This is a genomic window from Pseudanabaena sp. PCC 9330 (assembly GCF_055795045.1).
On sequence record NZ_JAYFES010000086.1, the window covers coordinates 56663 to 108499 of the forward strand.

43 protein-coding genes, 1 tRNA gene and 1 pseudogene are annotated in these 51837 nt (G+C 50.7%); 18 read left to right on the plus strand and 27 right to left on the minus strand.

Annotation, left to right across the window (positions count from 1 at the left end; genetic code table 11):
- Positions 1 to 27 precede the first annotated feature (27 nt).
- Both AC0QKW_RS07850 and AC0QKW_RS07855 read right to left on the minus strand, forming a co-directional pair.
- Positions 28 to 1305: a sensor histidine kinase gene (locus AC0QKW_RS07850; RefSeq protein ID WP_473150506.1), complete on the minus strand. Its 1278-nt coding sequence runs from the start codon at positions 1303 to 1305 to the stop codon at positions 28 to 30.
- The gene (locus AC0QKW_RS07855) at positions 1298 to 1987 is read right to left on the minus strand and encodes a response regulator transcription factor (RefSeq protein ID WP_473150507.1); all 690 of its coding nucleotides are present in this window, start codon (positions 1985 to 1987) and stop codon (positions 1298 to 1300) included. The genes AC0QKW_RS07850 and AC0QKW_RS07855 overlap by 8 nt, the downstream gene beginning before the upstream one ends.
- Positions 1988 to 2045: 58 nt before the next feature.
- Between AC0QKW_RS07855 and AC0QKW_RS07860 the strand changes: the two genes are divergently transcribed.
- Complete coding sequence (locus AC0QKW_RS07860) at positions 2046 to 2435, plus strand: hypothetical protein (protein ID WP_473150508.1); 390 nt, start codon at positions 2046 to 2048, stop codon at positions 2433 to 2435.
- 103 nt (positions 2436 to 2538) lie between these two features.
- On the opposite strand, the gene AC0QKW_RS07865 is transcribed toward AC0QKW_RS07860, so the two are convergent.
- The 6 genes from AC0QKW_RS07865 to AC0QKW_RS07890 form a co-directional block, all read right to left on the minus strand.
- Entirely contained in the window at positions 2539 to 4884 is a 2346-nt protein-coding gene (locus AC0QKW_RS07865) for a tetratricopeptide repeat protein (protein ID WP_473150509.1), read from the minus strand.
- A 289-nt stretch (positions 4885 to 5173) separates the two neighbouring features.
- Positions 5174 to 5725 (minus strand): adenylyl-sulfate kinase, encoded by a 552-nt coding sequence (gene cysC, locus AC0QKW_RS07870; RefSeq protein ID WP_473150510.1) that lies wholly within the window; start codon positions 5723 to 5725, stop codon positions 5174 to 5176.
- A gap of 56 nt (positions 5726 to 5781) precedes the next feature.
- The gene (locus AC0QKW_RS07875; RefSeq protein ID WP_473150511.1) at positions 5782 to 6678 is read right to left on the minus strand and encodes a YihY/virulence factor BrkB family protein; all 897 of its coding nucleotides are present in this window, start codon (positions 6676 to 6678) and stop codon (positions 5782 to 5784) included.
- Between the two features lie 274 nt (positions 6679 to 6952).
- Complete coding sequence (locus AC0QKW_RS07880; RefSeq protein WP_473150512.1) at positions 6953 to 8863, minus strand: fumarate reductase/succinate dehydrogenase flavoprotein subunit; 1911 nt, start codon at positions 8861 to 8863, stop codon at positions 6953 to 6955.
- 92 nt (positions 8864 to 8955) lie between these two features.
- Positions 8956 to 9996 carry an ABC transporter permease gene (locus AC0QKW_RS07885; RefSeq protein ID WP_473150513.1) on the minus strand — a complete coding sequence of 347 codons (1041 nt, stop codon included), beginning with the start codon at positions 9994 to 9996 and terminating at the stop codon, positions 8956 to 8958.
- Between the two features lie 23 nt (positions 9997 to 10019).
- Positions 10020 to 10868, minus strand: coding sequence for an Npun_R2479 family HD domain-containing metalloprotein (locus AC0QKW_RS07890; protein ID WP_473150514.1), 849 nt, complete (start codon positions 10866 to 10868; stop codon positions 10020 to 10022).
- Between the two features lie 349 nt (positions 10869 to 11217).
- On the opposite strand from AC0QKW_RS07890, the gene AC0QKW_RS07895 reads away from it, so the two are divergent.
- The 3 genes from AC0QKW_RS07895 (at position 11218) to AC0QKW_RS07905 (ending at position 16861) form a co-directional block, all read left to right on the plus strand.
- A complete protein-coding gene (locus tag AC0QKW_RS07895) occupies positions 11218 to 12468 on the plus strand; it encodes an efflux RND transporter periplasmic adaptor subunit (protein ID WP_473150515.1) in 1251 nt (416 codons plus the stop codon).
- Positions 12469 to 12718: 250 nt separating this feature from the next.
- On the plus strand, positions 12719 to 15841 hold the full coding sequence (locus AC0QKW_RS07900) for an efflux RND transporter permease subunit (RefSeq protein WP_473150516.1): 3123 nt from the start codon (positions 12719 to 12721) through the stop codon (positions 15839 to 15841).
- 177 nt (positions 15842 to 16018) lie between these two features.
- Positions 16019 to 16861, plus strand: a complete 843-nt coding sequence (locus AC0QKW_RS07905; RefSeq protein WP_473150517.1) for a site-specific integrase — start codon at positions 16019 to 16021, stop codon at positions 16859 to 16861.
- Between the two features lie 95 nt (positions 16862 to 16956).
- On the opposite strand, the gene AC0QKW_RS07910 is transcribed toward AC0QKW_RS07905, so the two are convergent.
- The 3 genes from AC0QKW_RS07910 to AC0QKW_RS07920 form a co-directional block, all read right to left on the minus strand.
- The gene (locus AC0QKW_RS07910; protein ID WP_473150518.1) at positions 16957 to 17283 is read right to left on the minus strand and encodes a hypothetical protein; all 327 of its coding nucleotides are present in this window, start codon (positions 17281 to 17283) and stop codon (positions 16957 to 16959) included.
- 189 nt (positions 17284 to 17472) lie between these two features.
- Positions 17473 to 20160, minus strand: coding sequence for a primase-helicase family protein (locus AC0QKW_RS07915; RefSeq protein WP_473150519.1), 2688 nt, complete (start codon positions 20158 to 20160; stop codon positions 17473 to 17475).
- Between the two features lie 107 nt (positions 20161 to 20267).
- Positions 20268 to 20501 carry a hypothetical protein gene (locus tag AC0QKW_RS07920; RefSeq protein ID WP_473150520.1) on the minus strand — a complete coding sequence of 78 codons (234 nt, stop codon included), beginning with the start codon at positions 20499 to 20501 and terminating at the stop codon, positions 20268 to 20270.
- Positions 20502 to 21577: 1076 nt separating this feature from the next.
- On the opposite strand from AC0QKW_RS07920, the gene AC0QKW_RS07925 reads away from it, so the two are divergent.
- Positions 21578 to 22414, plus strand: coding sequence for a hypothetical protein (locus AC0QKW_RS07925; protein ID WP_473150521.1), 837 nt, complete (start codon positions 21578 to 21580; stop codon positions 22412 to 22414).
- 60 nt (positions 22415 to 22474) lie between these two features.
- Here AC0QKW_RS07925 and AC0QKW_RS07930 read toward each other — a convergent pair whose 3' ends face one another.
- From AC0QKW_RS07930 to AC0QKW_RS07960, 7 genes are all read right to left on the minus strand, one after another.
- Positions 22475 to 23083, minus strand: coding sequence for a DUF2227 family putative metal-binding protein (locus AC0QKW_RS07930; RefSeq protein WP_473150522.1), 609 nt, complete (start codon positions 23081 to 23083; stop codon positions 22475 to 22477).
- Between the two features lie 28 nt (positions 23084 to 23111).
- Positions 23112 to 23705, minus strand: coding sequence for a hypothetical protein (locus AC0QKW_RS07935; protein ID WP_473150523.1), 594 nt, complete (start codon positions 23703 to 23705; stop codon positions 23112 to 23114).
- 31 nt (positions 23706 to 23736) lie between these two features.
- The gene (locus AC0QKW_RS07940; RefSeq protein ID WP_473150524.1) at positions 23737 to 24384 is read right to left on the minus strand and encodes a hypothetical protein; all 648 of its coding nucleotides are present in this window, start codon (positions 24382 to 24384) and stop codon (positions 23737 to 23739) included.
- Positions 24385 to 24388: 4 nt separating this feature from the next.
- Positions 24389 to 24856 carry a hypothetical protein gene (locus tag AC0QKW_RS07945; RefSeq protein ID WP_473150525.1) on the minus strand — a complete coding sequence of 156 codons (468 nt, stop codon included), beginning with the start codon at positions 24854 to 24856 and terminating at the stop codon, positions 24389 to 24391.
- A complete protein-coding gene (locus tag AC0QKW_RS07950; RefSeq protein ID WP_473150526.1) occupies positions 24819 to 25319 on the minus strand; it encodes a hypothetical protein in 501 nt (166 codons plus the stop codon). Before AC0QKW_RS07950 ends, AC0QKW_RS07945 begins: the two co-directional genes overlap by 38 nt.
- Before the next feature lie 237 nt (positions 25320 to 25556).
- Entirely contained in the window at positions 25557 to 25976 is a 420-nt protein-coding gene (locus tag AC0QKW_RS07955; protein ID WP_473150527.1) for a hypothetical protein, read from the minus strand.
- Between the two features lie 53 nt (positions 25977 to 26029).
- On the minus strand, positions 26030 to 26344 hold the full coding sequence (locus AC0QKW_RS07960) for a hypothetical protein (RefSeq protein WP_473150528.1): 315 nt from the start codon (positions 26342 to 26344) through the stop codon (positions 26030 to 26032).
- A 593-nt stretch (positions 26345 to 26937) separates the two neighbouring features.
- Here AC0QKW_RS07960 and AC0QKW_RS07965 point away from each other — a divergent pair.
- The 8 genes from AC0QKW_RS07965 (at position 26938) to AC0QKW_RS08000 (ending at position 38769) form a co-directional block, all read left to right on the plus strand.
- On the plus strand, positions 26938 to 27480 hold the full coding sequence (locus tag AC0QKW_RS07965) for a hypothetical protein (protein WP_473150529.1): 543 nt from the start codon (positions 26938 to 26940) through the stop codon (positions 27478 to 27480).
- 66 nt (positions 27481 to 27546) lie between these two features.
- On the plus strand, positions 27547 to 27786 hold the full coding sequence (locus AC0QKW_RS07970; RefSeq protein WP_473150530.1) for a hypothetical protein: 240 nt from the start codon (positions 27547 to 27549) through the stop codon (positions 27784 to 27786).
- 75 nt (positions 27787 to 27861) lie between these two features.
- Positions 27862 to 28317: a hypothetical protein gene (locus tag AC0QKW_RS07975; RefSeq protein ID WP_473150531.1), complete on the plus strand. Its 456-nt coding sequence runs from the start codon at positions 27862 to 27864 to the stop codon at positions 28315 to 28317.
- 231 nt (positions 28318 to 28548) lie between these two features.
- On the plus strand, positions 28549 to 29145 hold the full coding sequence (locus AC0QKW_RS07980; RefSeq protein ID WP_473150532.1) for a hypothetical protein: 597 nt from the start codon (positions 28549 to 28551) through the stop codon (positions 29143 to 29145).
- A gap of 165 nt (positions 29146 to 29310) precedes the next feature.
- Positions 29311 to 29382, plus strand: a tRNA-Gly gene (locus AC0QKW_RS07985).
- Positions 29383 to 29611: 229 nt separating this feature from the next.
- Positions 29612 to 30775 carry a tyrosine-type recombinase/integrase gene (locus AC0QKW_RS07990; RefSeq protein ID WP_473150533.1) on the plus strand — a complete coding sequence of 388 codons (1164 nt, stop codon included), beginning with the start codon at positions 29612 to 29614 and terminating at the stop codon, positions 30773 to 30775.
- Between the two features lie 32 nt (positions 30776 to 30807).
- Positions 30808 to 31485: a hypothetical protein gene (locus AC0QKW_RS07995; protein WP_473150534.1), complete on the plus strand. Its 678-nt coding sequence runs from the start codon at positions 30808 to 30810 to the stop codon at positions 31483 to 31485.
- A 321-nt stretch (positions 31486 to 31806) separates the two neighbouring features.
- The gene (locus tag AC0QKW_RS08000) at positions 31807 to 38769 is read left to right on the plus strand and encodes a P-loop NTPase fold protein (protein ID WP_473150535.1); all 6963 of its coding nucleotides are present in this window, start codon (positions 31807 to 31809) and stop codon (positions 38767 to 38769) included.
- Positions 38770 to 38819: 50 nt separating this feature from the next.
- On the opposite strand, the gene AC0QKW_RS08005 is transcribed toward AC0QKW_RS08000, so the two are convergent.
- A complete protein-coding gene (locus AC0QKW_RS08005) occupies positions 38820 to 39461 on the minus strand; it encodes an XRE family transcriptional regulator (protein ID WP_473150536.1) in 642 nt (213 codons plus the stop codon).
- 96 nt (positions 39462 to 39557) lie between these two features.
- Here AC0QKW_RS08005 and AC0QKW_RS08010 point away from each other — a divergent pair, with 96 nt between their 5' ends.
- The 3 genes from AC0QKW_RS08010 to AC0QKW_RS08020 all read left to right on the plus strand — a co-directional run bounded on the left by AC0QKW_RS08010 (position 39558) and on the right by AC0QKW_RS08020 (position 42774).
- The gene (locus tag AC0QKW_RS08010) at positions 39558 to 39884 is read left to right on the plus strand and encodes a helix-turn-helix domain-containing protein (protein ID WP_473150537.1); all 327 of its coding nucleotides are present in this window, start codon (positions 39558 to 39560) and stop codon (positions 39882 to 39884) included.
- Positions 39766 to 40062: a helix-turn-helix transcriptional regulator gene (locus AC0QKW_RS08015; RefSeq protein WP_323349291.1), complete on the plus strand. Its 297-nt coding sequence runs from the start codon at positions 39766 to 39768 to the stop codon at positions 40060 to 40062. Before AC0QKW_RS08010 ends, AC0QKW_RS08015 begins: the two co-directional genes overlap by 119 nt.
- A 315-nt stretch (positions 40063 to 40377) precedes the next feature.
- Complete coding sequence (locus AC0QKW_RS08020; protein WP_473150538.1) at positions 40378 to 42774, plus strand: DUF3987 domain-containing protein; 2397 nt, start codon at positions 40378 to 40380, stop codon at positions 42772 to 42774.
- Positions 42775 to 42936: 162 nt separating this feature from the next.
- On the opposite strand, the gene AC0QKW_RS08025 is transcribed toward AC0QKW_RS08020, so the two are convergent.
- The 8 genes from AC0QKW_RS08025 to AC0QKW_RS08060 all read right to left on the minus strand — a co-directional run bounded on the left by AC0QKW_RS08025 (position 42937) and on the right by AC0QKW_RS08060 (position 50338).
- Entirely contained in the window at positions 42937 to 43245 is a 309-nt protein-coding gene (locus tag AC0QKW_RS08025) for a type II toxin-antitoxin system RelE/ParE family toxin (protein WP_473150539.1), read from the minus strand.
- Positions 43245 to 43511, minus strand: coding sequence for a ribbon-helix-helix domain-containing protein (locus AC0QKW_RS08030; RefSeq protein WP_473150540.1), 267 nt, complete (start codon positions 43509 to 43511; stop codon positions 43245 to 43247). The genes AC0QKW_RS08025 and AC0QKW_RS08030 overlap by 1 nt, the downstream gene beginning before the upstream one ends.
- Positions 43512 to 43611: 100 nt before the next feature.
- On the minus strand, positions 43612 to 44907 hold the full coding sequence (locus AC0QKW_RS08035; protein ID WP_473150541.1) for a hypothetical protein: 1296 nt from the start codon (positions 44905 to 44907) through the stop codon (positions 43612 to 43614).
- Positions 44895 to 45971, minus strand: a complete 1077-nt coding sequence (locus AC0QKW_RS08040; protein WP_473150542.1) for a hypothetical protein — start codon at positions 45969 to 45971, stop codon at positions 44895 to 44897. Before AC0QKW_RS08040 ends, AC0QKW_RS08035 begins: the two co-directional genes overlap by 13 nt.
- Positions 45972 to 46005: 34 nt before the next feature.
- On the minus strand, positions 46006 to 46617 hold the full coding sequence (locus AC0QKW_RS08045) for a hypothetical protein (protein ID WP_473150543.1): 612 nt from the start codon (positions 46615 to 46617) through the stop codon (positions 46006 to 46008).
- Between the two features lie 17 nt (positions 46618 to 46634).
- A complete protein-coding gene (locus tag AC0QKW_RS08050) occupies positions 46635 to 48653 on the minus strand; it encodes an AAA family ATPase (RefSeq protein ID WP_473150544.1) in 2019 nt (672 codons plus the stop codon).
- A gap of 472 nt (positions 48654 to 49125) precedes the next feature.
- Complete coding sequence (locus AC0QKW_RS08055; protein ID WP_473150545.1) at positions 49126 to 49569, minus strand: carboxysome distribution maintenance protein McdB; 444 nt, start codon at positions 49567 to 49569, stop codon at positions 49126 to 49128.
- Positions 49562 to 50338, minus strand: coding sequence for a ParA family protein (locus AC0QKW_RS08060; RefSeq protein ID WP_473150546.1), 777 nt, complete (start codon positions 50336 to 50338; stop codon positions 49562 to 49564). Before AC0QKW_RS08060 ends, AC0QKW_RS08055 begins: the two co-directional genes overlap by 8 nt.
- Positions 50339 to 51003: 665 nt before the next feature.
- Here AC0QKW_RS08060 and AC0QKW_RS08065 point away from each other — a divergent pair.
- On the plus strand, positions 51004 to 51555 hold the full coding sequence (locus AC0QKW_RS08065) for a hypothetical protein (RefSeq protein ID WP_473150547.1): 552 nt from the start codon (positions 51004 to 51006) through the stop codon (positions 51553 to 51555).
- A 70-nt stretch (positions 51556 to 51625) separates the two neighbouring features.
- Positions 51626 to 51837 (plus strand): annotated as a pseudogene (locus AC0QKW_RS08070) (hypothetical protein); the annotation flags it as partial.

Consider the following 51837-nt stretch of genomic DNA (forward strand, 5'->3'; position numbering starts at 1 on the left):
TTGCTGCCCAAAAGTAACACCAGGGTTTCAGCTGGGCGGGGCCAGGGGCAGCCGCAGGGCTACCTGGGTACCCTGGTGGATCTGGCTGGTGACGATAATGTGCCCGCCGTGGAGGGTAATAATTTGCTGGACAATGGCCAGGCCTAGGCCAAAACCGCCCGTTTGACGCGATCGCGCCGCGCTCACTCGGTAAAACCGCTCAAAAATATGGGGCAAATCTGCCGCCGGAATGCCGCTGCCAGAGTCTTCGATGCGCAGCAGCGCCCACCGGGGCTGGGTGGTCAAGTGCAGCCCAATGGTGCCCCCGGCGGGGGTATAGCGGCGGGCGTTGTCTAGTAGATTGAGCACCGCCTGGCGCAGCAGATCGGGCTCGCCCCGCAGCCATACCGAGGTGGCGGGCAGGGTGGTGTCAAGGCGAATGGCTTGGGCCGCCAGCAGGGTGGTGTAGTCGGCCACGATAGGCTCCAGCACCGTGAGCAGATCGAGGGGTGGAGCCGCCTGCCAGGGGCGATCGCCCTGGTGCCGGGCCAAAAACAGCAGGTGCCCCACCAGGGTGCTCATCCCCTCGCCGATCTCAGAAATGGTTTGCAGGCAGGCTGTCTGTTCTTCCGGTGAGGTGGGCTCCATGAGCCCTAGCTGGGCATGGCTGATCACCGCCGCCAGCGGGGCACGCAGCTCGTGGGAGGCGTCGGCGGTAAACTGCTGGAGCCGCTGGTAGGCACTGTGAATCGGCTCCATGGCCATGCCGCCCAAGGCCCACCCCGCTACCGCGATCGCCGCCAGGGCCAGGGGCACCCCCACCGCTAAAAACCAGCGCAGCTCTTGCAGTGGCTGGGTCACCGGGTCAAGGGCTGTTGCCAGTTGCAGGTAGCCCAGCACGTCGCCATTGCGGTACACCGGCAGGGTGAGCTGCCGAAGCGGGGCGGCATCTCCCCCGGCAGTGGCCCCGGCAAGGGTTTGAAAGCCCATGTCGGCTTCGAGCAGCGGCGGTGGAATCGCCCCTAGAAACTGCAACAGCTGCTTTTCGGGGGTGTACCAGCGGGCAAACACGACGGTGGTATCGAGGCGAATGGCGTCACTGCCCAGCAGGGGGGCGTCTTCGAGATCAATGCGGCGGCGATCGCCATAGCTAATCTCTTCTACCCCAGAAGCGATCACCTGGCTGGTTTCGTACAGGGTTTGATCAAAGCTGTCGACGCGATCGCGGGCTTCGCGGGCGTAGAGCAACCCCGCAAACACCACCAAAATGCTGCCCATCGACACCGTAAACCAGCGGGCCAGATTTAGTCGACTGCGCTCAAACATGGGGGCTGCCCTCCGGTGGGGCCAGCCGATAGCCCATGCCATAGACCGTTTGCAGCCAGTCTTCGGCGCTGAGGGCTTGCAGGCGCTGGCGCAGACGGTGTATCACCATGGCCACGGCCTTGCTTTCGGGCTGCATGTCCCAGTCCCACAGGGCCTGCTCGATCTGGTCGCGGGTCAGCACCTGCTGGGGGTGGCGCAGCAGGTATTCCATCAGCTGAAATTCGCGCCCTGAGAGGGGCACCGTAGCGCTGGCGCGCTCGAGGACGAGGGTGTTGAGGTCGAGGGATAGATCGCCCAGGCTGAGGCGATCGCCCTGCCACAGCGGCGACCTGCGCCCCAGCGCCCGCACCCGCGCCAGCAGCTCCGTCAGGTTGACCGGCTTGACCAAATAGTCGTCGGCCCCGGCATCGAGCCCGGCCACCTTGTCTTGAATGGTGTCTTTGGCGGTGAGAAACATCACCGGGGCGGTCTTGCCTAGGCGACGATAGTGCTGGCACAGCTCAATACCGGTGATGTCGGGCAGCATCCAGTCAAGCACCAGCAGGTCGTAGGGGCGATCGCCCATGAGCTGCTGGGCAATGTGGCTGTCGGCCACCGCATCGACCCGGTGATTGGCTTTGATCAGAGCCTGCTGCAGCGGTTTAAGCTGGGCTAGATCGTCCTCAACCAGTAAGATTTTCATCGTGGGCAGTTCTCTACGGGCTAGCCATACCGTCAAATTATGTACTTTACCCCTCGCGATGCCATTCCAACCCCTAGGCCGCTGGCTAAAAATTAGTCTCCAATTTGGGCTGCCCATGGTGCTGACCGGTGTCGCCGTATGGGTGTACAGCGGCTGGTTTACCGACCGGGTGCTGGGCCACACCCACGGGGCCACCCTAGCCGTAGACATTACCGGAGCCCAGGCGGTTACGGTCTCCTTTAGGGTCAGAGTGCTCGCCCTCGACGCCGAAATCGACCGCCAGTCTCAGATTACCGAGGTTTCGGTCCGCACCAGCGGCTCTTCTCTCCAGGAAATGGAGTTTGAATACCCCCTGGTAGAGTACGCTGACATCGAGCAGGCCATCGCCCAAGACCTGGGCCTGACCCCAGAGACCGTGCGCGCCCTGATTCGCTACCGCATTGATTGAGCGAGGTGAGGGAGATAAGGTTTGAAGGCTTAATTTTGAGCGTTTGTTGTGCCCAAAGCGTGCGGCAGTGCTGCATGCCGGTATGAACCTACCCGATCCGCCCTCACCCTAGCCCTCTCCCCATATCCCCTACCCCCGCTGCCGCCATGCTTTGCAAGCGGCTGAGAGTGCGCTGCACCGAGGTCAGACCTTGGCGATCGCCCTGGGCCTCTAGGTAAGCGCTGGCCCGCTCTAGGTCGGCGATCGCCCGCGCCTGATCGCCCTGGCTCTGGTAGACGGCGCTGCGGTAGCAGTAGGGCAGGGCAATGGGGTCGCCGCAGGCGATGGCATCGCTGTAGTCGCGCACGGCCCCCTTGAGATCGCCCAGCTTTTGCAGGGCGCTGCCCCGGTAGACGTAGGCCATGGGCAGGTGGGGCTTGAGGGTAATGGCCTGGGTAAAGTCGGCGATCGCGGCGGGGTAGCGGCGCTGCTCTAGGCGTAGCCAGCCCCGGTTGCAGTAGGGGGCAAACAAGCGCGGATTTTGGTCGATGGCCTCTGTCAGATCGGCCTCGGCAGCATCGAGCTGGTTGAGCTCGAGCTGGGCCACCCCCCGGTTGTTGAGGGCAATGGCGTGGTCGGGTGCCAGGGCGATCACCTGGCTATAGTCGCTGATGGCACCGGGCTGGTCGCGCAGGTCGTGGCGGGTGGTGCCCCGGTTAAAGAAGGCCGTCACATCCCCTGGGGGAATCACCGGATCGTGGAACCGCTGCATCAGCGCCTGCACCACCGCCGGTTCGGCGGTGCGCAGTTTAGCCTCCAGATTGGGAATGGCCGCACTCTGGGTGGGCAGGGCTTTGAGGCCGACAATGGCGTAGGTGCGGTCGGCGGGCGCAGTGTTGCCGCTGTCGCACACCAGGTAGCTCTCTGCCGCGCCCATAACCCGAAACTTGAAGCGATCGGGGTAGTTTTCCCGCAGGGGCAGCAGCTGGTTTAACGACGCCTTGAGCAGCTGGAGCTGGCTCGACTCGGTGCCCCAGCGCTGGCTGATGCGCCAGGTCAGACGGCCATCATGCTGGTCGCCCCGGTGGCACCAGCCAATTTCGAGCTGGCCGCCGCGATCGAGCAGCTGGGTAAATTTTTTCAGCAAGCCATCGTCAATGGTGACATAGCTGGCCCAGGGCCACACCAACAGCACCCGCCGCTGGGCTGAGTCAAGAGCCTGCTCAAGCGCCTGGCGACTGGCCAGGGGCTGGGGTTCGGTGGCCGTCGTCACCGGCAGATCCAAAATCCAGGCCGGGCTGGGGGCCGGGGTAGCCTGGCGCAGCTCCTGGAGGTCAGCCTCGGTCTGCTGCACTCGCTGAGCTAGCTGTACCAGCGCCTTGCGGTTGGTGGTAGAAGCAGGAATGTTGCCCAGGTGTTCGGCCAGGTGCTGCTGGCGGTCGGAGAGCGATCGCGTCACCCCTTCTAGCTGAGCAACCTGGGCTCTCACCTGGCCCAAATACTGCGACACCACCTGCTGGACATGCTCCTGGGTGTGGCCGGCGGTAGCCTGGCGATTGACCTGCTGTTGCAGATGTTGCACTTCGGCCATCAGTCGATCTAGATCGGCGGTATTGACCTGGGGGGTATCGTTGGGCATGCCGCTCACCGTCCCCACCGGAATTTTGGTCAAGGCTTGCTCCAGGCGGCCCTGCTGCCGGGTAATCTCTTTGACATGGTCGACGAGACGGCTAAACTCAGTCTGGGGCACCAGGTGGGCGATCGCCTTGATCATTTCTGCCATTTCAGCCCGCTGGCGATCGGGTGGGGGTGTCTGGGGCAGGTCTTGCCACCGGCGTTCCATCTGTCCCACCGCATCTTGCAGCTGGGTCGTCAGGGTACGGGTCTCAGCCCGCAGGTTTTCGAGACTGACCCGAGTTTGCATCAGATCAGTCTTAACGTGAGAAAGCTTTGCTTCATCAGCCTCGACTCGGACGACAGTGGCTAGCCGCTGCATATAGGTGCTGAGGTGCTCAAGGCTAGCCTGGGTCGTGGTGGACTGATCTTGCAGCTGGGTAATCTGTCGCTGCACAGGCGCTAGATCGGGCGTTTGCAGCCCTTCGATCTGCTCGTCAACATGAATCTGCAGCGCCTTGAGTTTGTTTGAGAAACGAATGAATGAATGGTTGTTGCGATCGAGCACCGCCCGCTGAAAGTTGGTCAGCGCCTCGGGAGAAGGTAGCGCCGTCACCTGTTTGCTCAGATTGGTGATGCGACGACTAGTTTGCCGGTGCTGGCGCACCAGTTTTTCTTGGGCGTCTTCTAGCTGCTGCTCAACCCGGTTGCGATTGAGCAACCCCACCGCCGCCAACACCGTTAGGGGGGCAGACGCCAGGGCCACATTTTGCGCCGCTACCGAGGCGATCGCACCGACGCCAGAACCCACCACCAGAGCCTTTTCGGCCCTTGTCAACCAATGATTATCAGCCACGTTAGTACCCCTGATGATCGAACACGCTGGGCGTTGCGGTGACTGAGGGGGCGTCAGGGGGGCTACACCGCTACTGTTTTAATCTTCAGAGGGCGATCGCGCCATCAGGATAGTTTTGCATCGCCTCCACCCAATGCTCTCCCGGCGGGCCGCCTCGTACCGCATCCGAATTCCATACCCCCGGATTCTCAACTGGCCAACCTGTAGGGGCGCACAGCTGTGCGCCCTGCTGAATCGGGGGCAGACTCAGCCACCCCAACGCGAGCACCGACCTTGGAAATCAGCTGAGCTAAACTACAGCGGCGGTGGCCAGATAGCCCAGCGCTTCGAGTTTGGCGATCACCTGGGCGACGCTTTCTGCGACGGTTTGCTGGTCGGTGTGGCAGTGCACCTCGGGGTTGAGGGGGGCTTCGTAGGGGTCGCTAATGCCGGTGAACTGCTTGATTTCGCCTGATCTAGCTTTCTTGTAGAGACCCTTGACATCGCGATCTTCGCAGACAGAGAGGGGGGCATCGACAAAGACTTCGACAAAGTCGCCGATGCGATCGCGCACCGTTTCCCGCGCTTCGCGGTAGGGCGAGATCGCCGATACCAGCACCACCACCCCGTTGCGAGTCAGCAGGTGAGAGACAAAGCCAATGCGGCGAATGTTTTCATCCCGGTCTTCTTTGCTAAAGCCTAGCCCCTTGGTGAGGTTGGTGCGCACAATGTCACCGTCGAGCACCTCCAGCTGACAGCCTCGCTGGCGCAGTTCAGCTTCTAAGGCCGTAGCAATGGTCGACTTGCCCGAGCCGCTCAGACCCGTAAACCAAATGGTGACCCCGCGCTGTGCTGCTGCCATTAACCTAACTCCTAATACCGGCCTACCGGCCCTAACTGCACTATAAATTAAACCACTTACCGGTCACCCACCCTAGCCGCCAGCTTTTTCTGCCCCTTGCGACTGCCAAACAGGTGAGCGTATACGTAAGTCAACTCACCCCCCAAAAAGAAAATCTGGCTGGTGAGGTAAATCCACAGCATCAGCACCATGACACCGCCGACCACGCCGTAGGAGCTAAACCGGCTGCCCAGGCTAATCACACTATTGCTGATCAGCTGTTGCAAAATGAGCCATAGCACTGCCGTAAACAGCGCCCCTAAAAAGACATCTCGCCAGGCCACCCGGGTGCTGGGCAACGTTTTGTAGAGCACCATCACCACTATGGTTAGCGTCACAAACGAAATGCTCAGGCGCAGCGACGACAGCAGCTGCACCTGGTCAAGACCGACCACCATCACCCACTGGTTTACCCCTTCCAGCAGACGACTGACGGTGTTAAGGGCAATATTGCTCAGCAGTGACAAAAAGATCAGGCTGGTGGCACCCATCACCAGCAAAAACGCCAACAACCGCCGCCATACAAAGATAAACGCTACTTCCCCAAACCCATCAAAGCGGTGGTGCCGAGGCTTGGTATGCCAAATTTTGTCAAAGGAGCGGCTCAGCGCCCCAAAAAAACCGCCGGAGGTAAACAGCAGAATGCCAAAGCCTACAATGCTGGCGCTGGTGCGGCCCGTGTAAAACTCAGTCAGCGTCGCCTGCACCAAGGGAAAGGCGTCGGGGGGCAGGGTCTCTTGGGCAAAGTTAAGCACCGCATTGTAGGCATCGGTGCTGGGGCCAATCAAAAAACCCACAATGCTCAGCGACACCAAAATCATCGGGAACATCGAAAACAGGCCGTAGTAGGCCAGCGCTGCCCCCATTTCGAGGCAGTCGTCCTGCTGCCACTTCATCAGGGTGCGGCCAATCAACTTTGTCCAAGCTGAATGCCTGACCCTATGCTTCAAAAAATTGAGCATGGCCGCGATCGCTAAGTTAATCCACTGCTGGGCTAGTTCCCGAGACCATTGCCATTGTTCAAACCGTGCCAGTCGCCTTCTCATTGTATCGACCCTGTCTACTCGCTGGATTGCCGTGCCAGCTACTTACATTGGCACAAAACTCAAAAAGTAGCGCATGGGTACAAAAAAATGCGTGCCGCTTTCCCAGGCAGACCCAACCGTTGACCCGCCCCAATGAAACAAGTTATCTATAGCTGCGCTGGGTGAGCTGGACGTTTTCAAAGTCGAGATTTTCGCGGTGGAGTTCTGGCGATCGCCCCTCACCCGCATACTCCCACGCCGCCACAAAGGCATAGTGCTCGTCGTCGCGCTGGGCCTCACCGTCGGCGGTTTGGTACTCCTCCCGAAAGTGGCCACCGCAAGATTCTTCGCGCTGGAGGGCATCTCGCGCCATCAGCGCGGCCAGGTCAATAAAGTCGGCTACGCGGCCCGCAAACTCCAGGTTTTTGTTGAGCGTGTTGGCCTCGCCAGGGAGTTTGAGGTTTTGCCAAAACTCGGTGCGTAGGTCTTGAATCTGGGCGATCGCACTCTCCAGCCCCTCCCGGTTCCGCGCCATACCCACGTAGTCCCACACAATCCGGCCCAGCTCCCGGTGAAACTCCATCACCGTTTTTTCGCCCTGGATGCTCAGCAGCTTAGTCACCCGCGCCTTAGCGCTGGCCTCCGCCTCCCCAAAGGCATCGTCGTCAGTCGTCACAGGCGAGAACGACTGCCCCGCAATATAGTCACCCAGGGTGTAGGGAATGACAAAATAGCCATCCGCCAGCCCCTGCATCAGCGCACTGGCCCCCAGCCGATTGGCCCCGTGGTCAGAGAAATTGGCCTCACCCAGCACAAACAATCCGGGGATCGTGCTCATCAAGTGGTAGTCAACCCACAGACCGCCCATGGTGTAGTGCACGGCGGGGTAGATGCGCATGGGCGTTTCGTAGGGGTTTTCACCCGAGATCCGCTCGTACATGTCGAATAGGTTGCCGTAGCGGGCGGCGATGGTGTTGCGACCCTGGGCTTGAATGGCATCGCGAAAATCTAAATACACTGCCAGCCCGGTTTCACCTACCCCACGCCCCTCGTCGGTCATCGCCTTAGAGTTGCGCGAGGCCACATCGCGGGGCACCAGGTTGCCAAAGGCCGGGTAGCGGGTCTCTAGATAGTAGTCGCGCTCCCCATCGGGAATGTCGGCGGGGTGGCGGCTATCCCCCGGTTTTAGCGGCACCCACACCCGCCCATCGTTGCGCAGACCCTCACTCATTAGGGTGAGTTTTGACTGGTAATCGCCCGACACCGGAATGCAGGTGGGGTGAATCTGCGTATAGCAAGGGTTGGCAAAGTAGGCCCCCCGCCGATGGCAGCGCCAGGCCGCCGTTACATTAGAATTTTTGGCATTGGTGGAGAGGTAATAGACATTGCCGTAGCCCCCTGTACACAGCAGCACCGCATCGCCGGCGTAGCGCTCAAATTCTCCCGTCACCAGGTTGCGCACCACAATGCCCCGCGCCTTGCCATCAGCCACCACCAGCTCCAGCATTTCGCGACGCGAGTAGACCTCGATCTTGCCCGCCTGTACCATGCGCATCATGGCGCTGTAGGCCCCCAGGAGTAATTGCTGCCCGGTCTGGCCCTGGGCGTAGAAGGTGCGCGACACCTGGGCTCCACCAAAAGAACGGTTGTCGAGCAGCCCCCCGTACTCCCGCGCAAAGGGTACGCCCTGGGCCACGCACTGGTCGATAATGCTGCTGCTGATCTCCGCCAGCCGGTGCACATTGGCCTCGCGCGAGCGGTAGTCACCCCCTTTGATGGTGTCGTAGAACAGCCGCCACACGCTGTCGCCGTCGTTGGGGTAGTTTTTTGTCGCATTAATGCCCCCCTGGGCCGCAATGCTGTGGGCGCGCCGGGGCGAGTCTTGAATGCAAAAGCTTTTGACGTTGTAGCCCAGCTCCGCTAGAGTCGCCGCCGCCGAAGCCCCCGCCAACCCTGTGCCCACTACCAAAATGGTGTGTTTCTGCTTGTTTTTGGGGCTGACCAGGCGGCAGTGCTCTTTGAAGTGGCTCCACTTTTGGTTGAGTGGGCCAGCGGGAATGCGGGGGTCGAGCATGGGGTAAGGGCTGATGAGGCGCGGTGTGTGTCCTTATTTTAGGCCCTTATTCTAGGATGGAGCCCTGAAGCCAGCCGCCGCCGCTCCTTCGACTACTTCAGCGTTCGCGGATCTAGCGCATCGCGCAGGCCATCGCCCAGCAGGTTAAAGGCTAGGGCCGTAATCACAATCAAGATCGCTGGGGGCCACACCAGCCAGGGTTGCAGCACCAAAATAGAAGCATTGGTTGCCAGGGTCAACATGTTGCCCCAGGAGGCGTCGGGCTGCTGAATACCGAGGCCAATGAAGCTCAGGGTCGCCTCTGCCAAAATAAAGCTGGGAATCGCCAGGGTGGCAGCGATAATGCCATAGCTGGCCGTCTGGGGCAATATATGGCGGGTGATGATGTAGAGCGATCGCCCCCCCATTACCTTACTGGCCTGCACAAACTCCCGCTCTTTGATCGATAGCACCTGACCGCGAATCACCCGCGCCAGCCCCGCCCAACCCACCAGCGAGGTGATCAGCACGATCAGCATAAATCGCTGGGTGCTAGAGATGCCCGCTGGCAGCACCGCCGCTAGGGCCACCAGCAAATAAATGCTAGGAATCGTCATCAGCACTTCCACAAAGCGCATGAGCACGCCATCGACCGCACCGCCAAAGTAGCCCGCCATGCCCCCCACCAGCATGCCCAGCGGAAACGAGATGGCAATGCCAATCAGCCCCACGCTGAGGCTGACCCGGCTGCCGTGAATCAGGCGGCTGAACTGATCGCGGGCCTGCTCGTCGGTGCCCAGCAGGTTGAGCTTGCCTGGGCCAGCCGTATCAAACAGGGTAAGTCGCCCCTGCTCGTTGCGGTGGAAGATGCGAATGGGGGAGGGCTGGGTGCGATCGACAACGATCTGCCGCTCTCCGGTTTCTAGGCTGACTGCCCCTTGGGTAGTGGGGTAGACATGGGGAAAAAATCGCCCAGTCTCGCCGTCACGCCAGTAGACCTGGGTGGGTGGCAGCAGCGACCCGTTGGGCTGAGAAGCGTAGGGGCTATAGGGAGCAAAGAACCCTGCCCCCAGCGACACGCCGTAGAGCACGATCAGCAGAACCGCCCCCAGCTGAGCCAGTCGATTGGTCTTAAACTTTCGCCACCAGGTCATAGGCCGATTGAATTAGGAGCAGGTCAGGTGTGAATTACGGTTTGCTCGTTCTCCACCATAAACACATTTGAATAGAGGTTAGCAATTATTTGCTTGCCTTCTTGGGTGAGTGACAGATAGCGTAGCCCGTCCTGGATGTAGGGGTGCACCACATTCCAGTAAAACTTGGGGTAGTTGGCCCGCAGATCGCCGGGGTGCTCATAGTTGAGATACTTGTTTTGGCCGGTTTCTTCAAACTCGTAATACAGCGCCCCAATTTTTTTTAGGTAGCGGGGGTCGCTGAGCTGGCCAATCAGGTCGGCGGCGCGCACCAGACCAGGAAAGTGCTGAGTGTCTTGGTGGTCTTCTTCTTTGGGCACCGGAAAGCGCGTCAGCTCGATGTTGCGCTTGATGATTTTGGAGTCGATTACCGGGTTGCCACCAAAGCGCTCTTCGATAAAGCGCTTGCCTCGGTCTACGTGGTAGGGCGTGAGGGCCGCATCTGAAGCGCCGGGCTTTAGCGGCACCATGTCATCGCCCTGGCCGGTGGAGTAGAGGTGGTTGCGGTCTTGGTCGCTGCGACAGACGCCCTTGACATAGCCAATGTCGTGGCAGACCAGGGAAATAATAAAGTGCATCCAGTCTTTGCAGGTGACGCCGCCCTCGCGGATATGCTTGCCCCGCAAAATTTCTTGGCCCACTAAGGCCACCAACACGGTGTGCTCGACGTTGTGGTAGAGAGCGTCGCTATTGGCAATATTTTCCAGCGCCATGCTGCCGGCCCAGGCGATGATGTCTTCGTAGTCGGGGTTTTGGCCACCGTAGGTGCGGTGGTACCCAGCCCGCAGCTTGTCTACAAAGTCACTGATGAGGATTTCGGTGGCGTTAAACATTCCCAAGACCTGCCTTTGTGAAGTCGAACAATTGGCGGAGAGAGCGGTTAATCAGTGACGGTGGCCGGGCGCAACAGCCCCAGATACATTTTGCTATTAGACCAAACCTTCCCCATTTGAGTGTGTGATTGGAGTCAGTTAAACCGATGCAATTTGGCTACCCAAGGCTAGGACAAGGGCCAATATCCTTGAGACATAGGCGTTTCCAAGGGCGACAGGCTTTACGCCATAATGGGAAAATAAACATTTCGTAACTTACCTGGCCGTTAGCCCTGAGCGTATGTCTGTGCAAAATCTCCATCCCTCTAACCCGCTAGAGGCCACATCTGTTGCTTCGGAGGATAAGACAGTGACCCCCTACAGCGATGTGAGCCCCGATCGGCAACCCCCGCGCCGATGGGCTGGTCTGGGGGTGGGCCTAGGGGCAGGGGTGCTGCTGACCCTGGCCGGTACTCAGCTTTTGGGCGGCAGGGAGGCTGCTTCGCCAGAGGCGGCGGCACCGCCCCCGGCGGTGGCTACCCAGACGGTGACGGTAGCCACCGCCACCCCGGCAACGGTCGCCGATACTCTGGCTATCAATGGCACGGTGCAGGCGATCGATCTGCTGTCGATCGCCCCCCAGGCCAGCGGTTTGCAGATCCGCCAGATTTTGGTGCGCGAGGGCGATGTGGTCAGTGCTGGGCAGGCGATCGCATCCCTAGACGACGCCACCCTGCAAGCCGATCTGCGCCAGGCCCAGGCTCAGCTCTCGGTCACCCAGGCCCAGGTGACCCAGCGGCGGGCGGGGCTCGCCCAGGCCCAGGCCAGCCTGGCAGAGGCCCAGCAAAACCTAGAGCGCCTGCGGTCTTTGGCTGAGCAGGGCGCAATTAGTCAGCAAGAGTTTACCCGTCAGCAGACCCAGGTGATTACCGCTCAAGAATCGGTTGGCCTGGCGCGGGCCGAGGTGGAGAGCGCTGAGGCGGGGGTGCGATCGCAGCAGGCCGCGATCGATCGCCTACAAACCCAGCTCACCCAAACCACCGTGCGCGCCCCTGTCGCTGGCACAGTGGCCGAACGCCAGGCCACCGTGGGCGATGTCTCAGCCCCCGGCACCCCCATCATCACCCTGATTCAAAACAATCAGCTCAAGCTGGCGGCCGAGGTGCCCCAGGCCCAGCTCGACCGGGTGGCGATCGGTGCCCCGGTCACCGTCACCGCCAATGCCGACAGTCGCATCCAGCTTCAGGGTACGGTGCAGACGATTGACCCGGTGGTCGATGCGGCGACCAGGGTGGCGATCGTCAATGTGTCGCTGCCCGCCAGCGATCTGCTGCGGCCCGGCATTTTTCTGCGCGGCGACATTACCACCAGCTCGCGCCAGGGGCTGACGATTCCGGCTGCTGCCCTGCAACCCCAGCCCGACGGCACTACCCAGGTGTTTGTGCTGGGCGAGGGTGACGTGGTGGAGGCACGCATAGTGGATCTGGGCAACCGCATTGCCGCCAGCGGCGACGAAACCGCCCAGGTCGAAGTGCTCCAGGGGCTGGCGTCTGGGGAACAGGTGGTCATCTCCGGCGTCGGATTCTTACAGGACGGCGATGTGGTAACGGTCGTCCCGTAGGGTGCATTCGCGCCAGCAATGCACCCAATTTCTCATCGCAAAATCGTCCTGAGCCAATGGCTTGCTAATGATGATTCTGGTGCATTGCTTCCCGTTGGCGGCGCCTCTCCTTAGCGCTATGCACCCTACAACTGACCCACCTAGCCCGTTGGGCATCCTTCTCAGGAGAAGACAGGCCGCCCCATTCCTCCCCATCTCCCCCCTTCACCGATTCACTCTCCGCCCGCCCACCTAACTATTCCTCTCCTCCATGAATCTCTCCGTCTGGTCTATTCGTCGCCCCATTCCAGTGATTGTCGGCTTTTTAGTGCTGACCCTGGGCGGGCTGATTGCCTTTGGCCAGTTGGGCATTGACGAAAACCCCAACATCGAGTTTCCTGCGATCACTGTGACCGTCACCCAGACCGGGGCAGGGCCAGAAGAACTAGAAAACCAGGTGACTCGCAAAATTGAGGATGCTGTCGCCGGACTGGGCGATATCGACGAGATCCGCTCCACCGTGCGGGATGGATCTTCGAATACCGTGATCTCGTTTATGCTCGGCACTGATGTCGATCGGGCCACTAACGACGTGCGCGACGCGGTGACGCGAATTCGCCAAGACCTGCCGGGCAGCATTCAGGAACCGGTGATTCGGCGGCTGGAGTTTGGCGGCGGTGTGGTGATGACCTATGCGGTCAACTCTGAGTCGCGATCGGTGGAAGAACTCAGCGACCTGGTCGATCGCACCATTAGCCAGGAGATTCTCACCGTGCCGGGGGTGGCGCGGGTAGATCGAGTCGGCGGCGTGGATCCGGAGATTCGCGTTGACCTCGACCCTGAACAGCTCAATGCCCTGGGCATTACCGCCACCCAGGTAAATGACCAGATTGGGGCGTTGAATATTAACCTGCCCAGCGGGCGGGCTACTTTAGGCGGTCAAGAGCAGAGCTTTCGTACCCTGGGCAGTGCCCCTACCGTTGAGGCGTTTCAGTCGGCCCGCATAGTGCTGCCCAACGGCACCACGGTGCCTCTGACCAGCCTGGGTCAGGTCGAGAGCGGTTTTCAAGAAGCGCGCCAGTCAGCTAATCTGGGCAACCAGCCGGTGGTGGCGTTTTCGATCTATCGCAGCACCGGCAGCGTTTTGGTGTCGGTGGAAGACGGGGTAGAGGCGGTAGTGGCCCGGCTCAATGAGACCCTGCCCGAGGATGTGGACATCGAGCTGATATTTACCCGCGCCACCGAGATTCGCGACTCGTACCAGGCCTCGATCGACGCGCTGATTATGGGCTGTGTGCTGGCGGTGGTGGTGGTGGGTGTTTTCTTGCGCGACTGGCGAGCGACGCTGATTACCGCCACGGCGCTGCCCCTGTCGATTATTCCCACCTTCTTAGTGCTGGGCTGGTTTGACTACACCCTCAACAGCATGACCCTGCTGGCCCTGACCCTGGCTGTGGGCAATTTGGTCGACGATGCGATCGTCGAAATTGAGAATGTGGAGCGCCACATTCGCATGGGTAAGCGCCCGTTTCAGGCGGCGCTCGACTCAACAGCGGAGGTGGGGCTGGCAGTGGTGACGACGACCGCCACCATTGTGGCGGTGTTTTTGCCGGTGGCCTTCATGGGGGGCATTCCGGGCCAGTTTTTTCAGCCCTTTGGGGTGACCGTGGTGACGGCGACGGTGTTTTCGACCATTGTGGCGCGGCTGGTGACGCCGATGATGGCGGCCTATCTGCTCAAAGCTAAGCCCCGCACCATTTTGGAGGGCGAGTCGATGGAGGCCTACAGCGGCAGGCCCGGCCCCTACCGTCGTCTGCTGGGCTGGGCGCTGCGGCACCGGGGGCTGACCCTGGCCATGGCGCTGATTTTCTTTGTGGGTAGCCTGCGGCTGGTACCCTATATTCCTACCAACCTGTTCGACAGTAGCGACTCGGGCCTGTCTACGGTTTCGGTAGAGCTGCCGCCGGGGGCGACCCTGGCCGATACCCGACGGGTGGCGACCCAGGTGACTGAGGGGCTGTTGGGCAATCCGGCGGTAGCAACGGTGCTGTCTACCGAGGGCGGTGATGACGGCGTTAACCAGGCGACCCTCTACGCCCGTCTACGGCCGAAGCATGAGCGCGATCTCTCCCAGGGGCAGTTTGAGCAGCAGGCCCGAGATATCTTTCAGCAGGTGCCGGGTGCGCGGATTACCTTTCAGGGTAGTGGCGCCTCGGGGGAGGGCAAAGACCTGACTGTGGTGCTGAAGAGTGATGACCCGCAGGCGCTGCGTCAGGCATCAGACTCGCTGACCCGCGAGATGCGCGGCGTGACGGGACTGGTAGACGTGAGCTCTAGCGCCAGTCTAGTGCGCCCCGAGGTGCAGATTGTGCCCGATATGGAGCGGGCGGCGGATCTGGGGGTGACGGTGCAGGCGATCGCCGCCACTGCCTCCCTCGCCACCCTGGGCGACACCGACGCCAATTTGGCCGACTTCAACCTGGGAGACCGACAAATTCCCATTCGCGTGCAGATCGACCCGGCCTTTCGCGATGACCCCACCCTGCTTGAAACCCTGCAAGTGCCCAGCCAAAATAGCGGCCTGGTGCCCCTCTCGGCGGTGGCCGATGTGCGCTTTGGCAGCGGCCCCGCCCAAATCGATCGCTTTGATCGCTCTCGCCAGGTCACTATTGGCGGCAACCTCCAGGGCATCACCCTAGGCCAGGGGCTCGCCCTGGTAGACGCGCTGCCTACCATGCAGAACCTGCCCACCGGGGTCACCCAGCAGCCTGCCGGGGATGCCGAGATCATGCGGGATATTTTTGGCCGCTTTGCCCTAGCTCTGGCCACAGCGGTGCTGATGATTTTTGCGGTGCTGGTGCTGCTGTATAACAGCTTTATCTATCCGGTGGCGGTGATGGCGGCCTTGCCCCTGTCGGTGGGTGGGGCGCTGATGGCCTTGCTGCTTGCCCAAAAACCCCTGGGCTTGTTTGCTCTGATCGGCATTGTGCTGCTGATGGGCCTGGTGACCAAAAACGCCATTCTGCTGGTGGACTACGCGCTGATGGCCTTGCAGCAGGGCAAATCGCGCAAGGCAGCGGTTGTAGAAGCAGGGGTAACCCGCCTGCGCCCGATTTTGATGACCTCAATCTCGACCATGGCGGGGATGGTGCCCATTGCCCTGGAAATTGGGGCCGGAGGCGAGACGAGGAGTCCGATGGCGATCGCAGTGATCGGCGGCTTTACCACCTCGACGCTGCTAACGCTGGTGGTGGTGCCAGTCCTGTTTACCTACATTGAGCAGGTGAATGGGGCGATCGCCAAGCTGTTTGGCCGCTTTCGTGGCCACGACGGCGACCCCACCCCGCCTTCTACCCCAGAAACTTCGCCGAAGGAATATACGTTGAGCAAATAGCCCTATAATAGGAGTCCGTTGGCAACGCGCTTGCCCAGCGGCACCTATGCGGGTGTAGTTCAGTGGTAGAACGTCAGCTTCCCAAGCATGATGCCACGGCCTTAACCCCTGTTTTATAAGGCTTTTGAAACAGCTTGTCAGCTTTGAGTCACTGTTGTGACACAATTCTGACTCAGTATGAAAATCGTAGAACGTGGTAGCAAGTTATACTTTCACGGGCTTATAGCAGGTAAGAGATACAGAACGGCTTTAGGATTAGAGAGCGATCCGATCGGCTTACTGGCTGCTAACAGGCTGCTAGACGCTATCAGGCTTGATTGTGCCCTAGGCCAGTTCAAGGGTTCGATAGAGGCTTACAAGCCCGTTAACACCCCTTCTAAGGTGCCTAGAAAGCGTTACCCCGATCACCCTAGGCGTTACCCTCTAAGCCCTAAAGAGATACGAAAGATCCTAGACGCTTTCTATCAAGACACTTTTAAGCCACCTTCAAGCGCTTTCAAGCATAGTCACTATGGGGCATTCATCCACTTTTTAGCTCTTACAGGCTGTAGACCGGCTGAGGCTATAGGCTTACAAGGTTCTCATATCGACTTACAGGGGCGTTTAATTGTTATCGAGAGCGTTTTAGCCCGTGGTCTTGACGGTGGTACATCAAGCCGTAAACGTCGTAGAAAATCGACTAAGACGGGCAATAAGCGCGTTTTTGAAATGTCAGATAGCCTTTACAATCTGCTGAAAGATCGGCGGTTAAGTGATTATGAACTGGTTTTCAAATCGCCTAAAGGTGTGAGCATAGATGACAACAATCTATCTAACAGAATTTGGAAACCAATTTTAAGCGGCTTAGAAATTGAGCATAGATGCTTGTACGCGCTTAGACATAGCTTTGCTCAAAACTGTCTGAACGCTGGTGTCCCAATAACTACAATTGCTTATCTTATGGGCCATAGCACCGTTGATACAACGGTTAAGCAATATCTACATAAGAGTAGGAAAGCAACACTACCAGAGCTTTTCTAGGATCAAATGATTCATCGCTTGGTAGCGATTAAGCGATTGATTATATGATCAGAAAGCCCCTTGCAAGAATGAAAAGCGCTTGCAAGGGGCTTTTGCTATCGGCGGTTGAGATCAGGGTTTAACCCATCGATAGCTTTTACAATAGCCATCTGTCCTTTGTAATTTAACATTGCAGTGGCAACGCTTATCATCTGATCAGTAGTTAACTCTACACGATAATCATCTTCATTAATTTCAACATCGGCATTGTATAAAGGTATAGCGTCAGGATCGTACAAAGGCAACTCATTAGCCGTTTTCAGGCAACCTTTGAATGCACTATAAGCTACTTTATCAATCCTTTCTAATGAGTCTAAATAATCACTTTCACCTTGATCTGCTAAATACTCTCCACTGAGTAGATAGTGAAAAATATCGCTCATCGGTTTAACACCCCTTTCAAACGGCTTGCAGATTACTAAAGCTACTTTAGTTCTGTTTTGGGGTGTTAAGCCGGTTAAGTTGTCTTGATTTTTATATAGTTGTGTGCAAAGGGTTCTCATAAATAAAAACCCCTGAGAGCGTTGGAGAGCGCTTTCAGGGGTTTTAACTTACTAAAGTAGTTTAGTAGCTTAGAATTGTTCAGACATATCTACAGGCTTAGAATTGCTGAACATTGCTTTGTAGGCTTTTACAGCTTGCTTGTATTCAGGTGATTTTGGTTCAAGAGTTTTCAGACAGTGGCAAGTATGTCTAAGCTTGTTTTCACCGACTTGAATTTTACCCCCTTTGACATAACCAAACTGTTTGCTCTCTAGAATCCTGGTAACTTTAGTCTGTCCGATCCTTCTAAGATCACTAAAATCAAACTCAGTATCGTAGCAGTTGAATGAAGTTAAAGAAGCATAGGAAACCACTTCTGAGCACTTGAGAGCGTTTAGAGCTTGCTTAACGGCTTTCTGACTGTCATCTAATCCAGACTCTAAAAAGAGTTGGAAAGCGGTTGTCATGGGTGCTCTCTCACGGTCAAACCCGTCTAAGCGATCGGGATGATAGAGATAGGCTAAAATGCTATCCATTTCATCGGTCATATACTTATGAAAATCAGTAAAGTAACCGGCTTCAAAATCTCTAGGATCAAGATCGCTTGATAGCACTAGAAAGCGTCTAGATGTTGGATTAAGTCTCAAACAATCGATTTCATTGGTTGTGAAAGCGTAGTTTGAGTAATCGTAATAGTCAACTGTATCCTTACCCTTGCCTGTTATTGAAGTCTTATTTTTAGCTTCAACGTAGTTTTTTGAGTTGATTTCAAACTGTTCAGTATGCTTAATCTCGTTAACCGTGATCAAACTTTTGCCAAACATCCAACCGGTGAATTTGCTGTCAAATACATCTTGAGTGATTGTAAACGCTTGATTTCCTAAAGCTTTTTCAAGCGGGTATAGAATGCTATTTTTGCCGATCCCATTGTTACCGTGTTGAACCATGGCAAACGGTAGTTTAATCTCAGGATGTTGAAGCCTGTAGCTCATCCATTGAATAGCGTGATACCAATCTTCAGGATACATACGCCTAACGTGATCTACAAAGCGCTTGGGTTCATCGTTGGTAGAATCGCGATCAGGCTTATAGAACTCGTTGAAAAGGTTATAGAGATTTGTTTCAAAGTCTTCTACAAATTCACCATTCACAAAATTAGTGTTGTAGATCAGCTTAGGTTTACCAGGTGCGTAGACAACAGCATCAAAATGTTTTTTGGAATCTTGATCGAGCATATCTGATGCTTTGGGCATACCCCTAGCAACCTTAGGCGTTAGCTTGGCGTTTAAGCGTCTAGCAGACCGCTTACGATCGTGTTTAACGTGCCAGTAAGGTGTTTTATCATCAAAACCAAGAACTACCCAGCTTTCAAGCTGTTTCTGTAGTAGCGGTGAAGCCGTGCCAAAATTGTAGGGGTCAAAACCTAGAGTCTCATAGAGAACCGTTACAAATTCTCTAAACTTTTCCTGATCTGCTTTAGTATCAGGTGTTAGATCACGATAGATAGGATCTGATAAGCGGCAAACCTCTAAAAAGTTGTAGCGCTTTTCGTCGCTTCTCAAGAAAACTGAAAGCCAGTAACAACCGGTTTCTTCATTCAAGAAAATATTCCAAACGGCTGTAGTTAAACCCCTAGCGCTACCCTCAGCTAAAGGGCTATCGTCTGGGAAAGGATTACAAGTCTCAATCGAATATGAAACGGGTTCAGAATCGTAAGTTATACCATTGGCTCTAAAATCGGCTTGCTGACCCTCAGGAAACATAAACCCGGCAATAGGCGCTACATCGCTCAAAAACTCATAGAGAGCGCTTGTGTGGGCTTGTTCATCGCTTAAATCGGTAGTCGCTTTTAAGTGATCAAAACGGGGTTTAACCCCTTGCAAGTAAATATCATGGTTGATCTTTGCCGTAGTGTTGGCATCGATGGTAGGGCCAACTAAAGCTACTTTAGTGGTTTTGAGCGGCTGTAAAGCTGCTTTCAGGTTTTTGACGGTTTCAGTATTGATACTGAAAAACAAATCAACGTCTAGCTCTCTAGCGGTTTCAACGTACTGAACGGCTTCAGGGATGACAGGGGCAAACCAAATTCTAAGACCGCTTGAACTTTCAGGGGCGATAACATCTAGACCGTATTTTTCCTTGATAATGCCTGAAATTATTTTCAATTCAGTGTTATCGACTTCACGGTTTAGAAATGTGATCAGGTGATATTTAGGATTTTCAGCGGTATATCTGAAAGACTTTTCAACGATCTGGCAATAGGCTTTAACAAAACTGTTCTCTAAAGCCGAGGTAATGGTTTCAGGCGTAGCGCTATCGATATCGATGACAAACGCGCTATGACCTTTCACGTTATCCCCTCTCTTGATAACGGGTTCATCTAACCGGGTAAAGTAGCAGGAATGACCTTTAGCGCGTAGCTGTGCCCATTGAGCGGCTGTAAACTCCCCAACGGTAGCAAGCTCATCTAGTGGCTTAGTACCCTTGTTAACGCCCCCTACAAAGCGGCTAAGAGCGTAGTCATGGGGTTTAGAGTTGCTAGCGTATTCAGGCGCTTCTTTATTCCATCTAGCGCTGATACGCTTTTTGATATCATCTAACGTTTTGAAATCAGTTCCAGCTTTAACGAGCGCGTCGTAAACAAGTGGATCTAGAACATTGTGAAACGGTTGCTTAACAACGATACCGTGATATTTTTGTTCGGTTTTTACGTTGTTAATTCGATTTTCAGGTGTTACAATGTTAGTAACAGTTTGAGAGCTGTTTTCGAGCAACATTAATTTAATCCTTAATTACAAAGCCGCTTTTCTGCCCAGTCAAGCGGTTTTTTATTGCTTATCGATACCTTGGGGATTTTGAAGCCTGTGATGAAACTAAAGTAGCTTTAGGCGCTTACTAGGTTTTCAATCATTTGACGTTGGATCTTATTTTGTTCATGCTGAGACTTCAAAACGGCATACAGATCGGGATTCTGTTCTTTGTAGCTTTCAATCAGCTTACGAACAGTTAGCGACTTTTCACCGTTGAAGATTTCTTTAATGATTTCAAGATCTTCAACGTGTTCACGCTCTAGTGTTACCGAGACTAAGAACTTTTCTGGGCCTTTAGGACGGGGCATACCATATCTCCTTCAATTTGTCAATGAGTAAAATTACTTAACCCGCTTTTTCTTGGCTCAAAAGTGAAGCCGTGGGTGTGTTTTTCTGTTCGATACATACATAATAACATTCACGCTTTTAGGGTGCAATTTCTATCGTTAAATGTGTTTAATCCTGAAACTCTTGATATATAAGCTTTAGCGTTTTTTGTTTAGAATAAAAGTGGATTTTCTTCGATTAAAAATGTCCAAATGTCTATGTCTAGACCCCCTAAATTACATGCAAATTAAAAGATATGTCTTTTAAGTTCTATATGTATAAAACCTAAAAAATAGAATTTGATATCTAGCAGCTTTTTACCCCCCTTAGAATCCAGACATTTGGACATTTTGACCACAACACCCCCACGGCTTAACCCCAAGCGGCTAGCCATTGATTTTCATCTATGTTCAAGCGACTTGCCATTGAGTCTAAGCATTTATGCTTGGCTCTCAAACGTGTTCAATTTGTCACCCGCTCTAAAGCCGCTTACAAGCCCGTTCAAGCGCTCTCAACTGATAGCCGCTCTCTATTCCCTAAGCCCCTAGAAAGCCCTATCAAGCGGCTCTCAGGCGCTTTCCATTGGTTTGATAACCGGTTGAAACACTCTTAACCGGCTTAACCCAGTAGGCCGCTCTAAAACCCCTTACAAGCGCTCTCAATCGTTAGTCATCCTGATAGCCGCTCTCTATGACTAAAGCCCCTAGAAATCGCTGCTACCCTGCTCTCAGGCGCTTTCTATCGCTATCAACCTGGTAGCCACCGATAACCTTATCAAGCCCGCTCTCAATCTGCCTGAAAGCGATTAACATGGTCTCCAATGAATGTCAAGTATAAACTGTCACAATCAACTGGCACATAGCGATAAAGTAGCTTTAGTCCAGTTCTGAAGATTTTGGACTAAAGCTTGATCGCAGAATCACGGCTTGAAAGCGCTTTCAAGCCGTTTGAATAGCTGCTGAGATGGCAGCTAAGCCGTTCTGAAGCTTCAAAGGAATACCAACACGATTCAAAACAGGCTAACTTATGCGTTAACTAGGTTTTGGAGCTTCTTTCTGTGCAAAATCAGGTGTTGAATTTTCTCAATCAAGGTTTAGTAACTCTCCTTATTTCCGTTTTGATCTCTTATGCTATCTATAAGCTTCAAGACAAGAAAAAGATTTTGAGTTATCAGACTAATACAGAAAAACTGATAGAAGAACTTAAATATAAAATAGACGGTCTTCAAATATCTTACCGTGGAGAACCGATCAAAAACCTTGCCGTTTCTAGGGTTGTGATCTGGAGCAAAGGCAGAGATGTAATTCGTGGTAGTGATATATCAGATTTAGAACCTATAAGGATTATATTGGAAGACAAAATAATTGACTCGCCTATGTTGATAGATTTGAAAAAAGGTAAAAGAAGCGGTTTTAGTTTTCGGAATGATTCTGCAAACAACATTATCATTGATTTTTCTCATCTCTCTTTTGGGAATGGTTGTGTAGTCCAGTTTTTTCATACTTGGGATAATTCGATAGATATAAAAGTCAAAGGTGATGTAATAGGGGGTAAAGAAATTATAGAAAGCGAATACTTTCCAGAAGATAAAAGAATTGCATTCGCTTTGACTTGGGTTTTGGCGATATGCTTTCTTTTTTTAGAAGTAGCTTTTTTTGGGCTTTTATTGGAAAAGATAGTCTATGGCTACTTGGGTATTGATCCATCCAAATTACTTATTACATCTGGTGATTATTCTTTCGTCAGTCATGCCAAAAGTGCATTAGTTTATATAATTTTAGGTGTTGCTTTCTGGCAAACTAATAAATTTGGGATTGGATTCATAATCGAGAATAAACAGCTTTCTAGGGTTAGAGAAAGATTCGCCTTGCTAATAATAAAACTTTTCTATTAAGAGTAACTGTTGCAAGTACAAAATTTTGTGATGAGTCACTAAAGCTACTTTAGATAGGTATCAGCCCTTACCCCGCTTGCTACCCTTGCTAGCGCTTTTGCCGCTCTTAAACGGTTTGCCATGGTTTGAGGTTTTCCCACCGTCTAAAAACAGGTGGATAGTATCAGCCATGCATAAGCCGATAAACCACAATTGAAACGGGAATATCTGCCAGATTGTAAGCAAGTATTCACGGCTTATAAAGCGCTCTAAAAATGGTGCATGGCTTAGCCCGTAGACAATGCCCCACAGGTAAAACACCCTTAAAGCTGTTCCAATGACTAGACCATGAGATAACCACGATCTATGAGGGATAGCTAGGCCGTAAGGCAACCAAAAAACGCTCAATGGCCCCCAACGTCTTAAAGCCGTTACTTTGTAGCTGCTACCCCCTTTCCATGCGTTTTCGCTCAAGTCAAGATCTGGACTCATCAATAACCCGCTTGAAATCCCGATAGCGACTATCACCACATCTAGCCAATGGAACATATTTAGATGATTGAAAACAAAAGCGCTAGCCAGTACCACTAGACTAAAATTGAAAACCGTTTGATCGTGAACCTTACCACTGCTCATAAATTCCTCTAAAGCTACTTTAGCTAATAAAAAGCCGCTTGCTATCGCTAACAAGCGGCTATGGTGTCAATACCCGGCTTTATCAGCTATCCCACTGCAAACCGTTATGCTTGATAGAAATCTGATCAGCACAGTAAGCGCTTACAAACCCCTTAATCGCTTTCTGGCTTTGATCAAGTAATACGCCCTTTTCCTGATTGCTTCTAACCCACCGTTTATTCTGTTGTAACTCCTGAAATGTGATAAACCCGTGTTTACTAACGATTTTCAGTAATTGAGATTTTGCCGCTTCGATATCGTCAAAACTTGCAGGGGTTGTGAAATCGTTTTGATGAGTGTACCGTCTATCCTCAGTTATTCCAAAAAAGCTATAAAGCGGCGTGGTAGCGATATCACACCCTAAAGCCTTAATCAGGTTTTCTTCATGTTCGCTATATTCCATTTCATGCCCACCGTGGACATGGTTTGAAAGCGCTAGACGATCCGCTTTATATTGCAAGTGCATTAAAACACCGCTTGCTAAAATGATAAATATACCGATACCCTTGGGCATTCCTGCAAGGTTTACCGCTGCAATGGCTAGCAATATCCCACCGATAAAGAAGAAACTGTAAGCGCTTCTAAACACGATTTCATTGGCTCTGATTTTTCTCAAGTGACTATCAATCGTTAACATGGGTTCAATCCTTCTAAAGTTACTTTAGTGACTAATCAGCGATTTTCTCTTTCATGTAGCCTGAGAAATCTTCACTCATCCCGGTATCGAGCATTTCACTTCTTAAGCCTGTGAAACTGTTTTCATCGATGCAGTAAAACACGGCTTTAACGCACCATGGGATACCATAGGTTGTTAGAACGATCCCAAGCAAGTTCATAAAGTTGATATCCCGTGGACTCATAGCCGTTAGGAATAAAGCCCAAGATGTATTCAACGGTGGGAACGTGCAAAAAATGGCAAAAAGCATATCAATTAGAAAGGCCCAAGCTGCTCTATAGCGGTGTTTAAGCAAGATACGGGTATCAACTCGTGTTTCTTGCTTGATATCGCGATCAAGATCCGATGTTCTATAAATCCCCTTTCTACAGCGGTTCATCTTGTCTAGGTTTTCAACCATAGATTCATGCCCACGGCTAGCCAATGTAGGCTGATTTTCTAGCCATTGAACATAAAGAAAGATCGTTTCAATGAAGAGCAAAAAGACTAAAAACAGAATACCCGGTGTAAATGCTGGTAACTCGCTTTTAAGCCAATTGGGAATAACGATAACCATGTTCCAATAGAAAGCGGCTGCAATAACCGCCATCAGCAATGGAACCAAAATAAACAGTTTGACAAACTTAAAAAGCTTTTCCATTGGTTTAATACCCCATTAATTTGTTGTAGTCGGGATGAGATTTGAAGCCCTCAGGATTAAAAGCGGTTTCAGTCACGATCCCACCGATAACAACCCCTGTCATGCCGTAAAAGTCACAGACTACTGAACCATCTACCAGGGTTAAGCCTGTTACAGGGTCACTCACAGCACCGTTAGCAAGCGCTACATATTGGTTACTGTTTCTATCGACAACCAACAGACAACCGGCTGCAAACCGTTCAGTAGCGATAGGGGCTTGATCTGCGATCGCTTGATTGGTAACTTGCTTTTGCAGCACTTCACGATTACTAGCGGCTCTCTGTTCTTTGATAAGGTTTTGAGTTTCTTTCTGTTCTAGATTGGGATTGACAACCATGTAAAACCCAGTGAAAGCGCTGAAAACAGCCCCTAGCGCGATCGCAATATGAAGCGGTTCAATCTTCGAGAATCGTTTTGATTTTGTCGATAACATTGTATTTTCTCAAAATAAGGTAAGCGGTTAAAAGTGTTGAAATGATTGCCATCGTTAGGCAACCGTAGAAAATGATGCCGGGTGATTGGGTATTAACTAAAGTCGCTTTAGTAGCTTGCTGCTCAATTAAAAAGCTTTCAGGCAGTCTAGCGGGTTCACCCGTGCTGGTAGATTCGTTTGCTGTTCCCAAGACTTCTTTATCGGCCATAGGGCGGTTAAAGAGCTGATCAGCCGCGATAGTCACTCCACCTTGTTTGCATAACCCGTAACCTTCTAAAACAGCTTTATAACCCTCAGGAATGCGATCGCCAACCTCGGAATAAAGCTCTAACCCGTAGACACTGGTAACAATCTGCTTGGTATCAGCTTTTACATGGGTTGATAGCTGCTCACAACTGGGGAGATATGGCCAGTCTTTAGTAGCGGGGCTTCTATGCTGTTCCATAGGTATCTGACTGGCCATAATTTCTACTCTGCTAAACGGCTTTCAACGGTTGAAGGATTTGTCTCAGGTACTAAATAGGCGATCGATATCCCAAAGAAAATGGCTATACAGTAGGCAGGGATAATGAATCGATAGCTTCTCAATCGTGGGTTAGGCTTGTTCAAATTTTTGAGCACGGTTTTAATCCTCTGAGCTTTTTGGGTTTGACTGAGTAAAGGAAAATCGTTTACTAGCGCTTGAAATTCCTTTTCGGGATTAGTCATCATCTACAGAACTAGAAAGCAGATTGCCCACCATAGGGATGTGTTGGATATCATCGCTAGAATCGAGATATTCTCCGATGAGCGATCGGGATTGATTGAGAAAAAATTCTGAATCCCTCCCCTCCCCTTGAGGCGTTTGATATTTACTCAAGACCTTTATCAGCATATTTCGATCAATTTGACCGCTTAAAAGCGGTTGCAAAATATCAGTGTCGAAATTGCTGTAAAACAGTTGACGATCTTCTAAATGACTTTTGAGCGCTTCAACGATTTGAACGCTGGTTTGCTCTGAAGCATTTTTCAACTCATTTAGATAAGGTTGAATAACCTCTAAAGCTACTTTAGTAGAATCGATTTCACCGGCTTTAGAAATGGCTTTTTTTCGAGAATTGCGATCGTTAAGGTCAACCATGATTTTTAATCCTTAGGTATTGGCTTGAAAACTGTTTGAAATCTGCTACCACATTAGAGCTTGTTTGTCAACTCTCCTGATTCAATTAAATCTTGAACGTGCTGAACTGAGGTTTTGATAGATCCGGTTTTGAGCATGGATTCTAAGAACCGGATCACCTGATTAAATTCGTATCCTCTGTAGCTACCACGCTGCCCCGTAGGCCATCTTTGAATCTTTAAGGCATCTAGCCATTGATAAAATGCTGAACGCGATATAGGCCGTTCTCGATGGGTTGCAAGCTGGTGAATTCTCGAAACTTCGATATAGAAATCTCTTGCAGGAATATAAACATCATCGGGTTTTAATTTGAACCCTTCATTTGACACTTGAAAACCTCCGTTTCGCTTATGTCAACTATTATAAGTTGAATCAAATTGAACTGTCAATTTACATAATTAAAGCTGATATTAAACGAATAATTAGCAGTCTAAAAGCTGCCTAAAAGCCGCTTTCAAAATACTTGAAAGCGGCTTTTTAGTGAGTAAGAAATAATTTTCGCTGATATAACTTTTGTCAATTTGATTCAAATTGAATCAAATGGCCTAAAACCCGCATTCCATCGTTAAGAATTGCCTAAAAGCCGCCTAAAAATGTCTACAAATGCCTACAGAAATGTCTAAAAATTGCCTAAATTTAGACATTTTTAGGCGTTTATAATCTAAAAATAGGCTATCTTTAGTCATTTTTGTTTCAAAACAAAGTCAATGAAAATTATTTTTAGGCGCTAAAAAGCCGCTTGAAAATGATTGAATATTCTCACCGGCTTGAAAATTTTAGAAAATTAAAGCCGGTGATAATTTTGTAGGCAGATTGAAAACGGTTAACCCTCCATTATACCATCACAGTTTGCCATTTCTAAAAGTTGGTCATGGTATAATGATGAGAGAAAGAATTAATCTTTTCCTGAGGATCTTAAGCCATGACAACCGCTGAAAAAGTTGAAATTATTTCAAGCCCTAAAGTCACTTTAGACAATCTTAAAAGCCAGATTGAAAGCACTGAACAAGAAATTTTAAGCACTGAAAAACGCTTGAAAACTTTTGAAGATTCCGGCGATTTTGCCTTGATATCGAGTGAAGGTATTTTCGACAAATTGACAGCGCTTAAAAATCAGTTGAGCTATTTACAAGCGCAGTTGCCCGTATTTCAAGTCAAACTAGATGAGTTCAATAAGCTTGAAAAGCGTGATAAAGCGCTTCTAAAACTTCAAGGTGCTAACCCACGGATCGAGAAAATTGTAAGCGATTACAACGCGGCTAGAGAATCGCTTCTACGTTCTCAAAACGAGTTGAAGGGGCTTGACCGATCTTTAGCGGGTACTATCGGGTTCATTAACGATAATCCCAGATTTGGAACACTATTCCCAATTGGCGAGGAATTTGTAGAAAGTCAGGATATCCCCTTGCTAGCGTTTAAGGTGCGTACAAGCGTTCCAGAAGTTCACTTCTATCAGGAGCGCTAGAAAACCACTAAAGCTACTTTAGTCAAGGCTTAAATTTCAAGCAATTTCAAAAGGATTGAAAACCCCATGATTATTACTGATAACGAACAGTACCAAAATCTGCAAAAGAAAATTCAGACGATTTCAGACGCTATTCAAAACCTTGACCGTAAGACTTCTGACCCTAACGATCGTGCTCTAACGTTTGAAGAAATTGTTACTCAGAATGACATTATGTTGGGAATTAAGAAAGGATCAGCGGTTGTAAGCGTTGACACTAGCGGAAAAATGACTTTTGCCGATCTCGTTCAACAGATCGATCTGTAAAGCCGATATAAAACCCCCAAGGTATCAATCGTTTTCAAGAGGATTCAAACCGTTTTCAAGAACCTGAGGATTCAAATGTCTAACAATCGCTTTGAAGTAACTTATCCCAAGCTTCCCAACGGTGTAAAAATCGGTAAAAAGTGTCACGTAACGAAAAGCATTTTAGAGCAGATTGATAGAAATTACTATGAAATTTCATTCCCTAGCCATGGTGGATGGGATAGAAGTTTTATTGTCTACGAAAAGCCGATAGAGGATGTTATGCAGCGATTCAGTAATGACCGTTATCTATCCACTGGTAACGACTATCAACCGACTGATAGCGGCTCTCAAGAATTTCAAGAATTTGAGAACGGTTTTCAGAGTGAAGATGAAAAAGCCGTTTTCGAGCGGGCTAAATCTGAGTATATCAAGCGCTTTGAAAAAGATATGGATCAGATTTTTAGCGTTTCAAACATCCTAGCAATCGCCAAACAGTGTCAGGCCGATAATATCGCCGCTGGCCGTTGGAAAGGCTCTAAAATTAGTTAAACGTCTTGGTAGCGGCTTGCAAGCTATGTCTGGTTTGTAAGCCGCTTTTCTTTTCTAAAGTAACTTTAGTGACTTACACAGCTTCAGACAAAAAAATCCCTTGCAAGAACTATGAAAACTTGCAAGGGATTTTTAGAACCGAGGATATCAACGCTGAAAATAGGATTTCAAATAATTGAGAACCACTTTCAAACCATCTCTATTATACCATTTGAAAACTGAGGAAAATCGATGCCTGATCCTAGGAAATCGCGTAAACTCGAAATGTCTAGCGTACTGCGTGAGACGTTTAATATTAGCGATGAGCTGCTAGAGCTATACCCCGCCTATTCTACGTTAGGAACAATGGGAATTAAAGTCTGTCTTGCCCATCTAAACGGCTTGACTTATGTGAAAATTGCTGAACATTTAGAAGTGGATAAAAGGCAGATTGTCAGAATTATTAATAGCCCAATGGGTAAAGCCTTTTGTGCCCACTTACAGGCTCAATTAGTCACAACGGCTAAAAACCGTATTTTCAATAATTTAGACAGCGCTCTATCGGTTATTGAAAATATTCTCAATTCTAAAGATGCTCTAAATTCTGACCGACTGAAAGCAGCTATCTATTTGCTTGATCGCGCTTTGCCCGCAAATTTAGAGACACATAAAGAGCTTCAACTGGCTTCTGATCCTGACTATCAGGTTATAGAAGCCGATAGGGTGCAACTACTTATGGACAAGCTTCAAGGCTTGATAGCTGATCAGGGTCATGTAAAAGGTTTAAGGCCAGATGAGAAATTTCAGATCGAAGATGTGAGCACGGTTAGAAAGCTTTTGAGCGATTGAAGCCGTACTAAAGTCGCTTTAGTGGATCCCTAGCGCTTATAGGTATAAGTGCTTATTGTCAACGGTTTTTGAGCCTTGTAATCTCAGCTTGACTCAAATCTGACACAACGCCTAAAAGTGTATAATAGGAGTCCGTTGGCAACGCGCTTGCCCAGCGGCACCTCTGCGGGTGTAGTTCAGTGGTAGAACGTCAGCTTCCCAAGCTGAATGTCGTCGGTTCGAGTCCGATCACCCGCTTTCAAATGTTTCAGCCTCAAACGCTCTCCCAGAAAGGGATTTAGCCATCAAGGTGTTGATTGCTTTTTGGCAAAGTGCCCGTGTTGTTGGGTCACTTTGGGGCAGTTTGGGTGTAAAAACTGGTACGAAATTGGTATAAACCTCTGGGCACGAAAAGCGGATTGATGGGGTCGGATAACCGTAGATAACGGCAAGGGTGCAGGCGATGTACTTTACCCCACTCCGAACTATGGCTAAAGGACAAGTTAAAGTCGAAGTCTATTCCGAGCGCTTGCGGCTGCGGTGGAGCTACCGGAGCCAGCGCTACTGCCTGTCGGTTGGCTTGCCAGACAGCAGCATCAACCGCAGGGTCGCAACGCAAAAGGCCCAGCAGATCGAGTTAGACATGCTGAGCGGCAATTTTGATCCCACGTTGCAAAAATACAAGCCTGAGGATCCGCTGCCAATGGTTGTAGCTGGCTCTGAGGCGTCTCAGAGCTATACCGATGTCTTTAAACAGCATTGGGATGAGTTTGTGGACGATAAGAGGCAGCGGCTAGAGAGCCCTTTCACCATCGTGAGCATGTACAACCCGATTCCCAAAAAGGTGCGCAATTTTGGGCGCAAGATCCTTGGCCGCCGGGAGGCCCAAGAGTTCGTCACGTTCATGCTGCAAAGTGCTTCTGCCGCCACCATTAAGAAACAGGTGATCATCCTGAATGATTTTGGCAACTGGGTACAGCAGAATAAGCTGGTGGACGCAGGTTGGGAGAACCCGTTTACCGGGCTGACGGAGATGTGCCACCCGGTGCCACCGCTCAAAGTTCCTCCATTTAGCGAGGCGGAAATTAAGCAGATTATCGGCACCTTTAGCGACGATCGCTACTACGCCCACTACACCGACTATGTGCGGTTCTTGTTTATGACGGGCTGTAGAACCAGTGAGGCCATCGGCCTCCAGTGGAAGCATATTCGTCGCGACTGTACCGGGATTACGTTTAACGAAACCTTGGTGCGTAAGGGCACCGGCACGGCTCGCCTGCGAAAAGCCACCAAAACGAATCGGGCTCGGTTCTTCCCGTGCAATGTTGACCTACAGAACCTGTTATTAGCCGTTCGCCCTGAAGACTACAAGCCCGATATGCTGGTCTTTCCCAGCCCCAAGGGCAAACCGATTGATGCGACGAACTTCCTAAATCGGGCTTGGCAGAGCATTTTGAAGAAGTGCGGCATGACTCAAGAAAACGGGCTGTACCGCACCCAGTACAACACCCGGCACACGTTCATTAGCCACATGCTGGCGAAGGGGATGTCGGTGATTGAGGTGGCCAAGCTGACTGGCCATGATCCTAAAGTTCTGTTGGAGCACTATGCTGGCCTCATTAGTCAGATTGCGGTGCCCACGTTCTTTTAGGGGTTGGTCGTTGTCGAGGAGCGCTATCCGTCATGACCTGGAACACCAATTTTGGCAAGCGCGTGCTGGAGGGAGCAGAGGCTAAGTTTTACCTGCACATTCTCCAGTCGGCGGTTGAGTTCAGCCGGGAAGCGGTTGAATTCGACGATGGGGTAGACGTGATCACTGGAGATCGCATCTTCGACAGCGCTAGCTTTGATCAACGGGTGGTGTTGTGGCATCGGTGCCTGGAGGCGTTACTCAAGCCCGAGGTGTCGGTGCCACCCCTCACCAATGTGCTAGAAGCGGCAGCCTATTTCCCTTTTGCCTGGTTGACCCAACGGGTGGAGGATGAAATCGCCTTCGCTGACTGTATTGAGGAGGATGGCGATCCGTTTTACTGGCGAAGACTGATTTGGGAAACTCTGAACGCCCTGGGAATGCTCAAGGTTTTAGAAGCTGAGTTTGAGAAGGAGGAAGACATTCTGCCTATTGAGGTGGACTGTGAGGACTCGCTGGAATGGGGAAACTGCATTGATGAGCTGGCCGACCGCATCTTTTGGGATCGCGACTGGCAGGTCACCTACAACCATCCTCAGTTGCTAGATGGCATTGAGGAGGAGTTTGCCAATCAAACGGGAATCTCGGAAGACTATGTGCAGAATCGACTGCCTAAGGTGACACAGGCAGAAGCCGATGCTGCGTTGCAAAAGATTTTACATTGGCAATGAGGTCTGTCCTTAGCACCCTCTAGGGCGGTTCCGTCGCGATTTTGAGGTGAGCACTGATGATACCTCAGGCCAGCAAAGACCCGCGTCAATGACGGCAGAGCCTTGATGATTCAGATAGAAGCTCGGGTGCTTTGCGCTTTGGGTTGCTGCCAAAAATGAACTGATCGTGAAGAATAACGGTGTAAAGGGGGATATGCCTCTCAGCGGTCAGCTAAAATCGCGGCTATTGGGGAGTTGGCGGGGTTAAGCGGGCGAAATGCGCCTTGAAGCCAGACCTATGAACCAGATTTTAGAGTTGTCTGTGAAGGAAAGGATGACCCCATGGGTGACGCCCCAACTCCGGTAGACGCAAACGACTGGGTAGCTAAGCGCTTAGCGGAAATTGACCGCATTGCTGATGCCTATAATCAAGTAGGGGCCTTGCTTGAGTTGGCGTCTGAGTTATTGCCTTCTCCTTCAGAAGTATTTCATCAAGCTATTAATGCCGCAGTCAAGATTGAGGATAACTACTCCAAAGCCGATGCCTTAAGTGCGATCGCACCCCGATTGCCCGAAGCTGAACAACGGGCTGTGTTGGAGCGCGCCCTTACCGCCGCAGACAAAATTCAGGATGACTACTACAAAGCTAAGGCCTTAAGTGCGATCGCGCTCTGCTTGCACGAATCTGAGACGGCATTGCTGGAGCGCGCCCTCACCGTCGCGGACAACCTTCAGGATGACCGTTACAAAGCCGATGCCTTAAGTGCGATCGTGCACTGCTTGCCCGAAGCTGAACAACGGGCTGTGCTAGAGCGCGCCCTTACCGCCGCAGACAACATTAAGGATGGCTTTGCCAAAGCCCAAGCCCTAAGTGCGATCGTGCCCCGCTTGCCGAAATCTGAGCAACAGGCTGTACTGGAGCGCGCCCTTACCGCCACGAATAGACTTGAGGATGACTACTCCAAAGGCCATGCCCTAAGTGCGATCGCCCCCTGCTTACCCGCTTCTGACCCTGAGTTGCTGGAGCGCGCCCTCATCGCTGCGGATAACCTTCAGAATGACCGTTACAAAGCCGATGCCTTAAGTGCGATAGCGCCCTGCTTGCCCGAAGCTGAACAACGGACTGTGCTGGAGCGCGCCCTTACCGCCGCAGACAACATTAAGGATGGCTTTGCCAAAGCCGAGATATTAAGTGCGATCGCACCCCACTTGCCGAAATCTAAGCAATGGGCTGTACTGGAGCGCGCCATCATCACTGTGGACGCCATTGAAGATGACAGTTTCAAAGCCCAAGCCTTAAGTGCGATCGCCCTCCGCTTGCCCACATCTGACCCCGCGTTGCTGGAGCGTGCCCTCACCGCTGCGGACAGCATTCAGGATGACAAATACAAAGGCCAGGTCTTAAGTGCGATCGCCCTCTGCTTGCCCGCCTCTGAACAACAGGCTGTACTGGAGCGCGCCATCTTCGCTGTGGGCAGCCTTGAAGATGACCGTTACAAAGCCCGAGCCTTAAGTGCGATCGCCCTCCGCTTGCCGGAATCTGACCCTGAGTTGCTGGAGCGCGCCCTCACCACCGTGAACAGTCTTGATGATGACCGTTACAAAGCCGAGATCTTAAGTGCGGTCGCCCTCTGCTTGCCCGCCTCTAAACAACGGGCTGTGCTGGAGCGCGCCCTTACCGCCGCAAACAGCCTTGAGGATGACGAATACAAAGCCGATGCCTTAAGTGCGATCGCCCTCCGCTTGCCTGCCTCTGAACAACGGGCTGTGCTGGAGCGCGCCCTTACCGCCGTAGACAACATTAAGGGTGGCTTGGCCAAAGCCCGTGCCCTAAGTGCGATCGCCCCCTGCTTGCCGGAATCTGACCCTGAGTTGTTGGAGCGCGCCCTCACCACCGCGGACAGCCTTGAGGATGACGAATATAAAGCCGATGCCTTAATTGCGATCGCCCTCCGCTTGCCCGCCTCTAAACAACGGGCTGTACTGGAGCGTGCCCTCACCTCTGTGGACACCATTAAGAATAGCTTTGCCAAAGCCCAGGCCCTAAGTGCGATCGCCCCTCGCTTGCCCACATCTGACCCTACGTTGCTGGAGCGCGCCCTCACCACCGCGGACAACATTAAGAATATCGAGAATGTCAAATACAAAGCCCAGGCCCTAAGTGCGATCGCCTCCCGCTTGCCCGCATCTGAGACGGCGTTGCTGGAGCGCGCTCTCACCACCGCGGACAACATTAAGAATGTCAAGAATGTCGAATACAAAGCCCAGGTCTTAATTGCGATCGCCCCTCGCTTGCCCACATCTGACCCTACGTTGCTGAAGCGCGCCCTCACCGCTGCGGACAACATTAAGAATGCCTACTTCAAAGTTCAGACCTTGAGTACGATCGCGCCCCGCTTGCCCGCCTCTGAACAACGGGCTGTACTGGAGCGCGCCATCATCGCTGTGGGCAGCCTTGAAGATGACCGTTACAAAGCCCGAGCCTTAAGTGCGATCGCCCCCTGCTTACCCGCTTCTGACCCTGAGTTGCTGGAGCTCGCCCTCACCGCCGCGAACAGCCTAAAGGATAACCGTTATAAAGCCGGGGCCTTAAGTGTGATCGCCCTCCGCTTGCCCACCTCTGAACAACGGGCTGTACTGGAGCGCGCCCTCACCGCCACGAATAGCCTTGAGGATGACTACTCCAAAGGCCAGACCTTAAGCGCGATTGCCCCCCGCTTGCCCGAAACCGAAACCGACCTGCTGGCTCAAGCCCTCGCCATCGCGAATGACATTACTTCTGACAACAACAAAGCCGAGGCCTTGAGTGCTATTGAGCCTCAAATAAACTCAAGCACTCTCAAAGTTTTTTGGGCAGCAGTACAAGGTCTGCCTGATACAACTAAGAGCCTTGCTTCCCCAGCCACACGCCTTACAAAAGACTTTCTCCAGCTTTACCCCAGCAGCAAACACTCCACCGCCCTCGATATTATTGAACACATTCCCGACGAGGCTGATAAAACAAAATTTCTCAGCGCTCTCATACCTTGCCTTACCATTGGTTTACTGCCCAATGCCCTGCGCCTTATTCAAGAAAAATTCACTGTAGATCGCTACCGCACCGAAACCCTCAACAACCTCGTTGCTTACCTATCCACAGACCAAACTCCAGCAGCGCTCGACCTAATCGACCAGTTCATTAATAACCATTATTACCAAACAGCGGCCCTAGTAGAGCTAATTCCGCTTTTACCCATTGAGCACTTCAACGACGTTCTAAATTTACTTGAAGCTAAAATTGCATTGCCCCAATATCGGGCCAGCATTTTACAGGCCATTGCCAAGGCCTCAACCACCCCAGAGCAAACAGATAAATTAGCCTCAGCCACCTCAAACACTTCTCCAGAGGTAGCCCCAACTGATGAAGACTTCCTCTCCGCTTATCAACACCTGGTTGAACGCACTCTCAGCCTTACTTACCAACTTAAAGAGCCTAAACGAGACGACTTCTCTTACGAGTGGGCAGCCTCTAGCATTTTCACTCAGCTTGCCCCAGTGCTCAAGCATTTAGCAGAGCCAGAGCAGACAGCCGTATTAGATGCTGTCAGAGCGCTTAAAGACCCAGGCTATCAAGCAGCCGTATTAATCGCCCTAGCCCCCCACTATAACTACTTCGTCTACACCTTCTTAACAACCTACACAGGCGACGACTACCGCAACCTGCTCCACATCAAGATTCAGCTCGCCATCACCGACTCACCCAACTCCCAAGATTTACGCCCCATTGCCGACCAACTCAACGACAATCAAACCCCTTATATTAAAAGCCCCTACCGCAACGCCGAAGCGTGGGTAGAGCTTGCCAGCCATGCTGCTGGCAAAAGTCACCAAACAAAAGCCCTGCGAGCCATTCAAGAGCTTCAAAACAACACCTACCTACAGACCCAATATTTGCAGCGCTTAATCCCTCACATGGCTTATCAACAACGCCTCGAAGCCGTCAACATTATTAACGACATCAGCGACCCCTACCACCAGGCCAGTGCTCGCGTTGCCCTCGCCCGCAAGTTCCCCGAGTCTGAGTTCTTTGAACCTGCCCTCAATGATGCCTTGGCCCTCACGCCGAAAGATAAAGGCAATGTCCATGAAGCTGAGGCTTTGTCTTTGTTACGCAAAGGCCAAGTTAAAACAATTGAGCAACTCAGCACCCTGGCCATCGACATGCCAGAACTGCTACCCAAAATCATCAAAATAGCTGAGTCTGATGATTTTGTCGCCACTCCAGACACCACGCAAGAGGAGGAGGAAAGTCAGGAGAGTAATCAACAGAACAACACCTTTCAAAAAAATATCCATCGCTACGGCATTCTTGTAGCCCTCGCGCCCCACCTTCCCAAGCGCATCAACCGGGAAGTAAAGCGAACATGGTCTCTCAGCAACATCATTACCGACGACCTTTGGGATCGCGCCCTATACCTCCTCGCCCGCAGCTACCGCGATGCCCTAACCGGCGGCAGCCTGCGCAACGAATCGGCCCAAGACAAAGACTATCTCAACCTCCAAGACGAGATTAAAGCTCTCTCTCAGCTGCTGCTCATGCGCGACCTAGAGCCGCCTATGGCCGTTGGCATCCTCGGCGGCTGGGGGGGAGGAAAGTCTTACATCATGCACCTCATGCAGGCGCAAATGACTGAAGTACGCAGCCGCAAAGTTGACCCCGCCACCGAAACCTGGAACCCCAACCCCAACCACGAAAAGCTCTCCCCCTACGTCGGCCATATTTACCAAATCAAATTTGACGCCTGGACCTTTGCCAAGTCAGACCTCTGGGCCAGCCTCATGCAGACCATCTTCTTCGAGCTAGATCGCCAAATCTCCCTCGAACAGCAGCTTGCCGAAGCCCTTTCTAGCAAAGAAAAATCTAAAGCTCAAGTGCTCTGCGAAGGCGGAAACTATTGGTCTGTACTTTACGAAAGTAGCGATGAAGAGCGCAAGTGGATCCTTCAGAACGTTGTTCAAAATGAAGACCGCCGCAAACTGTTGGAGGCCCCACCTTCCCAAGGGGGCCTGTGGGAAATAATTGCCCAAGCCCGAGTAGAAGATCAGGAAAAACTTGAAGCTACCCAAAAACTCCTAGACAATAAACAAAAAGAACTAGCCGCTGAACGCCAACGAGTACGCCAACAAATTGCTGTCCATTTTGAGCCCATCCTCAAAATTCAGCAAGATGAACGGGTTCAGTGGGCAGACGCTTTCTTTGGTACATCATTCATCTTACTCAGGCAGCGAATTGGCCCAGAGCTCTTTAAGCAGCTCAATAAGACCATTTTCCAGGAGCTCTATGGCACCTCAAGTTCCTTTGAGTCTGCCTTGTCAAGCACCAGTATTCTTGGTGATGCAACGAATATTTTGGGCCAATGGGCAGAGTTTGACGCTGCCAAAGTTTCTGCAAACTCTCAGCAACAACAGCCTCAGCCTTCCCCCAAAGATCATGGTCTATGGGGAGAGCTATATAGAACCCTAGAAAAACTAGCATCATCCAAACAAGCTCTTGCAGACCTAGAAAAACCATCTCAGCCTGAGAATGTATCGTCTGCGGCTACCGAGGCCCAGTCGTTGGCATCAGAAGAACCGTCAGAACAAAGTCTAGAGTCACCTCCTCAAACAGCAGAAGCGCATGGCACAGTAGAGTCCCAAAAAGAAAAAGCAAACTCTGACCAAGAAAAAGCCAATTTAGAACGGGAAATCGAGACGCTTCTAGAGCAAGTCACATCGCTCCGGTTTAACATTCTCAATGTTGCCACTAACGTCGTCGAAAAAAACTCCTGGCGAATTCTATGGGCTACCGCCACCCGATGGATCAAAATCAATGCGATCCCACTGTTATTAGTGCTTATTTTCACTCTATTGCCTCTTTTTCTACTCTTTCAATTCAACATCGACGCCACTCAACCTGCCCGACAGCTAACTGTTAAGTTGGGAGCTCTCATCGCCCCGGCCTTGCCAGCAGCAGCTATGCTGATAAACTTGCTCAAAAGCAGTACTGCTTGGTTTGAAGAATCTCGCTTGGCCTTGTCTGAATATGAAACCTCTATCACCCAGCAAAATCGCGATCGTGAAGACAGAATCAAAGCCAGTATTGATCAGGCTTTAGCTGACAATGAACATCTCCAGCAGCTAGAGCAGGAGGTTGGCGATCTGGAGCAGCAAGTCGAAGCCCAAAAAGCAGTGATACCTACCAACCTCTACGCTTCTCTGGCAGATTTTGTCTCAGGCCGGTTAGAAACCAACGACTACAAGCAGCGCCTAGGGCTAATGCATCAGGTTAAAGAAGACCTCTCTGACCTCAGCAACAAACTGCTCCCCCCCAGCCACTACGATCCTAGATTCAAAACTCAGGTCAATAACCTCAAACAAGCCTTCCCCCGAGGCCCAGCCCGCGTCGTGGTCTACATCGACGACCTTGATCGCTGCCCGCCTCGCCGCGTCGTCCAAGTTCTCGAAGCCGTTCAGCTCTTGGTCAAAACCCCGCTCTTTATCGCCGTCCTCGCCATTGATGAGCGCTACATCACCCGCGCTCTAGAGCAGTTCTACAAAGGCGTGCTGCTGCGCCACGGCAGCCCCTCCGGCACCGACTACCTCGAAAAAATAATCCAGCTCCCCTACCGGGTGCGCCCGATCATGGCCGATACCCTAGAGACCTACCTGCGCTCCCAGGTCGTCATCCAAGACAACGCTACTGGCGGCACCAAATTCAGCGAGTTTAGCCGTCAAGAGTTCAAAATGCTGGTTGATTGCTGCCAGCAGGTCGATCTATCTCCCCGCACCCTCAAGCGCCTCACCAACGTCTACAAACTATTCAAAATTGTTTGCCGCACCCGAGGCACCAAAACCACCCCCCAAGTGCAGCAAACTATTTTGGCTCTACTGGCCCTCTCCGGGCGCTACCCCAACCTCATGCGCGGCGTCTTTGAAGCCATTGAAACCTGTTTTGAAGAGCAACGCGACGAAACCAAAGCCCATGCCATTGACTGCGACAATGCTAAACAGTTGGGTATTGACATCTCCCAGCTAAAACTCAAATCTCTTCACCTGGATACTCCATTAAGAGACTTCTTCATTCATTGCCAGTTGTCTACCCACGACCAATATATGCACCTTGAGTTGGGCAAACTCCAGCACGATGCCTTGAAAACTGACATCTTGCCCCGTACCCTCACCCTCAAAGATATTACCCACGAGATTTTCAACCTGATCCGCTCATTCTCCTTCGTGGGCGAAATCGGCGAAGACCCCAACGACTATCGGTTTAATAATCAGCCCTAGAGACCATAAATTATCTGTCGCTAGTTGTAAAACTCCCTACTCATAGCGGCTTAGAGCCTATGCCCACACCATACGACTTTACCCATCACGCTCACGTTTTTAAGTTTATCCGCCTCCATTAAAGAGAAACTCTCATAGGCAGTATTGTCACTCAACACCTTGATAGTCTTCTCAGCAACATATTGCAGGCGTTTAACCAAAATTCGGTCATCCAGCTTGAGTAGATAGATGCCATGGGTCACCACCTCCAGGTCTCGGTCTGTAGTATCTACAAGCACCAGCGCTCCTACCGGCAGGGTAGGCTCCATACTGTCATCAACCACCTGGGTCAGCATCAGGTGCTCAAACGAATCCGGGAACTCCGTCCGTAGCCATTCCGTCTCAAAGGCCAGCGGATCCTTTTGAATGTACTTCTCAGCTAACGCTTGAGGCGAGTCGTGAGGAGCCATCCCAGACTGACCAGTTGCCAGCCACTCGACGCTGATATTGGCCGTGCGGGCTATAGCGAGTAATGCCGGGCGAGTTGGCTCGCTCTGGCCATTCAGATATTGGCGGAGCACGGTGTCAGAAAATCCGCAGTCCCTGGCAAAGCCCCGAATGCTCTTGTCACCGACCGCCTGTTTCAGGCGGACTGGAAACTGATCAACTGCTGTGGCATCCGCCTGCGCCTCATCAGGTAATGGATTAGTCATAGGGTTACATTAATTGCAGATGCAAATTATAACACTTGACATGCAAGTTATTTATTGCTAACTTCATCGATATATTGATGGAGCTAAGACAATTCTATGCATGTAGAAGACATTAAAGCAGCTCTACGCAAGCAGGGCTGGACTCTAACCAGCATTGCGAAAGAGCTGAATATTGGCACCTCAGCAGTCTCCCATGCCTTGACTCGACAGCGATCACGCCGCATCGAGCAGGTGGTGGCGAGCAAACTTGGCCTGCCTCCCCATGAGATTTGGCCCCAGCGGTATAAGCGAGGAAGAGCAAACCATGGCCCAATTCATCAGCAAGCAGGAGGCTACTCAGTACCTCAAGCTCAGCGATACGACACTGAAGCGCTATCGGTTGCAGGGGGTGCTGATCGAGGGCATTCATTGGGTTCGCATTAACAGCCGTTGCATTCGCTACAACCTAGAGCTGATGCAAGACTGGCTGCATAACCGCCACGACCCGATCGCTCACCAGCGGGCCATCAGAATTTACCAGGCCAGCTTGTTGAGTAATCGTAAAAAACCATCTCAGTCCAACACTCGAAATGACTCACCCAAGCTGAAAAACAGCAAATAGAGCTTTCAGAGTTTGGTCAAGTTGTTGATAGCTTTCTAGCCTCATTCTTTAAGCTCAAGATTGATTGAAAAAACACCCCAACTACTTGCTAGCCAGGGTGCCGAGTTCTTTTTTTATTTTTCACAGCCGGGTTAATCAACGTCTTGAAGCGGTTTGTCAGAACCACTTCGCTCATTAACCTGCTACTGAAACATGTGTTTTCAACTATAGCAAAGTCATGGGCAATGTCCAAGACTACGAGGCTGATTGGGCGATCTACTGAGCCCAGTAGCAGGTTAATTGTGGTGGCCCGGCTCCTAAAACCAGGAGCTAACCATGGCACAGTATGTTTACTCAGGGCGATCGCGCCCCTGTCCGATCTGTGGACGCACCAAAGACCAAGACTGCCGCTGGAATGAGGAGGTGGCGTTCTGCCACACCCACGTAGACCAGGATGGGGCGGTAGACGGCTATGTTTATCGGGGCGCGACAGCCGATGGCATGTGGGGGCAATACTTTGCAGCCACCGCCTCACCCGAGAAGCCGGTTCGCCCCCAGCAGCGGCAGGACTATTTCTATCCCAGCCGGGCCGGGCAGCCCCTGGTGAAGGTGACGCGGGTAGATCGGGGCAACGGCGCGAAGTTTTTTGTGCAGTACCACTGGAACAATCAGCAGTGGGTCAAAGGACTGACCCCTAAGGTTAGATCCCAGGTACCGATCTACCGTTACCGGGATGTCCAGAATGCGATCGCCATCAGTCAACCCATCTGGATGGTGGAGGGGGAAGGCTGCGCTGATGCACTTTGGGGAATTGGCATTCCCGCGACCACTACCCTGGGGGGCTCGAAGAAGTACCGCAGCTATGGCGATTACGCTGAGGATTTGCAGACGGCCCAGCTGGTGCTGTGTCCAGATCGCGACCAAGTCGGCATTACCCATATGGAAGAAGTTGCCCAGGACTTCCCCTCGGCCCAGTGGTGCTACCCCTACCCTGATAGCCTGCGCTGGCAGAACCTGCCCAAGCATGGCGGGTTAGACGTGGCGGATTGGATTTGCGATGGGGCCACAGCGGAGCAGATTCGAGCAGCGGTGCAAGACCGGCGGCAGTTGGAGGCTAGCCCTATCCAAACTCCTGAGCGACTGTCGGTGCAGGCACTACAAGACCAGATTCGCACCTACCTGGGCACCAGCCCCACCGAACTGGCCTTAGCGGCGCAGGTGGTTCAGTGGCACCAGGAAACAGGGCTATCGGCCAAAGATATCGGAAACCTGGTCACCCTGGTGCAGGCGGAGCTGGAGCAAACCGAGGAACGGGACGATCGACGGGCCGAGATTCACCAGTTGCTCAAAATTGGCGACTACCAGCTATGTCTAGGGGAGTATCTCCATGCTGACCTGGCGGAACCCTTGGAGCAGATTGCTGACTGGATAGGGGCGACGCCAGCGGCGATGCTGGTGACGCTGCTGCCGGTGGCGGCGTCATTGCTGCGGGTAGGTACGGAGCTGGAAATTGACGCCGGGATGGGGTTCTCGGTGCCGCCGATTGTGTTCACGGGATTGGTAGCTCCCTCGGGCAGTAAGAAGAGCCCGATTCAACGGCAGATTTTGGGGCCGCTCTCGCTGCTCCAGGCGGAGGCGGATCAGGAGTATGAGTATGCTGCTTCGGAGTATGAGGTTGACCTGCGGGATTGGGAGCAGACCAGGGTAGAGGATCGGGGCATTCGACCCAGGAAGCCGATGCCACGGGAGTATCACACCTCAGATGCGACACGGGAGGCGATCGCCCGCATTCAAGCCCAGCAGCCAGAACGGGGCATTTTGGTGACGCCGGATGAGCTGGCGGGGCTGTTCAAGGGGCAGAACCAGTACCGCAATGGCCGAGGGAACGATAAGGAGTCGCTGCTGACCGCCTTTGATGGCTCAGGGCTGAAGGTAGATCGAGCTAGTGGCCTGCGCATTAGCCTACCGCGCACCAGTCTGAGCCTAACGGGGACGATTCAGCCCGATATTCTGCGGGAGATGATGGGGGATTGCTCGGATGCCAGTGGCCAATGGGCGCGGTTCTTGTGGTGTCTGCTGCCGCTGAAGCCTGCGCCCTTTCCCAGGCGGACGGTGCGCTATGACGTATCAGAGCGGCTCTATGGCCTCTACCAGCAGTTGGAGGGGTTGACGGCTCAGTGCTACCGGCTCAGCCCTGAGTCCAAGGTGCTATTTGCGGATTGGTATGACCAGTTGGATCAGCTGCGGGTGATGGAGACCCACCCAGGCTTGCAGGCAGTCTATTCCAAAATGCAGGGCTATACGGGGCGGCTGGCGCTGATTCTTCACTGTCTGAATGCAGCGGTGGAGGGGCATTTGCCGAATAATTCAGTGGATGCAGGTCAGATGCAGGCGGCGATTAAGCTGGGGCGTTGGTTCATTGGCCAGGTGAAGCTTCTCTACGCGGATGGGAATACGGTGGATGGGGCGCTGGAGCCGGTCTATACGAAGCTGATACAGCTATCGCGGGTGCGAGGCTGGCTGCGGGCGAAGGATGTGCGGAATTATGAGCGCAGTTTGCGGAAGGCGGGGGTGGAGGTGATTCGCGCTCATTTTCTGGAGCTGGAGGCGATGGGGTATGGGGAAACCCAGGGGATGGGGAATCGGCTGCGGTGGCGGGCAACGGTAGACGCGGTAGACAGATTTGAAGAAACGGTAGACGGGGTGTCTACCGCTGAAAGTGCTGATGGGTAAGGGTTGTAGCGAAACGGTAGACAAGTAGACAGCGTTTGCCAATGGGGAATTGCTAGGAAAGTGTCTACCGTCTACCGAAATGGCTGAAGAGCTTGTGGATAGAGGATTTTGCCCGGTAGACAGAGTGTCTACCGGGCGTCTACCGTGTCTACCGAAAATCGATTACTCGTCGTCGTCTGTGAGCAAGCTTGTCAGATCGCGGTAGCCACTAACGACTCGCAAGATGTCTACTCTAGACTCTGTTGCGGTGTAGAGAATGAGGTAGCTCTCCATTGAGATGCTGCGCAGTTCTGGAAGGATTTCGTCGCGTGGCCGCCCCAGATTCGGGAATTGGGTGATTCTGGCGAATTTGGCATCGAGCTTTGAGAGGAAGCGCTCGGCCTGCTGGAGCCCAGTCTGACCGGCGATGTAGTCTGCAATGGCCTCGATGTCTTGAATGGCAGGCTGGGTTAGGTAAAACTGAGGGGCCATTATTCGGCGGAGGCGTGGCGAGACCGCAGGTTTTCTCGAATCTGGGCCATAGCGGAAGGGCCTTCGACAAGTTCGCCGCGCTGGGCTGCTTCCCAGCCAATCTGGGCATCTTGCTGGAGTTCGGAGAGTCGCCCTTGATAGATGTCGTCTTGCTGGTCGAGTAGGTGTATGCCTGCTGTGATGACGTCTAGGGCAGATTGGTATTTGCCTGCGGCGAGCTGGCGTTGGATGAGTTGCTCTAGTTCAGGGGGGAGGACAATTTGCATAGAGGCATTGATAGGATGGCTACCCTATATTTAATTGTAGTCTTTGTCGATATTAGCTTAGCGGCGTTACTGGACTTTGACATAGAAATCAAATGCAACGCTAAGCTGCTTTCAAAACCACAGCACTTTCTCGTAATGGATGAGCACTGATCATTTCTTTCTCTAAAGTTGAAAAATGATGACTAGCAGCTCTTAACTGTCTTAACTTATATATCTCACATACTGTCCAACCTGTTCTAGAAGCAATTTCAGCGATAATTAAATCCACAGGAATCTCTACCCCTACATATGCAGAGGTAGAAACAACAATCCATACTTTAGTATCAAAGGAAGAGATACATCGAAGATCCATCAGCAAATTAAGCATATCTTCGAAATATGCTTGAATCATCGAAGGTATCCTGGCATCCCATAAATCTTTTTGCAAAGAGTTGATTCGTTCAAAACAAGAGTCATAATTTTGTCCAAAGTCATTTCTAGAAGGTTGCTCCCAGCTAGCTTGAACATGTGATCGAAGAGTTTTGAGCCTAATTTTCATCAACTCGTCGTTGTTGGATACAAATTTGCCCAAAAAAAGCTCAGGTCTATAAACATCAGAATAATCAAATGAATTTAAGTAGGGTGGCGAAGTAATACAAAGGTCAATATGGCCTACAACCTTTGATATTAATTTTCTGCAATCACCTTCTATAATCCTTGGTTGAATATCCAAGTCAGAATGGCTTTTCTGTAAACCCAGGTCGTGAATGATCAAGCTGAGATGAGATTTGATTGAATCAATAAAAGTGAAAGAATTAAAGCCTTTTGTCTTCCAATCTTTTCTATACCTTAAACACTTCCCATCTCTGCGAGCATTACAATTCTGCATGGCAGCATAAATAAGAATGAGTCTATAAATTAGAGAAATATGTTCGGGTAGTTTGTCACAAAACGAATATGCACCTTCAAAAGAACGAATAACTTCGCTATTAAAGAGCCATTTCTTTAAGCCGCTGTACTCAGTAAAAGTGGAGAATTCAAGCAATGGAGAATCAGATCCAACTCTTGCGGCATTAACTAAATCCCTCGCGAATTCAAGTAGCTCTTGTTGTGTACAAGAAACAGATTTTGCATGAGCAATGAAAGCCAAAAAAGGATTGACTTCAAATCCTAAAGAAGAGGTTCGAGAAAATGAGGCACATAAAGGTACTGTGCCACTTCCGCAGAATGGATCAAAAACAAACTCAATCCTTCTCTCTTGAGATTCATCAGATATAACTTTCTTGACAAATTGTGGAGAAAAAGCCTCTTTTATAGGATACCAACGATGCCTAGGCAAGGTGGCTGAATGCTTTGCATTTGAAAAGTCTTGATCCTTTAATGAGTCATTAAAGGAAAAATCTACTAGCTCAAACATTTTGGTTCTGCAAACATTCGAATTGGTTTTGAAAAATCTTGACGAGTTTCATGAAAAGCGATTTTAAATTCTATCTCAGAATTTTCGTACTTAAATCCGTCCTGTCTACTAAGCTCACGGGTTTCATAAGTAAGTTTTGCCCTTCGCGCATCTAGGATCACTAAATAGCCCCGAGTAATATTTGTAGGAGTATAGGTCAAATTAGACTCCAAATAATTAGCTAACTGCTTTGCACCGCTGACGGCTCGGGAAGCAGTAAAATTCTGAGTAATCTTACCATCACTATTTTTTGACTTTCCTAACCATTTAATCTCAATCAAAGCTGATCTATTACAGTTTCGCCAAGTAACTTGGATATCAACTGGATGAGTTTCATCTACAATATACTCCTCTTTGACTAGAACATCACCTCGAAGGCTTGAAGAAAGGTATTGCTTCAAAGAACGCCTAATAATATACTCTTTCCCATTCCATAAAAAGAGCCGGTTTGGATCGTGCCATATTTCCTGTAAAATGAAACATGTTGATCCTTTAACCATTTTGTCTCTATAATCCAAAAGAGCAGTCTCTAGCGCACTAAAGGTAGGTATTGAAAAAATACTTTGCCCATTTGTATGTAAGGGTTTTTTCTGCCCCTTCCCCATAAAGCATTCAACACCATCTTTGAACTCATAAACAATTGCGTTTTGTGATAATAATGACGGATCAAATGAGTTTAGGCACCAAAATAGAGAGCTTTCATTAACATTGTCATATCCGTCATCGCCAAGTATTTGAATTACCAATGATTGTACGTTTCTAGAGGTAGGCAAATGTCTAAAGTTGCTTATGCTACTAGGCTCTCCAAGAACAGAACCATCAAGCTCCTTGTTGATAAGCTTAAAAATAACAATTTGTTTTGACGTAATCCCTGGTTCTATATATGAATAAATCTTACGAATTGAATTGCATACTAACTTAAAGTAATGTTGCGCTTCTTCCTCAAAAATATCCTGAAATAACTTTGCATAACTTTCTTCAATAACCCGATGTAATAAACTTCTATCATCCTCAGAAAGTGGCATTGTACTGACTTATATCCTATCTCACTAAAATAACTTAATCTTTTTGGAAAAGCTGAAAGAGAAATGTGAGCCAAATAACGCTTGGTATAACTAAGTTTTCAGGATCAATTCCAATAGATTGGCTAATAACTTTAAATTGCTCGTATAGGGATTCAAGATGTGGCCCTTGATCCTGCAACAACATTCTGCTGTCTTGAAGTCTTAATGCGCTTTTTAAGTGGGGTTCTTGATTTAGTGATGTTCGTATTGAACCAATAGGAACTGAAAGTAATGTAGCACAAGCAGCATCAATACACTTATGCCTAAGTAAATTCGATCTTAATTCTTTTAGCTTGTTGAACTCACGCATCCCTAACTTTGAGATCTGAAGATAGTCAGGTTCCTCCTGTTGTTTATCGCTAGCTGATAAAAAGCCAGCGCTTTTAGCAAAGTCAATAGAATCTTCGAGTTCAGAACTAAAAGGACTACCATAATGTGTTGTGGCAAATTGATAATTCCACATTGATACAGGATTACCCTGATATAAGCACAACAAACAACTTAGGTAAGCAAACATGTGGATTTCTGTTCTGTTAACATCTCCAAGTTGATGTTGAAGATATTTCCCTGTTGCTAAACAATCGAAAAAAGCATAAGGGTTGATCATTCTTATACGCCAATCTCTTAGACTAATTCGCTAGAAATTTCTTTGAATGCATTTTCGAACAACTCTTCTTCATCTCTTTGAACATCAGATAGTTCTCTCCAGGAGGTCATTCTGTATAATTCCATATTTTCTCTGCCACATCTTTTAGCTAATCTTTTAAGAAGCTGAGAGGAATTTATATTAGCTGTCATTATGATATGAAGTCCTTTCTCCGCAAACAGGGCGAACATTTCTCCTGCTCTACTCTCATAGGCAATATCTAATGATCCTTCAGGGGTGTCTATAAAGAGAGTCGCTTTTGCACCTTCATCGGAGACATATTCTGCAATTGCCATCCTAAGAGCTATATCAATAAAAAACCGTTGACTTTCGCTCAACTCATTTTCTTCCTTACGTGTTGCGCCTTCTACTTTTAGAGAAAGGGCAATTCCTTGGTTGCCAATAGAATTAAGATTAATCATCATATCTAAACCCAAAAAGCTCGTTGCGCAGTCTTTAAACAAAGGAACGAACTTATCTTCAGCTTCAGCGTATTTTCTCTCCAAATCTTTTTGGTGTTTCCTAAGTTCCTTATATGCTGAATCTCTCTCCTTACGATAGCTTTGGACATCAATATCAAACTTTTGCATAGACTCTCTATAAGATGAAAGAATACGATCAAGATTATCTTCGGATGAATCAGAAGTATCCAAACGAATAAAAGATTCACGCATTGCTTCTTGATTTTCATCTTCAAATTTAGATATTCTTCCTTCTAAGGATCTTGAAATTGCTTCAATTTGATTTAACTCGCCCTGGACTCTTTCTTGCGTAACTAGTGCATCTTCGATTTTTTTAGATGCTTTCTCAATTTTCAAGTCTATTTCAACTAGTCTCTCAAAGCTACCGTCAGCCTGCGAAGATTCTTTTTGTATTGGGCTAGAACAAAGAGGACAGCAGGATTCAACATTTATTTTGTGCTGAATACGCTCAACAACTGCTTCACCTTCAGCGCCACAAATAGAACAGGCTTGTGCCCTGAGAGTTTCAGTAATTACTGGGTGTCCAAGAATATTTCTTCCAACACTTATATGTTCATTAAATATTTGTCTGTAAGTTGATCGCAAAGACGCTTGTTCTGCAAACAGTTCGGCCAAACCAACCTGAACGTCTTGCAAAATTGTTTTATGGTTTAATCTAGACTTCTCCACTTCCTCATACTCAGTTTGTAGATGCTCATACTCTTCATAAAGAGTTTCATAATCTTTCCCTTCTGTTTGATCGTTTTCTTCTTGCTGAAGGTTCTCTCGCTTATTTTCAAGCTCCTTAATCATATCGCGAAGCTTACTTGCTTGCCATTTCGCATTCCGTGCTCTTGAGTCCAGTTTGTCAGCATCTTTTCGTAGTCGGTCAACGGATGACAATGTACTTGACTCAAGGCCAAAGGCTAAGTAAAGAACTCGTTCTAAAACTTTCTTGTCATAAAAAAGAAGATGTCTTCTTTCATCGAAAGTTAGTATGAAGTGCTGTAAAAAGACGAATTCTTCGAAAGAAGATAAATTCATGTCTTCGGGAATGCGTTTTTTATACTCTTCGTGCAAGTTTCTAGACGAACTGCTTAAATTTGGAATTTCTTGCTCACTGTCCTCGCTAAGTTCCTTTGCATGAAAAACTTGAAACTCCCGGAGCTCAAGAGGCTCGAAAATTCCTCTTGATATTTTGTATCGTGTTTCACCAATAGAAAACTCAATTTTTATCTCCGCAGCATCTCTATCTTTCTCTAGAATTCTTCCATCAAAAAAATGAGAAGAGTATTTTAGATGATCCTTGTAAAATCCATCCATAGAGACGAACTTTTTGTTTGGATCAGCAATAATTCCAGTTAAGCCATAATTTAAGGTTGCAAGAAAAGTCGATTTCCCCAAACCATTAGCCCCTGCCAAGCAGAAAACACCCGGTGGGATTGAAACATCTATAAATTGTTTTAGGTTATATAGAGATACAGAATTTATCTTGACGTTTTCAACTTTTGGGAATCTAATCTTTCTTGATGACATAATCTACAAAATCACAAAGTTTTTTCTATTCAATGCCTGCCACGTAAAACTATTTTTTGTGCCTTATGTTGCACTCATAATTTGTTGAGCCATACTGAGCTATACCTTCTTGTATTGTAAAACTCTATCTTTGAAGCTTGATTCAAAAGGGAAAGAGGTATTAACGCTACTTGAACCAACAGTTTCTCAAAGAAGGCGTTAGCTAAGATGAGACAGTAACAAGCATTTTTGCATATGGTTCATTATATTCACATAGCTAAATTTTGTCTGTTGTCTACAGTTGAATGTTCAGAGACTCCAAAACCCCGAATCCTAAAGTTCCGATGCTTTGGAGTCTTTAGTCTACTTGCCGATCGTGCCTCAGCAGGCTAAACACCTCCCCCTGCTCCGGGGTAATCACAATCCTGAGCTCTAAAATAATCACTCCTCGTTGACCCCAATTCGTTCGCTTAGCAAGCTCCGACATAATCGTCTATCCCCTCAAGCGCTTCTGCATCGTCTCCAACTTCCTCAAATCCGCTGCCCGCTTTCGCCGCTCGTAGCGCTCCTTCGCCACCCTATTCACTGCCTGCATCGCCTTCGGGTGCTCCGCCAGGTAAAGGTACGCCGCCTCAAACCACACCTCCTTGGTGATCTTCTCATCCATACAGAGGTGGCGCAGGGCCTTATCAATCTCTTCTTCCAGCCGGGTCGTCGTCCGCACTAGCTGCGGCAACTCCGCCTCATCATCTTGGCTAACAGACATACTGACGTCAACACCCGTAGACTCGCTAGAGTCACTATATCCCGACCCATTGCCCTCAACTGTCACCTGTTGAGGAGACTTCACAGGTAACTCTGCCCCCAACCCATCGGCTCGGGGCGGTACACTCGGGCGCTGCCGCTGCATCAACCGTTCCAGCGCATCCTCAGCCATTCCCTTGCCCCTGTTCTAACGCCTCAACCACCCTATGCAGCGGATATTCCAGCTCCGAATACCCAATCTCTGACAGCCGCTGCCCCTGCCGAATCGCTTGCTTGTAGCGCTCACTCTCCACAATTGACGGCAGCACCGGGATTGAGCCTGCCACCTGCTGCATGGCCGCTATGGCCTCTCGGCTATCCGTCGCCTGAGACCTACCAAACCATTTGTCGCGAAACGGCAGCACCCCCAGCACCTGGCCCTTAAATGCCCGTATGCGCCCCATTTCCTCCAGCAGTTCTAGGCTGCGCAGTAGTGAATTCACGCCCTTAGTCGATGCTTCTGCGGGAATCAGCACCCAGTCAGAGGCCCCCATTACCGACAAACAAATCTGGGTGCGCTGGGGCGGCGAGTCGATAATGCAAACGTCAAACAGCTCCTCCACGGCTTCTAGGCTGTGGCGCAAGGCTAAAGCCCCCATCCCAATAGTGGCCAAGTATTCCTGGGCCTTGTGCAGCCCCTCATCAGCTGGGATCAAAAACAGATTGGCCGCTGCCAGCGGATAGATCCCATCGGCTGTTTCCACCTGGCCCTTCAGCACCTCCAGCAGGGTGGGTTCACTCGCCTGAACGTCATGGCCTAGATAAAAGGTCAAATTCGCCTGCGGATCGGCATCCACCATCAGCACCTTCTGTCCCTGCTGCGCCAGGAGCCGACCCAGCAGCAGCGAGACCGACGTTTTTCCCTGCCCCCCAGAGAGCGACAAACAACTTACCGTCTTCATAGCTGTGTTTCACCCCTCGTATAACGCCCAGCTCCTGATCACCTCTACAAGGCTCGCCTCACCCAAGCCCCTGCCGCCTTTGAGACTGTGATTCTAGAGACATCAAGACGTATTGACGTCAATACGCTTGTTTTTGTGTCTGTAAATCAGTTGTCATGTCATTTTGTTAGTTGAAGCATAATTATTGGGCTGAAAATACCTGCGGTGCAAGGGAACCGAAGAAGATCAACTTACGTCGCTTTTGGCAATTTTTTATAGATCAATTTCGACTGCAACCATAGAGTTGTTGCGTGTCGCTAATCGCGTTGATAGTTGGCAGTAAAACTTTCAAATGATAGGAGTTATGTATGGCCTCAGTATAAAAAATATTCCTACTTTGAAGATCTACATAGACCGGTCAATAGCTTGATTAACATCACGCAAGATTACAGGATCAGGCACGATATTGGCTGTCTTATATAGGCTTTAGGCATGGATTCGAGCTATCTAAGCCTGAATCCACGATTTAGTTTCTCATTTCCCCACCGCTGAAAAATATTGCTATATTGATCAAAACTTTACGCAATTCGAGTGAACTACTTCACTCATTGGTGAGCACGCGAGTCATATCACCTGACTGATTTCAGGAGACTTAAATCATCAGTCAGACTCAATTCATTTGAGCCATGAAAACTCTCTACGTTTTTCCGTTGATGGAACGTCTGGTGGGCCGGATGAATCCTCTTCCAGACCTGCCGCTACTCGCCGTAGCGTTCCTGGGCCTTGCTCTAGATGTCCTCATCCATGGCCCTGCCTTGCTGACAGTGCTGGCCGTGGCAGGGTTTACAGGACTTGCCTGTAGGCAGGACATAACACCCTCCCGTTCCCTATCTAGGCGGGCTTCTAAAGCGCAGGGTTTCAAGCTAAAGGCTGCACGGCTCCTGGGTTTAGGGCTGCTCTGGCTAATCACCCTACTGGCCTATCCTGCCCAAGCCCAATTCTTCGGCGGAGCTGAAACCTGGATGACGACCAACTTTGGCACCGCTGCTGGCGACGCCATTCCTCTGGTCTTCAACGTACTGCGGGGCCTGTTTTTGCTCTACGTCGGCATCTCTCTAGTGCGAGTAATCAACAGTGCTCGCAATGACGAGGATTGGCAAACTATTGCCCGCACACCGTTAATTATCATCATTGCCGTCACCGCTGGCGATGTGCTGACGACGCTCATCACTGGCTAGTTGTCGCTATGCGGCCATTCAGATCGAGGGTGCAGCTCTACACCGTCCTTTCAGCACTGCTGGACTGCTTATGGCATCTAGATTTCGTCCCGTTAACACCATCCTGGGAGCGCAACCCCGGTTAGGCCCCATCCCGGCAGACCAGATCATTCCCTGGTTCTGTATCACGGGTGTCTCCTATCTGTTGGGCCGAGGGTTCAGCCTCAGCTGGATTTCGATTGGATTCATTGCCGCCTGGGGCATGTCTACCTGGTGGATTCTCACCGGGGGGCAGAGCTGGAA

Bases quoted from the DNA above. Each gene is read 5' to 3' on its own strand.
- AC0QKW_RS07910 (WP_473150518.1), bottom strand. From the start codon at position 17,283: ATGAGCGATATTTTTCACTATCTACTCAGTGGAGAGTATTTAGCAGAT.
- AC0QKW_RS07965 (WP_473150529.1), top strand. From the start codon at position 26,938: ATGACAACCGCTGAAAAAGTTGAAATTATTTCAAGCCCTAAAGTCACT.
- AC0QKW_RS07980 (WP_473150532.1), top strand. From the start codon at position 28,549: ATGCCTGATCCTAGGAAATCGCGTAAACTCGAAATGTCTAGCGTACTG.
- AC0QKW_RS07955 (WP_473150527.1), bottom strand. From the start codon at position 25,976: ATGGTTGACCTTAACGATCGCAATTCTCGAAAAAAAGCCATTTCTAAA.
- AC0QKW_RS08005 (WP_473150536.1), bottom strand. From the start codon at position 39,461: ATGACTAATCCATTACCTGATGAGGCGCAGGCGGATGCCACAGCAGTT.
- AC0QKW_RS08020 (WP_473150538.1), top strand. From the start codon at position 40,378: ATGGCACAGTATGTTTACTCAGGGCGATCGCGCCCCTGTCCGATCTGT.
- AC0QKW_RS07935 (WP_473150523.1), bottom strand. From the start codon at position 23,705: ATGTTAACGATTGATAGTCACTTGAGAAAAATCAGAGCCAATGAAATC.
- AC0QKW_RS08065 (WP_473150547.1), top strand. From the start codon at position 51,004: ATGAAAACTCTCTACGTTTTTCCGTTGATGGAACGTCTGGTGGGCCGG.
- AC0QKW_RS08035 (WP_473150541.1), bottom strand. From the start codon at position 44,907: ATGTTTGAGCTAGTAGATTTTTCCTTTAATGACTCATTAAAGGATCAA.
- AC0QKW_RS08045 (WP_473150543.1), bottom strand. From the start codon at position 46,617: ATGATCAACCCTTATGCTTTTTTCGATTGTTTAGCAACAGGGAAATAT.
- AC0QKW_RS08050 (WP_473150544.1), bottom strand. From the start codon at position 48,653: ATGTCATCAAGAAAGATTAGATTCCCAAAAGTTGAAAACGTCAAGATA.
- AC0QKW_RS08025 (WP_473150539.1), bottom strand. From the start codon at position 43,245: ATGGCCCCTCAGTTTTACCTAACCCAGCCTGCCATTCAAGACATCGAG.
- AC0QKW_RS07890 (WP_473150514.1), bottom strand. From the start codon at position 10,868: ATGTTTAACGCCACCGAAATCCTCATCAGTGACTTTGTAGACAAGCTG.
- AC0QKW_RS07945 (WP_473150525.1), bottom strand. From the start codon at position 24,856: ATGTTATCGACAAAATCAAAACGATTCTCGAAGATTGAACCGCTTCAT.
- AC0QKW_RS07900 (WP_473150516.1), top strand. From the start codon at position 12,719: ATGAATCTCTCCGTCTGGTCTATTCGTCGCCCCATTCCAGTGATTGTC.
- AC0QKW_RS07855 (WP_473150507.1), bottom strand. From the start codon at position 1,987: ATGAAAATCTTACTGGTTGAGGACGATCTAGCCCAGCTTAAACCGCTG.
- AC0QKW_RS07885 (WP_473150513.1), bottom strand. From the start codon at position 9,996: ATGACCTGGTGGCGAAAGTTTAAGACCAATCGACTGGCTCAGCTGGGG.
- AC0QKW_RS08030 (WP_473150540.1), bottom strand. From the start codon at position 43,511: ATGCAAATTGTCCTCCCCCCTGAACTAGAGCAACTCATCCAACGCCAG.
- AC0QKW_RS08010 (WP_473150537.1), top strand. From the start codon at position 39,558: ATGCATGTAGAAGACATTAAAGCAGCTCTACGCAAGCAGGGCTGGACT.
- AC0QKW_RS07970 (WP_473150530.1), top strand. From the start codon at position 27,547: ATGATTATTACTGATAACGAACAGTACCAAAATCTGCAAAAGAAAATT.
- AC0QKW_RS07860 (WP_473150508.1), top strand. From the start codon at position 2,046: ATGCCATTCCAACCCCTAGGCCGCTGGCTAAAAATTAGTCTCCAATTT.
- AC0QKW_RS08060 (WP_473150546.1), bottom strand. From the start codon at position 50,338: ATGAAGACGGTAAGTTGTTTGTCGCTCTCTGGGGGGCAGGGAAAAACG.
- AC0QKW_RS07995 (WP_473150534.1), top strand. From the start codon at position 30,808: ATGACCTGGAACACCAATTTTGGCAAGCGCGTGCTGGAGGGAGCAGAG.
- cysC (WP_473150510.1), bottom strand. From the start codon at position 5,725: ATGGCAGCAGCACAGCGCGGGGTCACCATTTGGTTTACGGGTCTGAGC.
- AC0QKW_RS08040 (WP_473150542.1), bottom strand. From the start codon at position 45,971: ATGCCACTTTCTGAGGATGATAGAAGTTTATTACATCGGGTTATTGAA.
- AC0QKW_RS07940 (WP_473150524.1), bottom strand. From the start codon at position 24,384: ATGGAAAAGCTTTTTAAGTTTGTCAAACTGTTTATTTTGGTTCCATTG.
- AC0QKW_RS07990 (WP_473150533.1), top strand. From the start codon at position 29,612: ATGGCTAAAGGACAAGTTAAAGTCGAAGTCTATTCCGAGCGCTTGCGG.
- AC0QKW_RS07920 (WP_473150520.1), bottom strand. From the start codon at position 20,501: ATGCCCCGTCCTAAAGGCCCAGAAAAGTTCTTAGTCTCGGTAACACTA.
- AC0QKW_RS08015 (WP_323349291.1), top strand. From the start codon at position 39,766: ATGGCCCAATTCATCAGCAAGCAGGAGGCTACTCAGTACCTCAAGCTC.
- AC0QKW_RS08055 (WP_473150545.1), bottom strand. From the start codon at position 49,569: ATGGCTGAGGATGCGCTGGAACGGTTGATGCAGCGGCAGCGCCCGAGT.
- AC0QKW_RS07880 (WP_473150512.1), bottom strand. From the start codon at position 8,863: ATGCTCGACCCCCGCATTCCCGCTGGCCCACTCAACCAAAAGTGGAGC.
- AC0QKW_RS07975 (WP_473150531.1), top strand. From the start codon at position 27,862: ATGTCTAACAATCGCTTTGAAGTAACTTATCCCAAGCTTCCCAACGGT.
- AC0QKW_RS07905 (WP_473150517.1), top strand. From the start codon at position 16,019: ATGAAAATCGTAGAACGTGGTAGCAAGTTATACTTTCACGGGCTTATA.
- AC0QKW_RS07950 (WP_473150526.1), bottom strand. From the start codon at position 25,319: ATGGCCAGTCAGATACCTATGGAACAGCATAGAAGCCCCGCTACTAAA.
- AC0QKW_RS08000 (WP_473150535.1), top strand. From the start codon at position 31,807: ATGGGTGACGCCCCAACTCCGGTAGACGCAAACGACTGGGTAGCTAAG.
- AC0QKW_RS07850 (WP_473150506.1), bottom strand. From the start codon at position 1,305: ATGTTTGAGCGCAGTCGACTAAATCTGGCCCGCTGGTTTACGGTGTCG.
- AC0QKW_RS07915 (WP_473150519.1), bottom strand. From the start codon at position 20,160: ATGTTGCTCGAAAACAGCTCTCAAACTGTTACTAACATTGTAACACCT.